The 44,941-nt window shown below is 62.1% G+C and carries 35 protein-coding genes; 21 read left to right on the plus strand and 14 right to left on the minus strand.

Annotation, left to right across the window (positions count from 1 at the left end; genetic code table 11):
• Positions 1 to 134 precede the first annotated feature (134 nt).
• Both IFO71_RS14490 and IFO71_RS14495 read right to left on the minus strand, forming a co-directional pair.
• A complete protein-coding gene (locus IFO71_RS14490; protein ID WP_192030367.1) occupies positions 135 to 2,021 on the minus strand; it encodes a hypothetical protein in 1,887 nt (628 codons plus the stop codon).
• Positions 2,022 to 2,599: 578 nt separating this feature from the next.
• Positions 2,600 to 3,148: a TetR/AcrR family transcriptional regulator gene (locus IFO71_RS14495; protein ID WP_192030368.1), complete on the minus strand. Its 549-nt coding sequence runs from the start codon at positions 3,146 to 3,148 to the stop codon at positions 2,600 to 2,602.
• Between the two features lie 125 nt (positions 3,149 to 3,273).
• Here IFO71_RS14495 and IFO71_RS14500 point away from each other — a divergent pair, with 125 nt between their 5' ends.
• A complete protein-coding gene (locus IFO71_RS14500; RefSeq protein WP_192030369.1) occupies positions 3,274 to 3,687 on the plus strand; it encodes a VOC family protein in 414 nt (137 codons plus the stop codon).
• A 622-nt stretch (positions 3,688 to 4,309) separates the two neighbouring features.
• Here IFO71_RS14500 and IFO71_RS14505 read toward each other — a convergent pair.
• The 9 genes from IFO71_RS14505 to IFO71_RS14545 all read right to left on the minus strand — a co-directional run bounded on the left by IFO71_RS14505 (position 4,310) and on the right by IFO71_RS14545 (position 17,638).
• Positions 4,310 to 5,011 carry a DUF6882 domain-containing protein gene (locus tag IFO71_RS14505; RefSeq protein WP_192030370.1) on the minus strand — a complete coding sequence of 234 codons (702 nt, stop codon included), beginning with the start codon at positions 5,009 to 5,011 and terminating at the stop codon, positions 4,310 to 4,312.
• Complete coding sequence (locus IFO71_RS14510) at positions 5,004 to 5,519, minus strand: SMI1/KNR4 family protein (RefSeq protein WP_192030371.1); 516 nt, start codon at positions 5,517 to 5,519, stop codon at positions 5,004 to 5,006. Before IFO71_RS14510 ends, IFO71_RS14505 begins: the two co-directional genes overlap by 8 nt.
• A gap of 852 nt (positions 5,520 to 6,371) precedes the next feature.
• Positions 6,372 to 7,235: an AraC family transcriptional regulator gene (locus IFO71_RS22655; RefSeq protein ID WP_425502900.1), complete on the minus strand. Its 864-nt coding sequence runs from the start codon at positions 7,233 to 7,235 to the stop codon at positions 6,372 to 6,374.
• Between the two features lie 696 nt (positions 7,236 to 7,931).
• On the minus strand, positions 7,932 to 9,326 hold the full coding sequence (locus tag IFO71_RS14520) for an alpha/beta hydrolase (RefSeq protein ID WP_192030373.1): 1,395 nt from the start codon (positions 9,324 to 9,326) through the stop codon (positions 7,932 to 7,934).
• Between the two features lie 153 nt (positions 9,327 to 9,479).
• Positions 9,480 to 10,841, minus strand: a complete 1,362-nt coding sequence (locus IFO71_RS14525; protein WP_225444665.1) for a DUF1329 domain-containing protein — start codon at positions 10,839 to 10,841, stop codon at positions 9,480 to 9,482.
• A 28-nt stretch (positions 10,842 to 10,869) separates the two neighbouring features.
• Positions 10,870 to 12,819, minus strand: a complete 1,950-nt coding sequence (locus IFO71_RS14530; protein WP_192030374.1) for a DUF1302 domain-containing protein — start codon at positions 12,817 to 12,819, stop codon at positions 10,870 to 10,872.
• 631 nt (positions 12,820 to 13,450) lie between these two features.
• Complete coding sequence (locus IFO71_RS14535; RefSeq protein WP_192030375.1) at positions 13,451 to 14,245, minus strand: LytR/AlgR family response regulator transcription factor; 795 nt, start codon at positions 14,243 to 14,245, stop codon at positions 13,451 to 13,453.
• Positions 14,235 to 15,392: a sensor histidine kinase gene (locus IFO71_RS14540; protein ID WP_192030376.1), complete on the minus strand. Its 1,158-nt coding sequence runs from the start codon at positions 15,390 to 15,392 to the stop codon at positions 14,235 to 14,237. The genes IFO71_RS14535 and IFO71_RS14540 overlap by 11 nt, the downstream gene beginning before the upstream one ends.
• A gap of 140 nt (positions 15,393 to 15,532) precedes the next feature.
• Complete coding sequence (locus tag IFO71_RS14545) at positions 15,533 to 17,638, minus strand: winged helix-turn-helix domain-containing protein (protein WP_192030377.1); 2,106 nt, start codon at positions 17,636 to 17,638, stop codon at positions 15,533 to 15,535.
• Positions 17,639 to 17,940: 302 nt separating this feature from the next.
• On the opposite strand from IFO71_RS14545, the gene IFO71_RS14550 reads away from it, so the two are divergent.
• The 10 genes from IFO71_RS14550 (at position 17,941) to IFO71_RS14595 (ending at position 31,134) form a co-directional block, all read left to right on the plus strand.
• Positions 17,941 to 19,173: a serine hydrolase domain-containing protein gene (locus IFO71_RS14550; protein WP_192030378.1), complete on the plus strand. Its 1,233-nt coding sequence runs from the start codon at positions 17,941 to 17,943 to the stop codon at positions 19,171 to 19,173.
• On the plus strand, positions 19,170 to 21,857 hold the full coding sequence (locus tag IFO71_RS14555) for a TonB-dependent receptor plug domain-containing protein (protein WP_192030379.1): 2,688 nt from the start codon (positions 19,170 to 19,172) through the stop codon (positions 21,855 to 21,857). The genes IFO71_RS14550 and IFO71_RS14555 overlap by 4 nt, the downstream gene beginning before the upstream one ends.
• 172 nt (positions 21,858 to 22,029) lie before the next feature.
• Positions 22,030 to 22,560 carry an ECF-type sigma factor gene (locus tag IFO71_RS14560; protein WP_192030380.1) on the plus strand — a complete coding sequence of 177 codons (531 nt, stop codon included), beginning with the start codon at positions 22,030 to 22,032 and terminating at the stop codon, positions 22,558 to 22,560.
• Entirely contained in the window at positions 22,557 to 25,145 is a 2,589-nt protein-coding gene (locus tag IFO71_RS14565; RefSeq protein ID WP_192030381.1) for a serine/threonine-protein kinase, read from the plus strand. The genes IFO71_RS14560 and IFO71_RS14565 overlap by 4 nt, the downstream gene beginning before the upstream one ends.
• Before the next feature lie 88 nt (positions 25,146 to 25,233).
• Positions 25,234 to 26,937: a tail fiber domain-containing protein gene (locus IFO71_RS14570; RefSeq protein WP_192030382.1), complete on the plus strand. Its 1,704-nt coding sequence runs from the start codon at positions 25,234 to 25,236 to the stop codon at positions 26,935 to 26,937.
• A gap of 1 nt (position 26,938) precedes the next feature.
• Positions 26,939 to 27,214, plus strand: a complete 276-nt coding sequence (locus IFO71_RS14575) for a hypothetical protein (RefSeq protein WP_192030383.1) — start codon at positions 26,939 to 26,941, stop codon at positions 27,212 to 27,214.
• A gap of 262 nt (positions 27,215 to 27,476) precedes the next feature.
• On the plus strand, positions 27,477 to 28,721 hold the full coding sequence (locus IFO71_RS14580) for an aminotransferase class I/II-fold pyridoxal phosphate-dependent enzyme (protein ID WP_192030384.1): 1,245 nt from the start codon (positions 27,477 to 27,479) through the stop codon (positions 28,719 to 28,721).
• A 70-nt stretch (positions 28,722 to 28,791) separates the two neighbouring features.
• Positions 28,792 to 29,442: an SGNH/GDSL hydrolase family protein gene (locus IFO71_RS14585; protein WP_192030385.1), complete on the plus strand. Its 651-nt coding sequence runs from the start codon at positions 28,792 to 28,794 to the stop codon at positions 29,440 to 29,442.
• 123 nt (positions 29,443 to 29,565) lie between these two features.
• Entirely contained in the window at positions 29,566 to 30,492 is a 927-nt protein-coding gene (gene grxD, locus IFO71_RS14590; protein ID WP_192030386.1) for a Grx4 family monothiol glutaredoxin, read from the plus strand.
• Between the two features lie 342 nt (positions 30,493 to 30,834).
• Positions 30,835 to 31,134, plus strand: a complete 300-nt coding sequence (locus tag IFO71_RS14595; protein ID WP_192030387.1) for a hypothetical protein — start codon at positions 30,835 to 30,837, stop codon at positions 31,132 to 31,134.
• Between the two features lie 16 nt (positions 31,135 to 31,150).
• On the opposite strand, the gene IFO71_RS14600 is transcribed toward IFO71_RS14595, so the two are convergent.
• A complete protein-coding gene (locus IFO71_RS14600) occupies positions 31,151 to 31,927 on the minus strand; it encodes an AMP nucleosidase (protein WP_192030388.1) in 777 nt (258 codons plus the stop codon).
• Between the two features lie 95 nt (positions 31,928 to 32,022).
• Between IFO71_RS14600 and IFO71_RS14605 the strand changes: the two genes are divergently transcribed.
• The 9 genes from IFO71_RS14605 (at position 32,023) to metK (ending at position 42,087) form a co-directional block, all read left to right on the plus strand.
• Positions 32,023 to 32,901, plus strand: a complete 879-nt coding sequence (locus IFO71_RS14605; protein WP_192030389.1) for a helix-turn-helix domain-containing protein — start codon at positions 32,023 to 32,025, stop codon at positions 32,899 to 32,901.
• Positions 32,902 to 32,970: 69 nt separating this feature from the next.
• Positions 32,971 to 33,387 (plus strand): DUF1761 domain-containing protein, encoded by a 417-nt coding sequence (locus tag IFO71_RS14610; protein WP_192030390.1) that lies wholly within the window; start codon positions 32,971 to 32,973, stop codon positions 33,385 to 33,387.
• 13 nt (positions 33,388 to 33,400) lie between these two features.
• Complete coding sequence (locus IFO71_RS14615; protein WP_192030391.1) at positions 33,401 to 34,804, plus strand: TolB family protein; 1,404 nt, start codon at positions 33,401 to 33,403, stop codon at positions 34,802 to 34,804.
• Entirely contained in the window at positions 34,801 to 35,421 is a 621-nt protein-coding gene (locus IFO71_RS14620) for an SRPBCC domain-containing protein (protein ID WP_192030392.1), read from the plus strand. Before IFO71_RS14615 ends, IFO71_RS14620 begins: the two co-directional genes overlap by 4 nt.
• Before the next feature lie 3 nt (positions 35,422 to 35,424).
• Positions 35,425 to 37,515 (plus strand): TonB-dependent receptor family protein, encoded by a 2,091-nt coding sequence (locus IFO71_RS14625; protein ID WP_192030393.1) that lies wholly within the window; start codon positions 35,425 to 35,427, stop codon positions 37,513 to 37,515.
• A gap of 88 nt (positions 37,516 to 37,603) precedes the next feature.
• On the plus strand, positions 37,604 to 38,329 hold the full coding sequence (locus tag IFO71_RS14630) for a response regulator transcription factor (RefSeq protein WP_192030394.1): 726 nt from the start codon (positions 37,604 to 37,606) through the stop codon (positions 38,327 to 38,329).
• Entirely contained in the window at positions 38,326 to 39,666 is a 1,341-nt protein-coding gene (locus IFO71_RS14635) for a sensor histidine kinase (protein WP_192030395.1), read from the plus strand. The genes IFO71_RS14630 and IFO71_RS14635 overlap by 4 nt, the downstream gene beginning before the upstream one ends.
• Positions 39,660 to 40,679 (plus strand): isoaspartyl peptidase/L-asparaginase family protein, encoded by a 1,020-nt coding sequence (locus IFO71_RS14640; protein ID WP_192030396.1) that lies wholly within the window; start codon positions 39,660 to 39,662, stop codon positions 40,677 to 40,679. Before IFO71_RS14635 ends, IFO71_RS14640 begins: the two co-directional genes overlap by 7 nt.
• A gap of 193 nt (positions 40,680 to 40,872) precedes the next feature.
• Positions 40,873 to 42,087, plus strand: a complete 1,215-nt coding sequence (gene metK, locus IFO71_RS14645; protein WP_192030397.1) for a methionine adenosyltransferase — start codon at positions 40,873 to 40,875, stop codon at positions 42,085 to 42,087.
• Positions 42,088 to 42,182: 95 nt separating this feature from the next.
• Here the strand turns inward: metK and IFO71_RS14650 are convergent, their stop codons facing one another.
• The gene (locus tag IFO71_RS14650; RefSeq protein ID WP_192030398.1) at positions 42,183 to 43,556 is read right to left on the minus strand and encodes a hypothetical protein; all 1,374 of its coding nucleotides are present in this window, start codon (positions 43,554 to 43,556) and stop codon (positions 42,183 to 42,185) included.
• Positions 43,557 to 43,889: 333 nt separating this feature from the next.
• Between IFO71_RS14650 and IFO71_RS14655 the strand changes: the two genes are divergently transcribed.
• Positions 43,890 to 44,306 (plus strand): IS110 family transposase, encoded by a 417-nt coding sequence (locus IFO71_RS14655; RefSeq protein WP_192030399.1) that lies wholly within the window; start codon positions 43,890 to 43,892, stop codon positions 44,304 to 44,306.
• 33 nt (positions 44,307 to 44,339) lie between these two features.
• Here the strand turns inward: IFO71_RS14655 and IFO71_RS14660 are convergent, their stop codons facing one another.
• Positions 44,340 to 44,741, minus strand: coding sequence for a zf-TFIIB domain-containing protein (locus IFO71_RS14660; RefSeq protein WP_225444666.1), 402 nt, complete (start codon positions 44,739 to 44,741; stop codon positions 44,340 to 44,342).
• Between the last annotated feature and the right edge of the window lie 200 nt (positions 44,742 to 44,941).

Here is a 44,941-nt window from a genome sequence, read left to right on the forward strand (position 1 = left end):
CCTTTGCAGCCACTTCATTGGGCTGGAGAGAAGTCGCAGACGACATGGCCGATTTGGGGCTCTCGGAAATGGGATTCTTGTTTCTCATGACAGCAGACTACCTTCAGTAATTTAGAAGAGGTAGCTGTCTCGCATTACATTGGCACGGGGGGGCCGTCCTCAGCGGCCACACGCGCAAGTGCAACGTCCTCACCATTGCTGGCCAAGCTCAGAAGCCAGTCGCCACCGGGCAGGTCATTGGCCCGAATCAGCGCCTCACCTAGCCCGCTTCGCATCCAGTGGACGCGACCTTGAGGACCAATCTGCAACAGATTCAAGTCGTCATCCAGCGCCAGAACCGTGCCGCTACCGTCGTGCGCCTTGATCACGATCAAGCCGGGAAAGTCGAAGTTGGCCAGCGTGCTGCCATCCTCTGCAACGACATCCACTCGCGTCGAACTGCTCCCATGCCTCCAGATCGCCGTGACTCCGTTGGAATGCTGCAGCGAGTCCAACCCGCCCTCGCCACCGGGATCGAGTCTTGTATAGGCGAGCAGCTCTCCGCTCTTATCGACCCTCACCCTGACCAACCCCTGCTCGTTGGGCTGTAACGACACGAAGGGACTTCCCAACACTTCGATTGATCCGTCCTCAAGCACCCGCAGCTGCGAAGCCCTATCCATAGTCTCTCCTGGGATACTGAACACTGGCCCCAGAGGCTCGCCCGTTTCAGTGCCAAAGCATTGGATAGAGACGCCATAGATTGCTTCGTCCAAACCACAAACCTGCTGCTCGTCGCCGGCGAGCATGAGTGGACCGACGCCTGCCAATGAAGGGGCTCCGACTTGGGTACGGGATACCTCAGTTGTCCACTGCACTTCACCGTTGTCTGATAGCTTAACGAGGAGGCTTGCATCCCCGCCGCGGTGCGTGTGCGCGGTAACCACGCCTGTGGCGATCTTCGCAGCCCCCCGCAGCTCACGCCCCAGAGCTGCTCTCGGCTCAGGAACCGGATGGCGCTCACCGCTACTCAACTCGAGGCGCTCAAGCTCCACACTCAGTGGTGGACCGGGAGGGAAACGAACTCCACTCAGAACGAGCAGTTCACCACCAGCGAGCTGTGCAGCCACACGCTGATCGCGACTGAGCGGCGGCAGCACTTCTATCAAGGCACCGTCGTCGCCAAACTTAACAACTCGATCCCCGCGCAATGAGCTCGCCAACCACAGCGTATCGCCATTCAGGGCGCCAACGGCATGGGAGAGCCTCTCATCTTCCAGGCGAGCACTCCAACTGGGATTTCCGTCCGTATCGATGCCTTGCACGAACTGACGATTGTTCTCGTCAAGTACGATGTAGTAACTTCCGCTCGCGTCACCAGCTACGAGGTAGGGACTGCGAAATACCCCTTGGTAAGCCAGCCCGGTCTTCCAGCGGAGAGTTCCATCCTTACCCACTCGCCACAACTCGGTACCCGTCTCCAGCAAGAGATCGTCGTTATGGGCCAAGCGGCGCGGCGTTGCGCTGCTGAACGGCAGATCCAAGGTCCACAACAAGCCGCTGTCATCTACTCCGTGCAAGCGGCCAGGGGACCGCCCCGCCACGTAGGCGAACCCGCCTTCAGCAGTCAACACCGGTTCGCGCAAGTTACTTGCCTCGAGAACCAAGGTTCTGCTGCAGTCGGGCCCCACTCTCAAGACTTGCGCCATAGTAGCTTCGCTGTAGTCCAAGTGGAAAAGCGTGCTAGAGCTGGACGACGAAATTGGGTCGAAGCGCGGGTTGAAGTTCAGCAAGGGGCGCCCAAACAGTTGCCCCTGTGGTTCGCACGTCGAAGACTCGCGGTAAAGGAAAGCGCCGCCGCCGAACTGAACCGGATTTCCATATCGGATCGGCGTGGGCGAACCAATCTGTTCACCGCTGGCATTGTAGAGGCTCAGCAAGAGGGCAGTGCCATGGTTCGAGCCGAGTAAGACGAACCCGCCATCAGGCAACACGAGCGGGTTCCCTCTTATTGGCACTTCCGTTTCGACGGCAGCGGGCATAGAGAAATCCCACGTTGGGATCGCCGAACAAGCCATGCCTGTCCAGAATGTCAATGCGAATCCAACACCACTACACCGAATCATCCCTTGCGACCTCCTCAGATTCAAAACACTCGCATCAGCCATGCATACTCCGCGCATCGACGGCACAGCGCCGAACCAACCACCGCGATAGGCCCTTCGCTTCGCTGCAGAGTTCTTGATTTGGTAACTTTAGGCTTGAACACCCTGTTCAACTTGAAGTCCCGCGCGTCCGGCACCGTTCGACAGGCTCACGGCAGGCATGCCCGTAGGCGCGGGCGCTTCACAGCGACTACTTCGCTGCACGCCAGCAGTCCATCCATGGGCTGCTTCATTGAACCCACCCGTTGAAACATCAATTGGCTCGTCCATAGTGCGGCTCGCACGCACCTGGCGCCCGACGGTCGCCACCTACCATAGGCGCGAGCCACGCTTACGATTCTCCAACGGTGAGTACCGCGACGGTGCGCCAGCTTAGTCTGCCTACTATGCCAATCTTGGCCTGTGCCGAACTCGGCGCGTCTGAAAAGTCCAGGATGGACCTGTTCAGACCGTCCCTAGCGCGCCTTAACTTCCAACTCAGGCACCAGTCCAAGGAAGATCCGCTCAACGGCTTCCAAGTAGGCCGTGGGCGATTCACCTTGCGCAACCTTCAACGCCGCCCTGTCGAAGGCAGCGGAAAGTAGCTGTGTAAGCGCGAGCAAGCTGTCCTCCTGCCCAGGAACAGCTGGCAGCAGCGCAATGAGCCCTTGGTTCAGAGCCTGCGCGCCGGATGCATCACTGAGCGCAAGCTGCGCCGTCTGGTCAAGCACAGCCGGGGCTTGCACCAAGAGAATTTGCGCCCTGCCCTCATCGGCCATTGCCTGAAAGTAGGCTCGTGCGCCCGTCATCAAGGCTTCCATCGGATCGTCGAGCGCTGCGGCTGCGGCTGTCACCCTGTCCGACACTTCTCGCGCCATCTCGGTGGCCACGGCCGCAAACAGTTCGTGTTTATCACGGAAGTGATGGTAGAGCGCCCCTCTGGTCAACCCTGCTTCCTCCACCAAGGCCGGTGTACTGACCTCGCTGAAGCCTTGAGTAAGGAACGAGCGCTTGGCGACTTCCATCAAGACCGCACGCGTCGTCTCTCGTCGTTCCGCTTGGGATCTCTTGGTCATGCCCGCATTGTACATACATGCATAGTGTATGTATCATTCACTTACATACACCGCGTATGTTTCAGGAGAATGCCGTGAAATCAACCCAGTACTACCCGGTCTTGATGACCGACAACGTAAAGGCCAAGGCTGCGTTCTATCAATCACACTTTGGCTTTCGGCCTCTGTTCGAAAGCGACTGGTATGTGCATTTGCAATCGTTGGAGGACGAATCAGTCAATTTGGCCGTGCTCGATCAGCAGCATTCGACGATACCCGCCGGCTACGGTTCGATCGCGCGCGGCATCCTGATCAACTTCGAAGTCGAGGACGCAGAGCAGGAATACGCCAGAGCAATCGCCGCCAAACTTCCGATCGTTCTTCCGCTACGCGACGAACCGTTCGGACAGCGCCATTTCATCACCCGCGACCCGGAAGGGGTGCTGATCGACGTCATTACGCCCATCGCCCCTTCGGAAGAGTTCGCAGCGCAGTACCTCACGAGCTGAAGCATCGATGTCTGGCTCCCGCCGCCTGCCCAGTTCAGCTGGCGGGAGTCCTGACGAAACATCGGGTGTCGCCCTCACAACTTCAACGGTCATACATCGCCCACTCCACCGGTCGCGATGAAGAAAACACTCACCCCCCATCTTTGGCAACCGCCGAAGGTGGAGCTGGTTGCCACCACGCCAAGCTTTTGAGCTGGGTGATGCCGCCAATCGCAATATCCAGGCGCTCAGTGTTGTACCGATCTAGAACGAGTACGACGCTTCGCCGAACCAAAATATCGATAAGACAACCAAACAGTTAAGTAGTTTACGACGATCGTCGATGTTGTCGCAGGTGGACTGCCGCAAACGAACTGAACACGGGAGCCCACTTCGGCCCCGGATAGTGGATAGCAACCTTGAGAAACACTCCTTCTTGTGGTTGCTGCGCCGTTTGATCCAAGCCGAACAAACCGATCGTTGTATGCGCTCGATCAGCTACCGGATGCACGTCGCCAAGTTCCCCGGGCATCGTTTTCATAACGTATCGTTTTTCCATGTGGGTGCCTACCTCATCGTCAGGCGAGGTGCCCGCGAGGCAGGGCGGCAATTCGCTGGCTGTTCAGCGGTGATCGCTCTGAGATCAGCGCCCTTCGTTCTCGGGCACGATTTCGACTTCACGTACTGCTGACGCAGAGTCGAAGCCGACCTTGATTGCGCAGGCCGGAGGTTCAGCTAGTTTGTGAGGGCGAGGGTGCGCTGTTAGGGCTGTCTCGCTCTCGATGAAATCGTAGCCGCAGAAATCCAACATCGAACGAACCATCGCTCGTTGATCGAACGCCAGATATCGCTCATGCAGATGAGCCATCGACGCGAGAAGCGTACCGATTCGTGCAGGACCCACCCAAAGATCTGGCCCTAGTGCGTTCTCGATCAGAAAGAAAAGCGCCCCGCCCTCGTATGGCGCTCGATAGTAGCAGGCGGTGCGATCTCGACCGGAGGCAATCGAAGACAGCAACGTACCATCGGCTACCGATGTTGGAAAACTTGCATCAACGAACTCGGCAATTCCATGCTGTTCACCGTACCTCTTGAGCGATAAGCAACTCCTCAACATGCCCGCTTCGAACTGATTCACCTGATCGCCCCATGTCCAAAGCCACTCTCCATGCTCTTCTGTTCCGAGCAGCTGGATGGAGAACGCCAGATCGTCGCCAAACCGAACCTGCTCGCTCGACCAATCAACGATCCAGTCCCTCTCTCCCACAAGATCAAGGAAGGCGAGCTGTTTGACCATTGCCGCACCTGCGTGCTGCACGAACAACTCGTTAAACGCTTTACTCACTGTCCACAGCTCCTGAATTTACAGACATTGAAATCGCAGCACCTTGGGCTACCTGCTCGCACGAGATAAGCAGCTCGCCTTCATCGTTGTAGACGCTGGAGTAAGGCAGCAGCTGGCTGACAAACTCGCCGAAGGAATTGGCCACCAAAGCAATGTTGCCTTCGTCATCAATCAGCACTACGGTCGGATTCCGATCTTGCTTCCTATAGTCAAGAGCCAACCACAGATGCGGATCGCTTTCGATCAGAACGATACCTTCAGGCAGCGACCATTCTGCGCGGATCTCCTGAGCAGCAAAGATCGAATCCGCTTCGTACTCAACCAGGGAAGCAAGGGCGCCGATCGGGTAGAAAGGCTCGTGTTCCATCCCAAGCCTCTTGCACCCGATACGGTCGGCCACCGGGGTAACCCAGCTTCCTTCTTGATTGATCACCGACGGGTAGCCTGCGGGAAGTTCCACCCCGAAGCGTTCCCTGAACACTGCACTCCACTGCAGGGCAGTGCGCACCTGAAAGCCGGGGATCTCCCGTAGCTCGCCACACGCCAAACAAACGAAGTACGCCGTACCCTGTATCACGTCGGGTCTTGGCAACTCTGCCTCGCATGCGATGCACTGCATCTCCACCAGCCTCTTCAGTCGTTCCAGGTTGTGAAACTCAGCTCAGGGATGTCAACGACGCTGATCTCGTCCTGCATCTGGCGTAGCATTTTTCCCAAACTTGTCGGTCAAAGAACCCTCCGCACGACCCGCCCTTCTCCGGCCTGGGAATCTCTGCCCAGTAGCGGTCCTGATTCTCGTGGTAGATGAACTGGGAAGTGACATCCTTGCGGTCAGTCAGGCCTGCGAAGCCGCCATCCGAGTTCATTCGATCGAGCAGCGCAACCACCTGTCGTGCACTCATGCGCTGCGGCCGACCCGCATCAACCCGCTCGCCGCATGCGTAAAGGCAATAGAACACTTTCGTTCTGCATGTCGCAAAAACCAAGTTTGCGCTCGACGGCCGCCAACGAGGCTGCCCTCGCGCCTTCCGCACTCCGCGACCAACAGAAGGAAGCCGAAATGGCGTGACGATGGATGCTGTACTCGGTGAGACACGGGTGATCCACATCGTCTGTCGCGCAGTCGCCATTCATTGCTGGAAACTGCCACAGCATCGCCTGATGCCAGGAACGGAGAGCCTCGGTTAGCTCGGAGTGCTCCACACGCTGACTCAAGGCCTGACACCAACTGAGCAGGGCGAGCGACTCCTGCGGGGCCGCAGCAGGATCGAAAACAACAATGTCATAACTCATGGTTCGACCAAGATACACAGTTCTAGTTTGCTTGAGACAGGCTGCTGAAATCACTATCAGTCGCCTGTTAGCGGGTAACTCCGAGCGACCTTCGGACTTCACTCGCCGTTTCTCCGAAGTGTTGGTGAAATGCCCGCGCAAACGCACTGGGATTCTCGAATCCTGAAGCTGCCGCCACATCTGATACGGAGAGCGCGCTGACCTTCAGCAGCCTTCGAGCATGGCTTAGCCTATGGCGGCGGCAGTACGACTGCGGGCTGGTGCCGAACACCTCAGTGAACGCCTTGGTAAAGTACCAGGGTGAGTAGCTACAGAGTTGCGCCAGGTCTGGGATCCGCGGCACTTCACTTGGATGACCTTCAATGTGCAAGCGAGCGCGCGTCAATCGCGCATAGATTTCGCGCTTACGCTTGTTGGTGCGTCCAGGACAGCGATTGATCTGATCCCTGGGCAGGGACACGTCGACAATTGCATCAATCAACATGCGGCGTCTTGCCTCTGCCGATGGCCCGGCGTCGTCGGCCGCCCACGCAAGCATCGCCTGCCTTAACATCCGAAAGGAGCCAAGCCGTAGTCGGCCTCGCCCGTAGTGCATTAGGGCGGCACTCTCCACGGTAGAGACAAGACTATGATCAAGCAGCAGGACAGAGGCTAGCGTGCCGCGGTCGGCGCGCAGGGATAGTGGAGCGTTCGCGGGCAACACCAGCCATTCGCCTCGCGCCAGAAGAAACCGACCTTCACGAGCGACACACTCGACCGTTCCTCGAGCCACCGCAATCACAGTCAACGCGACGTCTCGGATATACAGTGAGCTCCGAGCCGGCATCCATGTCACCAGCAGTGGACTAAGCCGAATCTGATCAGAGTCTATCAGCAGCGCGTCGTGCGGCCGCAGTACTTTCAGGCAAGGACGTTGGGTACTCGATGTCATGGGTTCACCTCCGCGCGCACTCAAGGGTTGGATCGACAGCGACAATCGGGCAAGGACCGCAGAACTGCCGCGCTCTGTTTCGACTGCGGTCACCACCTGGCCGCACCGTCTCTGCCGTCAATCAAACACGACCTGTGCTCGATCCCAGTGGGCGCCACCAAGGGAAAGTCTGATCAACAACTTGCGTTGTTGATCGCGGCGCTGCATCCGTGCACCACAGGAATCTCTGAACTTGTTCAGAGATTCCCAAGGCCGCCGTGATACGTCTCATGGTCCTGCAATAGGCTTTGGTTACTGGGGTTTCTAGAGTGCACGCAACTCTTTGCGATCAGCAAACCGTTAGGGACGAAAGCAGGGATCGGATTGACGAAATCGGAAGTTTCGACTGACGCTTTGATACGTGCTTGGCGCCTGGGGTCAGGGCGAATCCAGACTACCCTTTCCCCTCAGCCGGATAGTGATTTGTCGCCGAGCGAATTGTTGCCATTGACCCGAAGACTCGCACTCTTAACATGCTGCTCAATTCGAACTCAGTTGTTTCTTGAGAGGTAGCCGAGAATGCCGGCGTACCACCCGCTTCCTACCGCCTTATCGAGATCAGCGGTCAGTTGTCGGAGCGCGAAACCCGCGCACCGCAAGTTGTTCGAAGCCGACCTATCAAGCGCTGGGGCTGCCGCCAAGCCCGATGCCTACCGATCACAAGAAACTGTCAATCTCCAACGCCGTGTTCGCGGGCTGCTCAATCATCGGCATGTGATTGCAAGCATCGAGGGCTCGTAGGCGCTGATTCCGCAGTCGCTTCGCCAAGTCCTCAGCAACGCTGAACGGCACCACTCGATCGCGTTGACACCAAAGAACCAAGGTAGGTACGTCGACCGCGTACGCGGCTTGGCCTGGCACGAAGGCGCCACGCTCTGGAAGCACGATGGAAGGCAGCACCCTACGCTCAAAGGGCAGTTGTTCGAGATGTACGTCGAGCAGAGCCTGATCAAAGGGCCAAGGGGTCGGCGGCACGCGATCAAACAGCAGAGCGAAACGACGATGCAAACTGCTAAGATCCGCCGCCTCCAACGGGTTGTCGCCGAGCCGCACAGCACGCGCCAGATCGTTGTCGTACTCAACGCCCAACGAATCCAGCAGCACCAGCGAATCCAACTCCGGCGGCCCGTTGGCTGACCACACCAGGGCGATACCGCCACCCATGCCGTGTCCAACCAGATCGATCTGCCCGCCCTCGCGCACAGCGGCAACAAACTCCGCAAATCGCCGGGATTGGGCCGCATAGCCGTAGTCAGAATCATCCTTACGCTCCGACTCGCCCCAGCCAGGCAGATCGGGCGCAATCACCCGATGACTCTTGGCCAAGTGGCCAATTACACCCAGCCAGTGTTCCTTGCGACTGCCAAAGCTGTGCAGCAATAGCAGCGGCTTTCCAGAACCTGCTTCTAGATACGACCAGGTGTGATCGCCTGCGCTAACCTCATGCTTGGCTGCCCCTGCCAGCCAGCTTTGGCGACCGTATTCCAGTTCCAGCGCTATTCTCGGCCGAATCGAAACCGCCGCGAGCAGCAAGCCCAAGGCGATCAACAACGCCCAGAGGACTGCTCGGGACAGCTGACGAAACAGCGACTTTCTGGCCCGTTCCACATGCTTGACTGCGAACTGCGACTGCGCGACATGAGGACTCTCTGAGTCGCCACCTGCCGTGATCGCATCAACAGCTTGCCCGGTCGACGACTCACCGTTCGCCAGACCTTTGACGGCGGCAAGTGCCCGATAGCCCTTGCGCGGCACGGTCTGAATGTAACGCGGCGTTTCCTTGTCATCCTCCATTGCCTTGCGCAACGTCCAGATGACATTGGCGATACCGCGATCGCCGACGGCATAGTTGCCCTGCCACACCTGCTCTACCAGGGCAGCACGACTGACCAACTCGCCCGGCTCGCGGGCAAGCACACACAGCACCTGCATGCATTGAGAGGTCAGCTTCTGCTGGCGACCATCGGCAAAGCGCAAACAGCAGTGCGCCGGATCGACCTCAATGTCGCCAAACTGAAAAGGGGTAACCGCCGGATGATCGGAGCGAATCAATTCAGGGAGGGTCAGCAGGTCGCGGCCTGCCAGTGTACACGCCCTCGGCCCTGAGCCCGTCTTGACTCCCGCCCAGCCAAGCAGGGGCGAACCGACGCTGCTCAATTCGCCCGCCTTAATGCGCCAAATTTGAGTCGCCTGGCGTTCAATTCCTCAGCGGATCCCGGAAACCCGCAGTGACTGCGGTGCGAAGTCGCCAGGTGTGGCTTGAAACTGGAAGTCGACCATCGACTCTTGATTGTCCAAGCCAGACACCAGATAGCGGCCCGAGAGCAGGTCGTTGTGAATTTCAAGCGTCGACCAGAACGTCGGCACCTCGTAATAGCTGATCGAGGGCGCCTCGGACAGGCGCCACAGACGCCCCTGGCCATCGTAGTGGTCAACCAGCATGATTTGCCAGCTGTCTTCGTCGAGGTAGAAGGTTCGGCGACTGTTGATGTGACGCTTGCCGGGCATCAGGCTAGCCTCAACCACCCAAACGCGGTGCAACTCGTAGCGCTGCAGGTCGGGATTCACGAATCCGGGCTGCAAGATCTGCTCCGCCGTTACCTGATCAGAATGCAGCCTATAGGCGTTGTACGGAACGTACATCACCCGCTTGCCGAGCAACTTCCAGTCGAACCTATCGAAGGCGCCATTGAACATGTCGGACATGTCATTGGTTCGCAACCCGTCGGAGGCGGTGCCTGGATTATCGTAGGCAATGTTGGGCGCACGACGTACGCGACGCTGCCCGGGGTTGTAGATCCAGGCCTGACGCGGTTGCGATACCTGATCCAAGGTTTCGTGCACCAACAGCACCTGGCCGGCCAACCGAGGCGGCGCCTCAACCGACTGGAAGAAGTAGAACAGCACATTGTTGATGGAATCGATGGTGCTGCCTGGTTTGTAGTACAGCCCGAGCACCTCCTCGCGCAATCGCACCAGATTGAAGCTTCCGTTTGCGGTCAGCGCGGCTTGATTGTTCCAGCGAGCCACGCCCACGCCTTTGTACTTTAGCTTGTGGTTCCATATCGCTTCATGACCGGAGCGCGGAACCGGAAAGGGAAATCCCTCAGCGGCACCCACCACGGCGTCGCCGCCCTCAGCCAGTTGCGCCGTCCGAGCATTCCTCAACGTGTATTCATAGGTACGCTGCGGAAACGCAGCGGAACGCCGAGAGGGGTAGATCGGCATCTTGTATCCAGGGTGGCGATCGAACATCGCCAATTGGCCGGCACTCAGCTGATCGCGGTGTTCTGAAAGGTTGGCCCGCGTCAGCACTCGCGTTGGCCGGTCGCTTGGAAACGGGTCTCGATGATGTTCACCCTGCACGAACCCGGCCGGCGGTTCTGCGACTCCGCCTTCCCAATCGGGAATTCCAAGCGAAGCGTCACCGGCGCGCTGAGCACCCACGGGCGTCAGCTCATTGCCGAGTTTCGCCAGCTGAGCGGGATCGGCAGCCGAGTGGGCCACGGCGCAGCCAATCAGTAGGGTAAACGCAGCCATCAAGCGCGTCTTTGCAAAAGGATTCATGCTGTGACCTGCGAATTTGGGCCTGGACTCAGAACGCATACTTGATCGCCAACGAAGCGAAATCGCGGTCGCTGATCTGATTCAGACCGCCAGCGCCGGAAAAGACGGTGTAGGAGAGATCGACGGACCAACGGTCGAGATAGATGGCTTCGGCGCCAAGGGTGTAGGACTTTCGGCCTTGCAGAAAGTTGCCGCCGGGCCCCGGGGTAATTCCGTTCACATCGTGATTGAAGGCGAACCGTGGGTTAAGGTTGAAGGCGCTACCGAACACGTTGTTGTAGCTGGCACGCAGCAGGCCGCGGTAGCCCCAACTGAATGCGGTTGGGAATCCGATGCGCTGCGTGAGTGGATTGCGATACACCCCATCGCTGATATCCGGTCCGCCGCCGGTGTCGGTTCCCTCTCCCTCGTAGCGCAACTCGCTTTGCGAGGGGAGGTCCCAGACTTTTGTGCCGCCGAATTCAACCACCAAGGCCAGCTGATCTGCGCCGAGCCAGTTCCCAGGCCCGAAGGCTCGACTCAAGGTCCACTGCAGCTGACTCACTTCATGCTGGCGCCAACCGCGAATGTACTGACCCGGAAGAAACTGACCCAACTGGCTGTTAAAACTGAGTTCTGGGATGTGCGGGGCCAGATTGGCTGGACTTAATCCGGCAAACAAGAGCTCAACGTCATCCACCTGCAGGGGCATGTCGGGACGATGACTGATCTCGCCTTGCCAAGCCCAACCGCCTGGCAGCGAGGTGTTCCAGCTCAGCCCGAACAGATCAAGATCTTCCGGATACTCCATGAAGAATCGGCCAGAATTTGCCGCCGCCGAAGTGACGGCCAAGCCGGAAAGCAGCGGGAACCGACTGTGATGGCGCAGATAGTAGAAGCCAAACTCGGTGTCAAAGAAATCTTCGGCGTAGTAGCGCAGAGCCAAGCCGTACTGCCCGTCGTCGGGGGCCGCGCGCGACGCAGCACGCGGGAATGAGGCAGCGCAACCCGCGCCGATCAGCGTCGCCGCAGTTTGCGGTCCGAAGCGGTCGCTGAGTTCGGCAAATCGGTCACTCTGCACCAGGCCATTCGCCCCAGTGAAACAGGTAGCGAAGTAGCGACCGGGATCATTGACGGGCTGCGGAACGCTGCCGAAGCCCAGCATCACATAGGTGCTGCCGGGTGAGGCGAAGTCGTTGGCACTGAAGTATGTGCCAGCAGCATCGACCTCGATTTCTTCGAATTCCAACAGGTAGGCCAACTCCAGCGACAAGGCGCTGCTCAAGGACAATGAGGTCCACACGGCGTCGAGCGGCAGGAATGCTTCCTTGACCTCCGCACCGGCAACGCGCAGCGCCGATGGATCAACGGCATTGATCACATTGATGCCATTGCGAATGAACGTGCTCTCACCCCAGCTGATGACCTGTCGCCCGACTCGCAAGGTGCCGCTGCCTGAGTCCCCATATTCAAAGTTGTGGTAGACAAAGGCGTCCAACAGTCGAAACCGCTCCCCGATCAGATTCTTCGCCGAGCGCGTCAAATCGTCACGGCGGGCGTTCTCGACGTCATAAAAATAGCTGGCTCGCGCGAATGCGCCGCCGTTGTCCCAGTTCAACGCAAGCTCACTGGTGAGCTTGACCGCATTCGAGATCAGATCACCCTGGTTGTATTTCAGGTTGCCGTCGTCACGATTCACCGAAAACCGGCCACGCGCCGCCACCTGCAGTGCCTGCGCCTCAAGGAAGCGTCCCTGCGCCTGCAAAGCGGCGACCTGAGCGACCAGGGCGGGATTGAAGTGCGCCTTGCCCAGCAGGTCATCGTCGCGATCTGCCACTCGCCACGAGGCGCCGATGGAAAGTGTCGTATCCAGACTGCCTTGCACCGCCCCCCAGTCCAGTTCAATGGCGTTAGCGCTCTGAGTCCAAACGGAACCGAGTGCAATGAGAACGCCTGCGGCGAGCTGATGGATGGGGGCGAGACGAGGACGCTGCAACATCAATGACTCCGCAAAATGAGGGGTGTAGTTCGGCGCGCGACCGACAGGACCTGGGCACGAAGCGCGGCGATAGGCGCAATCTCGCAGCGAACATTGCCGTCAGCAACGCCACAAGTGATTGATATGAAACGAAGTGATAAGAAATGAGAGAAAAAGAGCCAGCCGGGGGATCGGCCATCACTCTTTCAGCAACCTGATGTCGCGCGCCAAGGTCGGCGCGCTTGATAACTTCCAGGATGGAGGTACTGCAGCGGCCTGTTAGGCGAGCTTTCTGCGCCAGCCAGCGAACCTGCTTCATCCAGGCACAGATGATCACCAAGGACGTTGCCTCCAGTACAAGACGACTAGCCCGGCTATCCGGGCCAGGCCGAGTGGGCTGACTTGGGTTGGGACGGCATGCCGTCCCGCGCGTTCGCGCGGCGGCCGCATGAGGGCGAACCGTACCGGGATCGATCTTTCGCGAGCACCTTGTCGCTGAGTCAGCATCGGTAGAGACTCACGCCACGCCTGCAACTCCTCCCCGGCCTTTCAGCGCCACGTCTTTACCTGCGCAGGCCAGCTGGCCCGGATATATCCGGGCTAGATCAGACTGCCCGGAGTCAGAGTCCTCGCGCTCGCGCAGGACCGAACCTCAATCATGCGCATCCAGTGCGGCACGGACCGTTGCCACGTAACGTGCACTTACACCGATGCGCTCGCCGGTGCTGAGCTCAAGGCTCACACCCTCGGCTTCGCTGGAGTGGACGGCTTGAATGGCCGCGCGACGCACAATGGCCTTGCGGTGCACGCGCAGAAACTGCTGCGGATCAAGGCGCTCTTCCATCCAGCTCATCGGCGCTCGATGCAACAGGCAGCGATTCTCGCAGTGAAGTTCGACGTAGTTTCCCGAAGAGCCAATCCAGACGATGTCCTCGATGCTCACCCGCTCAATCTTGCGCACCGATCGCACGCTGATCGACTTGATCCTTGAGGGAGCCTGGCCTTCATCCTTTGCCTGTTGATCATCAGCCAGATCCTGCACCGCGCCGGCGTACTGCGCGCGCTGTTGCCATTCCAGCAGTTGCTCGGCGCGCTCCAGCGTCTGCGCCAACCTGCGGTCATCGAACGGCTTCAGCAGATAGTCCAGGGCGCGTGCTTCGAATGCTTCGATGGCAAACGAATCGAACGCAGTGACGAACACGATGATCGGTGGATTGGGTCGCCCGGCAAGACTGCGGGCGAAACGCACCCCGTTCTCGCCTGGCATCTGCACATCGACGAACATGAGATCGACCTCGTGCTCGTCCAAGGCACTTCGGGCCTCGGCAGTGTCGGCAGCTTCTGCCACGACTTGCCATCGATCGAAGGCCTGCATCGCCAAGCGCAGGTTGTCGCGCGCGGGCTGCTCATCATCGACGATGATCACACGTCGCGGCTCAGTCGTCATCGCGGTCCACCAGTTTCAGATTCACTTCGAACGTACGCTCTTCGATCACCGTGGTTATCTCCGCTCGCCCCTTGTATATCAACCACAGGCGCTCGCGCAGACCGGTGAGCCCGATGCCAAATCCTGGTTGCGTCATCCCGCTCAAGTAGGGATTGCGCACAGTGATGAACAGCTCTTGATCACGCATTTCAGCCAACAGCTCCACCACACCCGGTTCCCGCATTGGCTCAATGCCATGGCGGATGGCATTCTCAACCAAGGGCTGCAACAGCAAAGGCGGACAGGGAAAATTGAGCAGGCTGTCCGACACCGCGATTCTCACTCCCAAACGCTCGCCAAAGCGCAAGCGCTGCAATGCCAGATAGCCGTGCAGAAAATCCAGCTCATCCGAAAGTGTCACCCACTCGCGACTGGAAGCGCGCAGGGCGTATCGAAGCAAATCACTCAGCTCAGAAATCGCACTCAGTGCGGCAGGCTGATCGGCACGCCGCACCAGGCCAGCGATGGCATTCAAGGCATTGAACATGAAGTGGGGTTCGAGCTGAGCGCGCAGCCGTTCCAGGCGCTGTTGTTCCAACTGCAGTTTGGCGGTCAGCAGTTCGGACTCCGCCTGCTGGCGCGCGCGCGCGTTCTGTGTGTCGCGCCAAAAGATGACCCAGGCCGACACGAAGGCCAATGCACCCGCCATCATGATGAGGTCGTACAGGAGGTAGATGAGGGGCGGTGGCCTTTCGATAACGGCGGCCAGTGAGGGCAATGGTCGCTCTGCAAACCAGGCCGAGACCATCGCATAGACAACAACCTGGAAGGGGAAGAAGGTCAGCGTGGACAACAGCGCCAACGCAAGCACATGCCTAGGTCCCACAGCTGATCTGCGGCTCAGCAGCCATTCGTGAGCCGTCCAACTGAACAGCGCCCACAGCCAAAGCGTTGGCAACATTTGCACAAGTGTGGGCCAGAACTCGACAGCAACACCGGCTCGGCTGGCCGATTCCACTTGAGCCAGACTGAATACCAGGGCCATCACTGCCCAGGCAGCGTGATGCACCAAGGCCCGCTGCCACCAGCGACCGGCCGGCGCCTGCCCTCCCGCCTGGAGAGCCAGGCGTGCTGCGTCGTCGTTCGGGGTGAGAGAGGTAGTCGCCAAGTCATTCGCCCAGGCGGGCGCGTCCAGAGTCAGGAATCGAGGTCAGTGTAGTCTGCCGCCGCGATCGAGGTTGAGCAGGTGGGACGAAACGGGCTGTCGGAGACACGAACGCCAGGCGGTTCCTGCTCTGCTCCTACCCATCAGCGCGCCGCATAGAGCTGACTACCCCGCCCCTCTCGTCTATTGAACACCAGGGATGATCGATCGGCGCTGAGCGAAAACTGCCGCCCCTGATTGGGCACGTCCTCGGCGATCAAGCTCGATGATTTCTGCTCGAGATCGAAACGGTAAATGCCTGATGGGTTGCCGGTATTCGGGCGGTAGTAGATCCCGTCGACATGTACCTCCCAGTGGTGGCGATGGTCGGCGTCAAAGTCGGCGATCAGCAGCACCTCGTCACCCCCGGTCACCGGCATGCGCCAGAGGCCGTGCTCGTGCGGTTTGCTGAAGTACAGCCATTGGCCATCGAGGCTCTCGCGGGCCGAATAGCCGCCACGGGTAGTGATCTGCTGAAAGTCGCTGTCGCTCAGCTTGGCTTTTAGCCGCTTAACACCGTAGTCCGCTACCCATTCGTACTCCAACTCGCGCGATACGCGCCAGATCTGCCAACTGCCGCTGCGGTCGCTGGCAAAATAGATATGCCGACCATCGCGCGACCAGGCGGGCGCACTGGCCACCCAGTGTTCGGGTAGGTGGGTGGAACTATCGGGTGTGTGTTGCCTCACCGTTCCATCGGCGGTATCGACCGAGAGCAGCACATTGGAGACTTCGAGCAGGATGGCGCTATCGTCGGGCGCCCAGCGCAAGGGCTTATGTTCGATCCAGAACGGCGAACGCAATAGTTGTCGCTGTTGTCCGTCTTGCTCGCGCAACCAAAGCTCCGGCTGACCACTGCGTTGGGAAACAAAGACTAGACGTTCGCTGTGGTGGGCGTACTGGCCGAAGTATTCGTGGCTGGAGGATGCGATCAGCGCCCCCGGCTCGTCGGCATCGCCGAGCTTGCGTTGCCAGATCTGCCAGCGCTGCTGGGAGACGATATGCAGCAGGCGATCACCCGCCGGGCCCAGCACCGGCGCGTAGATCTCGCTTTCTGCTTGCAGCAGGGTTTGTCGATCGCCATCGGAGAACCGATGTTCGACCAAGGAGTTGGGCGTGTCGTTGTAAATCAATCCGTCGCTGCTGGCGTTGTAGCTGAACGCACCGAGCTGCCAACCCCACTCGAACACTTCGATCGGTTTGCGCTCGCGCCACTTCATCTCGAACACATCGGTTTCTTCACCGTAGAAGTTGCGCGCGAACAGGAAGCCACTGCGATCCGGCGCACGGGCCAGCCAGTAGTCGCCATAGCCGCGATAGGCACCTTTGCGCTTGTAGTCCCAAGCCAGGTTGGTTTCCGGATTGGTCAACTGCTGCTTCTCGCCAGTGTTCAGATCGAACAGGAATACCCGATACGGGGTGGCAAAGCTGTCGCGATCGGTGAACGCGATACTGGTATCGTTTTCGGCCCAGATCACCCGACTGTCACTGCTCTCTCCGCAACGCAGCAGCTCACGTTCGCTGCGCACCTTGGCCTCGGCATCCAGGGTCAACAGCATGATGCGACACACGCCGGCACTGCGTCGTACAAACACGATGCTAAGGGCGTCGGCCGACAGGTCCGGCGAGTAGTCGTCGGCATCAGCAGAGGTCAACTGCTGCAGGCCGGCACCATCGGCCTGGATGCGGAACAGGTGACTGCGCTCACCGGCCGCTGCGCGCTGAGCGTAAACGATCGAGCGACCCGCCGGGTCGATAGCAGGGTCGAAGGTTTCGCTACTGCCTTCGGTCAGAGCGCTGAGCGACTGGAACTGCGCGGTCTGATTCCAGCTCGGTTCGGCTGGCAGCCACCAGATTGCACCGATCGCCAATGCCAAGCCGAGCGGCGCCGCCACGATCACCCAGCGCAGGTGGCGCCGCGGTGTGGCGGCGGCCGTTACCGGTAAAGGACTGACTTCGGCAATCAGCCGATAGCCGCGCTTGGGGATGGTCTCGATATAGCGCGGCGCCTGCGAATCGTCGCCGAGTGCTTTGCGCAACTCGGCGATATTGCGATTGACCGATTGCTCACAAACCACCCGCTGCCAGACCTTCTCCAACAACTCGTCGCGACTGACCGGCCGGCCCGGATGTTGGGCCAGATAGACCAGGGTATCCATGACCCGCGGTTCGAGACTGATCGACTGCTCGGCCCGGCTCAACCGGTTCAATGCGGGCTCGACCCGCCAGTCGGCGAGCAGAAAGGGGCGCGGGTCACCGGCTGGGCGCTCGGCGCCAGCAGAGGCGGAGGAAGAGAGAGGCAACGAGAGGGCTGAACGGAAAAGGAGCCTGCATTTAACCGGAGCCGCCCATACCCCGCAACCGCCAAAGGTTTGCCCCAGATCGGTGAACCAAGTTCTAAAGCATTGATTGCAGGGCCTTAATCTTTTCCTTATCGGAAGTTCGCCTGGATTTGATGACAGCCGGCCGGGCACTCGGCAGAAAGCGAAGCGTCTTCGCTGAGAGAATGTCGATGTCTGAGATTGGTTCGCGCGCCAGGTCCGAGGCGCCGTGGGATACACCTCGCTGGCTTCAGCTGGTCGCGATGCTGGGCTTGGTGCTGTGCATGCTGTCGCTCTTGCTCGGTTGTCAGCAGCTGGCAACGGATAATCCACCGCCCGCAGAAGCCCGGCGCGATCCGATTCAGAACCTGCTCGACGAGGCGGTGGCCAAAGGGCTGCCCGGCGCCGTGGTGTACGTCGAGGGGCCGAATCGGCGCTTTCTCGGCGCCAGCGGCCTAGCCGATCGCGACACCGGCACGCCTCTCAGTCCGGAGTCGCTGTTTCATACCGCCAGCAATGGCAAGACCTATGTCGCCGCAGCGGCCTTACTGTTGGTCGACCAGGGCCGGCTGTCGCTGGATCGGCCGATTCAGCAGCAATTGCCTGAAAGCCTACTGCGTCGCTTGGACCTGGCGCCCGAAGTCAGTCTGCGCCACCTGCTCAGCCACACCAGCGGCGTGTACAACTACAGCGACAATCCGGCCTACACCCAGGCGGTGATGGCGGCACCGGATCGCTACTGGTCGGTGGAGGAATTGCTCGAACTGGCCCGCGGCCAACCCGCCAAGTTTGCAGCCGGGCAGGGCTGGTCGTATTCGAATACGGCGTATTTGCTGGTCGGCCAACTGCTCGATCACCAGCTCGGCCAGCCGCATCAGCGCTTCCTGCAGGAACGGATTCTTGACCCGCTGCACTTGCAACACACCTACCCGCTCCCCAATACGAAGGCCGAGGCCGGCCTGGTGCACGGCTATCTCGACGTCGATGGCAATGGCGATTTGGAGGACGCGCGCCCGTTGGCGCTAACTCAAGGTTTCGCCGATGGCGGAATCGTCAGTACAGCGGAGGATCTGGGGCGCTTCTTCAAGGCCCTGGTCAGGCCGTCTGGCGAGTTGGCACCCAGCGTGTGGCGCGAGATGCTGGGCAATCTACGCCCGTCCCAGCCGCAACGCCGCTACGGCCTTGGCATCCGCGAATTCAGCACGCCGCATGGCCTGGCCTACGGCCACGGCGGCCGACTGCCAGGCTACGCCAGCGAGGTGTTCTATTTCCCGGTGCAAGACGTCACCGTCGTCGTCCTGGCGAACGGCACCGACGGGCCGCTGGAAGCCCTGGTTGAACACCTCACCGAGCAGGTCATCGCCTTCGCCCTGCCGGCGCCCCATATCGCCTCTCGTTCCCACTCCGGAGCCCATGAACAATGAGATTCACTGCAACTCGCAAACCCTGCCCACGCGGACTGAGCCTTGCCATCGGCCTTGCCATTCTCGGCGGCAGCGCGCTATCGCGTGCCGAGGATGCGGCGAGCCTGGACACCGTCGAGGTCACCGGCAGCCGTCTGCAACGCCTGGATGCCGAAACCGCATCACCGGTGATCGTGATCGATCAAGCCAGCATTCAACGCTCCGGCCACGCCACCATCGCCGATCTGTTGCGCGAGAGCACGGCCAATAGTTTCGGCTCGCGCCGTCAGCAAAGCGGTTATGCCGGTGGCCAACAGAACCTGGCCACGATCAATCTGCGCGGCCTCGGCCAGCAACGCAGCCTGATCCTGGTCAATGGAAGGCGTCTGGCCAATTCGCCCGCCCTGCCGGATACCCAGAACCTGGCCCTGATTCCGCTGGCCGCAGTGGAACGGGTGGAAATCCTCCTCGATGGCGCCTCATCGATCTATGGTTCGGATGCGGTCGGCGGTGTGGTCAATATCATCCTCAAGCGCAACCTCGATGCGCACCAGGTGCAACTGCACTTCGCCAGCCCCGAACAGGCCGGTGGTGAAGAACAGCAGGTTTCACTCAGTGGTGGCATGCTCGGCAACGGCAGCAGCTTCAGCTATGCCTTGAGCCACGGTGAAACCGAGGCGATCTTCGATACCGATCGCAAGCTCACTGCGGTGGGGCTGAGCCAGTACGGCTTTCCCGCCAGCTACACGGCGCTGGCCAGCAATCCCAATCCCGCTGGCCCGACGATCGTCACCGTGACCCGTGCCGATAGCCGCTGCCCCGATGTGTTAGGCGGCTCGGCGGAGTTTCCCAACTCGGTGCTGGATCGCAATCAGTGCTTTTACAATTTTGCCGCCAGTTCCAACAGTATCCCGCAGCGCGAACACAGCGCGCTGTTCTTCAACGGCGACTGGCTGAGCGAGGGCGGGACCCGTTGGTTCAGTGAACTCAGCGTTAGCCGGGCGCAATCGACTGGCACTTATGCGCCAACGCCGCAGGTCGGCGGCCTGCCCTACTTCCCCACCATGGCGGCCGACAATCCCAACAACCCGACCCGCGGCCAGAGCTTCGATTTCGACACCGACGGCGATGGGGTCGCCGATACGACCCTGAGCGGGCCGTTCGATCTGCAGCTCTACTACCGCAATGTCGCCGGTGGCAATCGCCATACCGACGTTCGCGACGACGCCCTGCACCTGCTGTTTGGCCTGGAAGGCCGCATCGAGGGTTGGAACGCCGACTACGATCTGGCCCTGCAGCACGACCGCAACGAAACCGATGAGTACACCGTCGGGTTGGCACGTCGCGACCTGCTGCAGGCGGCAATCGACAATGGCAGTTTCGATCTGTTCGCGGTCAATGGACCGACCGATCTGGCGCTAGCACAGAGTTTCGTCACCGACACCCGCTATGCCGCCGAATTCGAATTGAATGGCCTCGACTTCACCCTGCGCCGCCCCTGGTTGCTCGACAGCGGCCGAGAGATCGCCAGCGCGTATGGTCTCGACTTCAAGCAGCATCGCTATCGCAGCCTCTTTGATGATCCATTCGGCGGCAATCTGATCGACGGTCGCGCCGGCGGTGGTAGCGCGGCCGGTGATCGCGATATCGCCTCGGCCTTCACCGAGTTCGGCATTCCGCTCGGCGAACGCAGCGAACTTAACTTATCCCTACGCTGGGATCAGTACAGCGACTTCGGCGGTGCACTCAGCCCGCGCATCGGCATGGTCTGGCGCAGCAGTGACAGCTGGCTATGGCGCACCAGTATCGGTCGCGGCTTTCGGGCGCCCAGCCTGTACGAGTTGTATAGCACTCAGGGCCAGAGTTTCATCTCGGCGGTCGACTCATTGCGCTGCCGCGCTCTGGGAGACAGCGATGGCGATGGCACCGACGACAGCGAGCAGCCAATCTCCAGTTTGCCTGCCGACTCACTCTGTCGTCCATTGGTGATCCAGACCATCACCAGCGGCAATCCGGACCTCGAAGCCGAGGACTCCGACTCGCTGACCTTTGGCACCGTATTCGAACCGAACGAGCAGTTTCGCCTGAGCCTTAACTACTTCTACCAGCGCTTTGACCATCAGATCACCGTATTGCCCGCTTTCGACCTGCTTGATCAGGAGGCCGACGATGGCAGCCACCCGGCGGTGATCCGCGATGCCACCGGCCAGATCATCGCCATTGATCAGCAGTATGCCAACTACTCCGGCGCCCGCGCCCAGGGCATTGATCTCGGCCTACGTTATCGCTGGTCCAGCCCACGCTGGGGCGAGTTTTCGCTCGGCTACGACCTCAGCGCCCTACTCGACTACAAGGTCGAAACGGTGCGCGGGCAAGGCTTTCGCAGCGTTGACGGCGCACCCGGCCTGCCGAGCAGCAAGTCCGATCTCAGCCTCTCCTGGCAGGGCCAGGCCTACAGTGCCCATCTGCACATGCAGATCATCCCGGAGATGGAACAACAAGACACCGAGTTGGGCTCCTACTACCCGGTTGATCTGCAGCTGATGCGCCGCATCGGCGAAGGCGCGCGTATTAGCTTTGGCGTGCGCAACCTGTTTGATAAGGAACCGCCGAGCAGCGCCAACCTGGGTTTTCCGTTCTACATCGTCGAGATCGGTGATATCACCGGCCGGACCTGGTATCTGCGCTACCAGCAAGAGTTTTGAAGCCGGAAACCGACTCTCCCTGCACCGAATCCAACTTCAACCGCGCCTCCAAGCAGCAGGTCGGTATGACACCGAGTGAGTACCGACGAAGGGCCGAGCTTTTGCCGGATCAATGACTCTGTCGCATGATCGCAGGCATCCGCCCAAGACAGTCCAAAGGCCCGACATCGAAATGACCGAACTCACTTCGGCTGACCTGGATGCGCTGTCGGCGCGGCTGTATCCCGATATGCGCCGCCTGGCGCGGGCTCAGCTGCGGCGGCTGCGTCCCGGACAAACGCTTGATACCACCGCCCTGGTGCACGAGGCCTATCTCAAGCTCGGGCGGTCGGCTGAATTCGCCGACCGCGGCCACTTTCTTGCTGCCTCGGCGCGGGCGATGCGACATATCCTGGTCAATGCAGCACGCGACCGACTGGCGGCCAAGCGCGGCGGCGGTGCGACCGACCTCGAACTGCAGGAGGCCGACGGCGCCGGTGATATCCAGCCCGCGCTGCACGTGCTGGATGTGGCTCGAGCGATGGAAGATCTGCAACGCCTGGACGCCCGGCTGTGTCGTCTGGTCGAGTGCCGCTACTTCGCCGGCATGACGGACCAGGAAACCGCGCTGGCGTTGGGGTTGTCCGAACGCAGCGTGCGCCGCGACTGGCTGCGCGCGCGTGCCTGGCTGAAGCTAGCGCTGTCATCGATGGAGCACGCATGAGCGGCGCAACCGAACGCCCGGCCGACGACGCCTACCGCGCATCGCTCGACGCCCTGCTCTGCGAGCTGCTCGATCTTGATGCCGGAGCGCGGGCCCAGCGGCTGGTCTCCCTCGACCCCGACCGGCGTCGCCAGATCGAGGCCCTGCTGGCGGCCGCGTTCGGTGCGGACGATAAGCTGCAGGTTGGCGGCGCCATGCATCCCGATCTGCTTGAACACATCGTTGCTGAGGATGAGCATGCGCTGCAGCCCGGCACCCGCCTCGGCGCCTATCGGGTGCTGCAGGAAATCGGCGTCGGCGGCATGGGGAGGGTGTTTCTGGCCGAACGCGCCGACGGCCTGTTCGCCCGGCGGGTGGCACTCAAGCTGCTGCCGGTGCATGCCACGCCGCGCGAATTGCAGCGCTTGCAGCGCGAACAGCGCATCCTGGCCAGCTTGGTCCACCCCGGCATCGCCAGACTCTACGACGCCGGCATCAGCGATCAAGGTGCGCCTTATCTGGTGATGGAGCATGTCGACGGCGAGACGATCGACGTCTGGTGCGAGCATCACGCCCACGGCGCCCGCGCGCGCCTGCAGTTGCTGATCGAGGTGTGTCGTGCAGTGGAATCCGCTCACCAGCACCTGATCGTGCATTGCGATATCAAGCCGGCCAACATCCTGGTATCCGCCGAGGGCCAGGCAAAGCTGCTCGATTTCGGCATTGCCCGGCTGCTCGGGTCCGATCCTCCAGGCGACCCCAAGCAAGGCGATCAAGGCGATGGCGATGCGTCGGGCCACACCACTGGATCGTCGACCGGCGCCTGGCTGACCCCGCGCTACGCCAGCCCCGAACTGCGTGCGGGTCGAGCACCGACCACGGCCTCGGATATCTATCAGCTGGGATTGCTGGCCGGCGAACTGTTGGGCGCGGCTTCAAGGGGCTCCAGTCAAGGGCGGCGTGATGCGCTGCCCCGTACTGACCTCGAGGCGATCCTGGCGCGAGCGGTCGCCGAACGACCGGCCGATCGCTATGCCAGCGTCGAGCGATTGCGCGAGGACTTCGAGCGACTGCAGCAAGGACTACCGGTGTCGGCACGGCGCCCCGGCGCGCTGTATCGGTTGCAGCGACTGGCCGGCAGGCGCCCCTTCACCCTGGCCGCGGCCGGCGTCGGCGTGCTGGTGCTGCTGCTGATCTCGGCCCTGTTTGTCACTCGACTGGCTGCCGAGCGCGATGCCAGACGGGCTCAGGCCGAGCAAGCAGAGCGCGCCCGCGCTGAAGCCGAGCAAGTAGTGGCGTTTCTGGTCGACCTGTTTCGCAGCGGCGATCCGTACAGTTCCAGCGACGCGACCCCGACGTCGGCATTGACGGCTGACGTCCTGCTGGCCCGCGCCGCTGATCGGATCGGCCCACAACTCGATCAACAGCCGCTAGTGCGCGCTCGCCTGCTTGCCGAGCTGGGCCGAATTCACCGCATTCTCGGCCATTTCGAGCGCGCCGAGCCGCTGTTGCGCGAGAGCATGGCGCTGCTGGAAGCCAATCCCGATGCCAACCGGCTGCAACTCGCCGATGTCAGGTTGTCACTGGCGCGGCTGCTCGATCAGCGTGGCGGGTTCGACGAGGCCAGCACCTTACTGGACGCCGCCGAGGCGCAGTTCCGCCAGGTCGGTGACCGCGAGCGCCTGGCCAGCGCCCTGGAGGCCCGGGGCAATCTGCTGCTGGACCATCAAGATGTTCGATCGATCGCCACTTTGCAGGCGTCGCTGGCGCTTTGGCAAGCGCTGGGCAATATCGACCGCGAAGCCGACCTGCATCTGTTCCTGGCCAATGCCCTGGCGATTCATGATCGCTTGACCGAAGCCCGACCACATCGAGAGGCGGCACTTGCCCTGGTTGAAGCGCGTCTGGGGCCGGGCCATCCCACGGTCGCCAATGCCCTGGTCGGGCTGGCCGACCAATTTCAGAAGGAAGGCCATCCGGCCGACTCGGTGGCCCTGCTGGAGCGCGCCATCAGCATCTACGACCAGCACTTTGGTGAGGCTGATTTCCGCCTGGCCACGGCGCTGAACAATCTCGGCACCACCCTGTCCGACCTCGGACGCCAGGAGGCAGCGCGCCAGCCGTTGCAGCGCGCGCTGATCGCCTATCGTCAAGGCCAACCCGATCATCCGGCGATCGGCACCATCCTGAACAACCTCGGCACCATCCACTGGCATCTGGCCGACCCGAATCCCGCCGCCGAACACTACCGACAGGCACTTGACCATCTGCGACCGCGGCTACGAGCCGATCACCCAATGATTGCCCTGGTGGAGTTCAACCTGGGTGAGGCGCTGTTGGCACTCGGCGATGCGCGGCAGGCTCGGCCGCTGCTGGAATCTGCCCTGGTCGGCCTAGAGAAACACTTTGGCCCCCGCCACAGCATGCTGGTGCCGGGTCTCGACTATCTGGCTGGACTGGACCGCAAGGCCGGCGCCCTTCGTCAGGCCGAGGCTCGGATGCGGCGCGCGCTGGCCATTCGTGAGGCCGACCCACAGGGCGATCAAGCGGCGCTGACGACGGCGCGGGCAGAATTGGCGGCGCTGCAGGCGATGCTACGCAAGTAGTCCATGGCCGGATTCGGCCCCGAACCGTGTTACCCGAGTCAGCACGTGCCGTCAGGCCGCGCCTGCGCATTTCACCTCGGGGACCACGATGACCACTTGCAGAATCACTACCGGAACCAATCGACTCGCTCATCTGCTGGCTGTCGGCATGCTGGCCTGTGCCAGCGCATCCGCCGCGCCGCTCGAATACAGCGGCTACCTTGAGGACAACGGTATCCCTGCCAATGGCTATTACGATCTACGTCTGACCGCCTTTACCTCCGCCGATGGCCTCGCACCAGCCGCACCACCTCTGCTGCTCCGCGAGGTGGCGGTTGTCGACGGCCGCTTCTCGGTGGAACTGGATGATCAGGCATTGCCGAGCCATCTGGATCGTGCCTGGTTGCAGGTCGAGTTGCGCAGCGAACACGAGCAGGTCTGGTGGCCGCTGGCCGATCGCGCGCCGCTGCAACCCAAGGGTGCGCTCTGCCCGCTGTCCTGGGAACTGGCCGGCAATGCCGGCACCAGCCCAAGCACCCACTTCCTCGGCACGACCGATGACCAAGCCATGGAACTGCGAGTGCGCAACGGCCGCGGCCTGCGTCTCGAACCCAGTCCAAACTTCTGGAATGGGTTACCGCTGACCATCAACACGCTGGGCGGCAGTCACGGCAATCTGCTCAGCGCCGGCGTACGCGGAGCGACCATGTCGGGTGGAGGCGTTGCGCCGGGGGGCAATGATCCTGACCTGCCCGGAGCCAATCCGAACGTCATTACCGATCACTACGGCGTGGTGGCCGGCGGCTATGACAATCAGGCGGGCAATGGCAGCGGCTCGCTGTTCAATGCATCGCACGCCAGTGTCGGCGGCGGTCGCGGCAACCTGGCCAGCGGCCAGCATGCGGTGATTGCCGGCGGCCTGGACAACACCGCTTCCGGCGACGAGTCGACCGTAGCCGGTGGAGAAGCCAACCTCGCCAGCGGCGTACGCGCCACGGTCGGTGGCGGTGAAAGCAACAGGGCCGGTGCCTTGCGGGCCACGGTCAGCGGCGGCAATCACAACCAGGCGCTGGGTGGAGCCAGCGTGGTCGGCGGCGGCAGTCTCAACTGTGCCGGTGGTGACTATTCCTGGGCCGGCGGCATTCGCGCCAAGGTGCGCCCGGCTAGCGATCCTGGTGACGGCAGCTGCAGCAGCGATATTGCGAGCTATCCCGGCGGCGTCGGCGACGAGGGCAGTTTCGTCTGGAATGGCGGCAGCACCGGCGACGGCACCTCCTTGGTATCGAGTGGACCACGGCAGTTCCTGGTGCGTGCACCGGGCGGCTTCTACTTTGGCAGCAGCGGCGGCAGTATCAGCATTCCGGCCGGACGCCTGATTCACACCTCCACGGGCGCCTACTTGAGCACCGGCGGCACCTGGACCAACAGCTCGGCGCGGGCCACCAAGACAGGTTTCGAGCCGATCGACGCCGGTCATGTGCTCGACCAATTGCTGTCTCTGCCGGTCACCCGCTGGCATTACCGGCACGCCCCGGGCGAAGGCGCCCATCTTGGCCCGATGGCCGAAGATTTTCACCAACGCTTCGGGCTCGGCGATGCTACATCGATCAGCACTGTGGATGCGGCCGGCGTCGCCTTCTTGGCCATCCAAGGCCTACAGCAGCGCATGGCGGATGACACCGCGCGCGCCGAGCAGGCCTTGATCGCACAACGAGTCCACCACGAGCGCGAGATCGAAGCGCTACGCGCCGAGATCGCCAGCCTGCGCCGCCTACTGGCGCCGCAATTGGCCGCCATGGCCGAGGATCGCTGACATGCATGTCTTTCGATGCGGCCTGATCGGCGGCATGATGACGCTGGCAGTGCCGCTGCCCACTACCGCCTCGGACGCTGCGCCTGCCACGCGCTTCGTGATCAAGGAAGCCAGGCTGGAGCGCACTGCTCAAGACACGCGCTTCCGGCTCGAGGCGTTCCTGACAGCCAAGGCGGAACCTCCTGATCCCGATGCGCCACGGCAGCTGAAGCTGCAGATCGGAAGCAAAGGGGCCTGCGGCCTGCCTGATGCAATTTTCCACGATGGCTTCGAGTAGCGAGTGGTTGGCGCGAGATTGCGTCCGCCCGGCGTATGCGGCCCCTCATCCGCCCTTCGGGCACCTTCTCCCCGCGGGAGCAGGCAAGCGCCGACGGGGCGGAGGTGGAAACGCGGGGTTCCCTCCCGAATCCCGAATCCCGAATCCCGAATCCCGAATCCCGAATCCCGAATCCCGAATCCCGAATCCCGAATCCCGATTCATTTTGCGGCAGCGCAGCCAAAACTACGGTAGTCTGCGCGTTTCCACGCCAGTTTCAGCCATGCCGCACCGCAGCATTCAACGTAGCCAACGTCTGTCCGAAGTCCGTTATGAAATTCGTGGCGAGTTGGCGCGGCGAGCCCGTGAGCTGGAGTCTCAGGGGCGCAAGCTGATCAAGCTGAATATCGGCAATCCGGGCGCCTTTGGCTTTCGCGCCCCGGAGCATCTGCAGGCGGCGATCAATGCCCGTCTGGAACAGAGTGATCCGTATTGCCACCAACAGGGGCTGGAGGAGTCGCGCCTGGCGGTGGCCGCCCTGCATATCCGCCGCGGCGTGTGTGAGGTCAATCCGCAGCGCGTGTTTATGGGCAACGGTGTCTCCGAGCTGATCGATATCGCCCTGCGTGCCCTACTCAATCCGGGCGATGAGGTGCTGCTGCCGAGCCCGGACTATCCGCTGTGGAGTGCCGCCACCATCCTCAACAGCGGCACCCCGGTTTATTACGACTGCCGGCCAGAGAACGATTTTCTGCCCGATCCAGAGCAGATCGAAGCCTCGATCACCCCGCACACCCGCGCCCTGGTGATCATCAATCCGAACAACCCCACCGGCGCCAGCTATCCCCGCGCCCTGCTGGAACAACTGGTTCGGATCGCCGAGCGTCATCAACTGCTGCTGATGGCCGACGAGATCTACGACGGGATCCTGTACGACGAGGCCAGCTTCCAGCCGCTGGCGCCGCTGACCGGGGAGCTGCCCTGCCTGAGCTTTGGTGGCCTGTCCAAGGTGCACCGGGCCTGCGGCTACCGGGTCGGCTGGGCGGTGCTGTCGGGCGAGGCGACACGGCTCGGCGATTATCAGCATGCACTGGATCTGCTCGGCGCCTTGCGCCTGTGCGCCAATGTGCCAGGACAATGGGCGGTGCCAGCAGCGATCAATGGGCCCAACACCATCGATGCCCTGACCCAGCCAGGTGGTCGGCTCTATGAAACCCGGCGCGCGGTAATAGAAGCCTGCGCGCATAGCCCTTTCCTCGATCTGGTGATGCCGGCCGGTGCGCTGTATGCCTTCCCCGGCGTGGACAGCTCACGCCTGCCCGGTTTCGATGACCATCATTTCGCCCTTGACCTGCTGGAGCAGGAAGGCGTGCTGATCGTGCCCGGCTCCAGCTTCAACGTGCCGTATCGCAACCATTTCCGCGTCACCCTGCTGCCTGAAGCCGAGCAGATGCGCGAAGTGTTCCATCGCATCGAGCGGGCCTTGCAGCGCTGCGCACCCGCAGCCAGCGCGCGCCATGTCGCTTAGCCTTCAGTTCAGCCATCGATCTGGTCGCGGAGGCGGCGGCTGGCTGAGCATCTTGTTATGGGGAGTTTGCATGAGCGTGCTGATCAGCGGTCTGGCCCAGGCCGGACAAGGCCAGCCGATTCGCTATCTGGCCTTGGGCGATTCCTACACCATCGGCGAAGCGGTGGCCGAGAGCGAGCGCTGGCCGATGCAGCTGGCCGCGGCGCTGCGCCGTGACGGCATCGAGCTGGCCACGCCGCGCATCATCGCCAAGACCGGTTGGACCACCGATGAGTTAAGTGCGGCGATGGATACCGCCGAGCCGCTTGGCCGGTGGGATCTGGTCAGCCTGCTGATCGGGGTCAACAACCAGTATCGCGGCCGCGATCTGCCCGAGTTCGAGCAGCAGTTCGAAGGCCTGCTGCTGCGTGCGATGGCCTTGGTCGGTGGGCATCCGGATCGTCTGTTCGTCGTCACCATACCCGACTGGGGAGTGACGCCGTTCGCCGAAGGTCGTGATCGCAGCGAAATCGGCAAGCAGCTTGATGCTTTCAACGCCGCCGTGCAGCGCATCGCCGGCCGCCACGACGTCAAGGTGGTCGACATCGCGCCGATCAGCCGGCTGCGCGGCGCCGAGCCGGCGATGGTGGCGAGTGACGGTTTGCACCCCAGCGGCAAGCTGTACACCCTGTGGACCGAGCGCGCCATTCCGGTGGTACGGGACCTTCTGTCGCATCGCTGACTATGTTTGGCGACCTGCTGGTGGTGGGCAGTCGCTCACGCTCAATCCAGCTTGGCTGTGCTTCACTTGAAGGCTGAATCTTTGCCCGCACCTTGGGCAGGATCGAATCGAATTGAGGATCCCATGAGTCTTGACCCTGCCCTGCACGATCGCATCCAGCAAACCCTGTCCCAGCACCGCGTCGTGCTGTTCATGAAAGGCTCGCCGCAGGCACCGAGGTGCGGCTTTTCGGCCAAGGCCTCGGGCATCTTGTCGGCCATGCTCGATGGCTACCACACCATCGACGTGCTGGAAGATCAGGAAATTCGCGAAGGCATCAAGGCCTACGGCAACTGGCCGACCATTCCGCAGCTGTATGTCGACGGCGAACTGGTCGGCGGCAGCGACATCATCGAATCGATGCTCAACGACGGCCAGTTGCACAGCCTGTTCGGCCTGGCCGCGCCTGATCGCACTCCGCCCAGTATCAGTCTGAGCGACCGCGCCGCCGAAGCGATCAACAATGCGCTCGACGATGCCGGCGAATCGGTCGGCCTGCACTTGAGCGTCGACCCCAGCTTCAACGCCCAGTTCCAACTCAAGCCGATACAAGGCAATGAAATCGTCGCCGAAGCCAATGGTGTACGTTTCCATCTGGATCTGGCCAGCGCGCCGCGCGCCAATGGCATCGAGATTGACTGGGTGGAAACTCCGCGTGGTGCTGGGCTGTCGATCAAGAACCCGAACGCGCCGGCCGAAGTGCGCGCCATCGCGCCGGGCGAACTGGCAGCCTTGATCGCTGACGGCGCCAAGGTGATCGATGTACGCAGCTCCTATGATCGCGAAGTGGCCATGTTTCCTGGCCCCCACGAGGTGCTGGACGAAGACAGCCTCGAACGCCTGGCGGCCTTGCCAAAGGACACCCCGCTGGCGTTCCTCTGCCACCACGGCGTTTCCAGCATGCGCGCCGCTGAGCATTTTCGCGGCCTGGGCTTTACCCGGCTGTACAACATCGAGGGCGGCATTGATGCCTATGCTCGTGATGTGGATTCCAGCATTCGCCGCTACTGATGTCTTGCTCCGGCACGTGCCGGAGCACGATCAGGCTGCTGAGACTCAGGTCAGCAGCCGCTGCGAGAGCGACGCCAGGGCGGCTGAAAGGATCCAGCCGCCGACATCACCTTGACGCGCCATCACTCAGGCTGCGGTTTAGCCGATGATCGTGACAAATGCTAAGTAATCGGCTAGCTTGTTGCGCTAAGTAGGCGAAATATCAGCCTCTTTGCTCGAGTCAGCGATCTTTCGGGGGTATCCCCGGACACTGGGCGAGCATCGAGTCGGTCACTCAGGTGAGTGTTCGACTCCGTGGCGCCAGAAGCCCGCAGAGACGGGCCCAGACCGAGGGAGCACACCATGCGCATCGCTATCATCGCCGTTGCAATGTGCCTGCTGGCCGCGTGCGGCGGCAAGGAAAGCCAAGCCGTGGCGGCTTGCGAGAAAGAAATCGCCACCAAGATGGGCGACAAGAAATACGTGGTCGACAGCAAGGACATGTCGGCCAATGCCGCCAACGAAGAAGGCGACATCATCCGCATTCAATCGATCATCACGGTCGACCCGGGTCTGCCGCGCGAAGACAAGCAGACCTTCGAATGCCGGGTACGCTTTACCGACGGCCGGGCCGACGTGATTTCAATGTCGTTTACCTGGTAACTGCCGAGCGTCTGCGCTACTCGTCAAAGCGCAGATGCTTGACTGACTTGCCGTGACGGCGAATCAACTTGAGCGCTTCGATGCCGACGCGGATGTGCGCCTCCACGAATTGCTCGGACACTTTCTTGTCACTGTCCTCGGTTTTCACGCCTTCCGGCACCATCGGCTGATCTGACACCAGCAGCAGCGCGCCCGCGGGTATGCCATTGGCAAAACCGGCAGAGAATATCGTGGCGGTCTCCATGTCGATCGCCATGCAGCGAGTCCGGCGCAGATAGTCCTTGAACTCGTCATCGTGCTCCCAGACCCGACGGTTGGTGGTGTACACCGTGCCGGTCCAGTAGTCGTAGTCGAGGTCGCGGATCATGGTCGAGATGGCGCGCTGCAGTTGGAACGCCGGCATTGCCGGCACTTCGACCGGCAGATAGTCATTCGAGGTGCCCTCGCCGCGAATGGCGGCAATCGGCAGGATCAGGTCACCCAGCTGATTCTTTCTCTTCAAGCCGCCGCACTTGCCCAGGAACAGCACCGCCTTCGGCCCATAGGCGGTCAGCAGATCCATCACTGTGGCGGCATTGGCGCTACCCATGCCGAAATTGATCATGGTGATGCCGTCGGCGGTGGCGCTAGGCATCGGTCGATCGCGACCCACCACCTCGGCGCCGGTCTGCTTGGCGAACAGGTCGAGGTAACCGCCGAAATTGGTCAGCAGCACATAGGGAGCAAACTGCTCCACGGGAACGCCGGTATAACGCGGCAGCCAGTTCTTTACGATTTCGTCTTTGGTCTTCATCGCGCCATTCTGCGCAATGCGACGCCAGTTCGGCAATGCCGGACGCGGCCGACCTGACCTCGACCCTTGCGACTCGCTATGCTTGCAGGCAACGCATGCAGGAGCGCCGGGTGGCCGAGGGGATCTGCCAGCGAATCAGCGAATTTCGCGCCGACGGACCGCTTGGCCACTGGCGCGTGGCCAGCTGTCAGCCGGCCGCCGATCTCGCGCCGTGGGTGGAAACCCTGTGGTTTGGCGAAGGCCGAGTCAGCTACCAGCGCGACCGCATCCTGCCCAACGGTGGCAGTTTCCTGCTGATCAATCTCGGACCGACTCAGTACCTGGTCGGAGAAGCAGCCGAGCAGCGGCGACGGTTCGACGACATCTGGTTCTCGGCCAGCCGGCAAACCCCGATCGATACCGAGGCACCGCATGGTCAGGCCCTGTTCGGCGTGGCCTTTCGTCCCCACGGCGCCACCCGCTTCCTGCACCTGCCCGGTATCGACACCGCCGAACAAGTGGTTCCACTGCAGGATCTGCTCGGCAGCGAAGCGCTTTCGCTGCGCCATCGCCTGCTCGAGTGCCAACACGATGTCGAGCGCTTTGCCTGGGTCGAACAATGGCTGCGGCGCCGCTTGCGCGGTGATACCCCGGCTTCGGTCAGTTGGGCCCTGCGGCGCCTGCAGAGCAGCCAGGGCCAGGTCGGCATCGATGAGCTGGCCACTGAACTTGGCATTTCACGCAAGTCGCTGGCGCGGCAGTTCCAGAGCCATGTCGGCCTGTCACCCAAGACCCTGGCCCGACTGCACCGCTTTCAGGGGGCACTGACCTGGCTCGGTCAATGCGAGCAGGTTCCCTGGGTGGAACTGGCAACACGCTGCGGCTATTACGATCAATCCCACCTGATTCGCGACTTCCAGGCGTTCAGCGGCTATGCACCGGGCGAGTTCGTGCGTCTGGCCCGCCCGGATGCCAACAGCGTGGTGGTGCGGTGACATTTTTCCAATACCCGCCGGTCAGAATCCGGCATTGTGCAATCACGATCCCACTGCAAGGAGCCTCACATGCCTGAGTTCAATATCTGGGCGGTACTCACCGCCGCCATCGCCAGCTTCGCCCTCGGCGGCGTGTGGTACTCACCGCTGCTGTTCGCCAAAGCCTGGCAGCGCGAAGCCGGCCTCAGCGACGAACAGGTGCAAGGCGGAAATGTCGGCCTGATCTTCGGCCTGGCCTTTGTACTCTGCGTGATCGCCAGCTTCGTGTTCGCCATGTTTCTCGGCCCGCGTCCGCCCCTGGCCCTGGGTCTCGGCGCCGGCTTTGCCGCGGGCCTGTGTTGGGTGGCCGCCAGCTTCGGCATTAACTATCTGTTCGAGCGCAAGAGCCTGAAGCTGTTCCTGATCAACGGCGGCTACCACACCCTACAGTTCACCCTGATCGGACTGATACTGGCGCTGTGGCCAGTGGCCGAGACGGCGAGCTGAGCCGAACCCGACCATGCACACCAAGCGACCGCTGTTCGTCGTGCTGCTGGCTGCCTTCGGGCAGGCCAGCGCCGAGCAGCTCCGCGTCGAACTGGCACCGCTCGAGGCGCTCTCCGGCCACTGCTGGATCGCCGACTTTGGCCAGGGCAAACGCGATGTCCAGTGCTTTCAGCCGATGTATGGCGGACAGTTGCTGCACAACACCCACATGATCGTGGGCAGCGAGCCACGCTACGAAGGCCTCACCGTGTACAGCTGGGATGGCGAGCACAAACGCATTCGCTTCCACTACTTCACCAGCCAGGGTGCCGTCAGTGAAGGGCATGCATTGCCGACTGAGGGTGCGCTGGTGTTTCCCGAACTGCATCGCAGCAGCGAGGGCCAGCTGACCGAGCTTGAAACGCGGATGACACTGGGGAACGACCACTACTCGGTGATCACTCGCCGCAAATCGGGCAGCGAATGGCGCGACGAGTTCAGGGCCGACTACAAGCGACTGCAGGGCGGCGGCGCGACTGCTCCGCTGTTGCCGCTGAAGCATCAGGACCAGGTCTGGACTCTGGCCTGGAATCGACAGACCAACCAACAATGGAACGCTGTGTTCAGAGCGATCGACGGCAGCCTCCAGCCAGTCAGCATTGCGCGAACCATCGACGATGACGCTGGCCATTGGCTATGGGATAGGTATCAGGATCAGCTACTGATGCTGTGCCGCAGTGGCAAGAGCGATCCGCAGCCAGGTTGGCGCGCCTGCCGCGCCGCACTCGGCAGCCAGCGCGCGCTCGTCAACAACCTACGCTTGGGCGATGGCCTGTGGAGCTGCCATACGAGCGGGGAGTGCCTGGTCGGTGCGCAGCAGGACGGCAGGCGTCGGCTGCTGCGCATCGGCGCCGACGGCATTGCACATGGCGCTCTGTACCAGGGCGACTGGGAGGATGCCGATCCGCAGTACTCGGTCGACGGCAAGCAACTGCTGTTCCGCTCAAACCGCAGCGGCAGCTGGGAGCTATGGCTGGCGGCGGCAGACGGCAGCCAGCCGCGCCAGCTCACCAATGATCCGGCCAACGACGCCGTCGCTTCCCACCACTATGGGGGTGAAGGTCCGGCACGCTTTGCGCCGGGTGGCGACTGGATTGCCTGGGTAAGGCGGTTTCCCGATCGCGGCTTCGATATCTGGCGGATGGACCTCGCCAGCGGTGTTGTGCGAAATCTCACCGAAGCCCACATCGGCGATGACAGTTACCCTGCGGTCTCGCCCGACGGCCACTGGATCGCTTTCGATTCCGAGCGGGACAGCGCGGGTGATAGCGAAATCTTTGTCATGCCCAGCGAGGGCGGCGACGCGCAGCGCATCAGTTGGTCGCCCGGCGCTGATCTGGCCCCGATTTGGATTCCACTGAACAAGGAATTACGATGAAAGTTGTAGCCAAGGCCGAACAGGCCTACGACGAAGCCACCGCCAAGCAGGCCACCGGCCGTTCACTGGGCGAGTGGTTTGCCCTGCTCGATCAGCGAGGCGGCCCGGCGGCGGGTCGGCGGGAGCTGGGCAATCTCCTGCACACCGAGTACAAGGTCGAGCCCTGGTGGTCGAGCACCATCCTCGGCCAGTATGAGGCGGCGCATGGCCTGAAGGAGAAGGATGGGCGGCTGAAGGGCTATACCATCTGTTCCACCAAGAGCATCAAGGCCAGCCCAAACGACTGCGCCAAGCATTTCGAATCGGCCAAGGCGCTCGACGCCTGGCTGGGCAGCAAGCATCGACTGGAATTCAAGGACGGCGGCAGATTGGAGAACGCTGACGGCAATCTGGCCTTGATCAAGAAGATCAACCCGGGCAAGAGCATTCGACTGATCTGGGAACAGCCTGGCGTGGGAGAGAACACGCCGGTGGAAATCAAGTTTGCCCCAGCTGGCGCCAAGACCACTGTAATGGTGACCCACGAACGGCTGCAGACCCGGGAAGAAGCCGACGGACTGCGAGCCGCCTGGGGGGCCGCGCTGGACAAGCTGAAAGCGCTGATCGAGGCCGCCTGATCGGTGCGCCAGCCAGGCTATCGCCGCTGGCGCGGGGGCAGCGGCGGCGTCGGCAGCCTGCTGCTGGCCGCCGCTTGGCAGGCCGGCGCGGCGCCAGAACAAGCCAAGGCGGCGGTGTCGCAGAAGGCATCGACACTGCCGCGCGTCGAGGTCAGCGCGCAGGCCGAGCGTACCGCTGGCGCGGCCCTGCACGAGCGCACATTGCAAATCGAGGCGGGCGACGCCAGCGCCACCGAACTGGCCGACCTACTGGATCGCCTGCCCGGGTTGTACGCGCGCTCACGGGGCAATTTCGCCCAGGACCTACAGTTGTCGGCCCGCGGACACGGCACGCGCAGCAGCTTTGGAATCCGCAGCCTGCGGCTGTACATCGACGGCATCCCGGCCAGCGCTCCGGATGGCCAGGGTCAACTCAGCCAGTTGCCGCCAGGGTTTGCCGGCGATGTGCACTTTGCCAGCGGGCCATTGGCGGCGTTCTACGGCAATGCCGGCGGCGGCCTGCTGCGCTTCGTCTCCGCGCCTATCGAGGGTGGCGGTGGCCAGCTCGCTGTGCGCGGCGGTCGCGCGGCACAGGGTATCAGTGTGCAGTGCGACTGGGAGGCCGGTTGGCGCGCCAGCCTGAGTCGCTTCGAGCTGCAAGGGCCGCGTCCGCATAGTCGGGCGCGGCGTGATCATGGGGCGGCGTCCTGGCAATGGCAGCCAACGGCCGACGGCGCCATGCAAGATCTGGATGTTCGCCTCGACCACTTTAATAGCCCGTTTAGTCAGGACCCACTAGGCCTCAGTGCGGAGCAGTTTGCCGAAGATCCTTTCGGCACTAGCCCCAACGCCCAGCTCTACAACACCCGCAAGCGTAGCCGGCAGTCGCAGCTTGGCCTACACGGAAAACTGAACACATCGCTCGGTCAGGCGCAGCTGGCATCCTGGATCGGCCAGCGTGCCATCGAGCAATACCTGGCGGTGCCGCCGACAGCGCAGGCCAATCCGCGCAGCGGTGGCGGCGTGATCGATCTGCGGCGTGATTTCAGTGGCATCGAGCTCGACCATCGATTTGGCCGGGGCGAGGCAGCGCTCAGCCTGGGTCTGCGCCTGGAGCGACAGGACGAAACCCGACTTGGATTCGAGAACTTCGTCGGCTCGCAACTGGGCGTGCGCGGTGCGCTGCGCCGCAACGAACGCAATCGCGTCGACAGCGCAGATCCTTACCTGCTGCTCGAATGGTGGCCACGCGATGACTGGCAACTGGCGACCGGTCTGCGGCACAGTCGACTTCGCTATCGCTCGATCGATCGCTTCGTGAATGTCGACAATCCAGACGATAGCGGACAGCGCCAGTTCACTGCCAGCATTCCGATGTTAGCGCTCGGCTACCTGGGCGAACAGTTTCGCTGGGGACTGGCCTGGGCGCGTGGCTTCGAGGCACCCACCGGAGTCGAGCTGGCCTACCGTGCCGACGGCGAGTCCGGCTTTAACACTGAACTTCGCCCAGCGCGCAGCCAGCTGCTGGAGGTGAGTGCAGGCTGGCAGTCAGCAGCCAGTGAGCCAGCACTGAGCGCCGATCTCAGCCTGTTCAATGAGCGCCTTCGCGACGAGCTGGTGGTGCTGCAGTCGAGTGCCGGGCGCTCGGTGTTCGGCAATGTCGAGGCCAGCCGGCGCCGTGGCATTGAAGCCAGCGGCCGCCTGCGACTGACCTCGGCCATCGAGCTGACCGGCAACGCCACCTGGCTGGATGCGCGTTTCGTGGGGGGTGCGTTGGACGGTCGACGGTTGCCGGCCGTGGCGCCGCGCTTTGCCCGTCTTGGCCTGCAATGGCAAGGCCGTTCGGACTGGCTGGCCGAGCTGAGCCTGCAGGCCGGCAGCGGCGTGTTCGTCGACGACCGCAACAGCCTGCGGACGGCCGGCCACAGCCGCTGGGATCTGCGCATCGAGCGCCGGCTTGCCGCCACTACCGGGCAGGCCGTGCTCGCTCTGGGTCTGGATAATCTCTTGGATCGCCATTACGTCGGCTCGGTCATCGTCAACGAGAGCAATGGCCGCTTTCTGGAGACCGCGGCTGGCCGCGAGCTCAGCCTGGAACTGCGCTGGGCCTACTGATTCGACCCCATTCTGTGATCCGGCTCACGCAATTCACACACGTGAAGGGGCATCCTTCACACACGTGATTCACAGCGAGGAAGACGCCATGACCGCCAACGAAGACTCTGCCGGCTTGATCCTGATCGTTGAAGACAACCGCAATATCGCCGAGATGGTGGGTGAGTACCTGGAGCGTCGCAATTATGGCGTTGACTACGCCGGCGACGGCGTCGACGGTCTGCGTCTGGCCGCCGAGAACAGCTATGACCTGATCGTGCTCGACCTGATGCTGCCGCGTATGGACGGCCTGGAGCTATGCCGGCGTCTACGCCAGGAAGCAAAGAAATCCACTCCGGTATTGATGCTCACTGCGCGCGACACCCTGGACGACAAGGTGCGTGGTCTGGAAGCCGGTGGCGATGACTATCTGGTCAAGCCGTTCGCGATCCAGGAACTGGAAGCACGGATTCGCGCCCTGATCCGCCGTGACCGTCGCCAGGTCAGCACCGAGGTGCTCAAGGTCGGTGATCTGGTGCTGGACACCGCCACCCTGCGCGTCACCCGCGCCGGCCGCGAGCTGCAGCTGTCACCGATCGGTCTCAAGCTGCTGGCGATCCTGATGCGCGAGTCGCCGCGGGTAGTCAGCCGTCGCGATATCGAGCGCGAGATCTGGGGCGACGGCCTGCCCGACTCCGACACGCTGCGCAGCCATCTCTACAATCTGCGCAAGACCATCGACAAGCCGTTCCAGCAGCAGCTGCTGCACACCATCCACAGCGCCGGTTACCGACTGGCTGACCTCGAAGCCGAGTCACAGCGGAAGTCGGCGTGAACTTGGCCGCCGCCCGTGCGCGGGCGGGTCGGCCAGTCAGCGGAATTCGCCGGAAGATCTGGGTTGCCTTCATCCTGCAGGTGGCGTCGATCAGCTTCGCCACCGTGCTCGGCGTTTATGGCGCCTCGGCGATACTGCAGGATGTGCTGATCCGACGCGCCCTGACTGACGAAGCCGGTCACTTCTGGGACCGTCGCCAGCTCGATCCGGCGGCCGATCTGCCTGACACCTACAACCTGCGCGGCTACTTGCTGGCGGCCGATGACCCCGTAACTCGCCTGCCCAAGCACCTGCGAGATCTGCAACTCGGCTACCACTCGTTGCAGAGCAAGCGCGGCAATTCGCTGATTCTGGTGGAAGACGGCCCGGGCGGTCGCCTGTACCTGGAGTTTGAGCAGCAGCAGGTGGCGCGCCTGGCGCTGCTGTTCGGCTTCGTACCGCTGGCGGTGGTGCTGGTGGTGATCTACGTGGTCGCCTTCATCACCTACCGCTTGTCGCGTCGCGCGGTATCGCCGTTGATCTGGCTGTCCGAACAGGTGCAGCAATGGGATCCCAAACAACCGGATATCGAAGCGCTGCGTCCGGATTCGCTGCCGATTGATGTAGAGGGCGAAGTGGCCACCCTGGCCGCGGCACTGCGCGACATGGCGGAACGCGCACGACACTTCCTCGAGCGCGAGCGTGATTTCACCCGCGATGCCAGCCACGAATTGCGCACGCCGCTGACCGTGATCCGGATGGCCTGCGAGCTGCTGGAAGCCGACGGCCAGATGGACAAGCATGGTCAACGCACCTTGCAGCGCATCCGCGGCGCCGCTCGCGATATGGAGGCCTTGATCGAGTCGTTCCTGATCCTGGCTCGTGAAGACGAGCGCGGCCTGGGCGAGGAGTGCTTCGTTGCCAACGAACTGATTGATGAGGAAGTCGACAAGGCCGCCCCGCTGCTGTGGGATCGACCGGTGGAACTGAAGGTAAATCACGAGGTGCAATACGCGATACGCGGACCGCGCAGGGCGCTGGCCGTGGTGCTGTCCAATCTGATCCGCAATGCCTGCCTCTACACCGAAGTCGGTACGGTGCAGGTTTCGGTGAAACCTCATCGGATCGAAATCGAGGATACCGGGCGGGGCATGAGCGAGGAGGATGTGCAGCGCGCCTTTGAGCCGTTCTTCCGCGGCGGCGGGCAAGGCCGGCAGGACGGACACGGCATCGGGCTTAGTATCGTGCGACGCCTGAGCGAGCGTTTCGGCTGGCCGGTGCGACTGGAAAGCACGCTCGGCGTCGGAACCCGTGCGATCATCGAGATTCCGCAAACACTGCCGCCCGACGAATGCTGATCCCACTGTTTCGACGTCAAGTACTGAGCTGCTGTCTGTTCGGTGCCATCGGCTGCGCTCTCCAGGCCCAGGCGGCGCAGCCAGCTTCACCGAATTCGTATGCCATCGCCCTGCACGGCGGGGCCGGAACCATCAGCCGCGAGCAGCTCAGCGCGGCACAGGAAGCCGCCATCCGCGCCGACCTGAATGTCGCACTGGATGCCGCAGAGACGATTCTCGCCCAGGCCGGTAGCGCCCTGGATGCTGCCGAAGCAGCCGTGGTGATTCTCGAGGACTCGCCCTATTTCAATGCCGGCAAGGGTGCAGTCTTCAATGCCGACGGCGTCAACGAACTCGACGCCTCGATCATGGATGGTGCAACCCGCAAAGCCGGCGCGGTAGCGGCCCTGCATCGGGTCAAGAACCCGATTCGAGCTGCACGGGCGGTGATGGACAAATCAGTCCACGTGATGTTGATCGGCGATGGCGCCGAAGCCTTTGCCAGATCGACTGGTATCGAGATGGTGGACCCTGACTACTTTCACACCGAGTTCCGCTGGCAGCAGTTGCAGGACGCCAAACGTGCCCAGGCGGCGCAATCGACAGCGACCGACGCCTACTTCGGCACGGTCGGCGCCGTGGTGCTTGATCAACACGGTCATCTCGCCGCAGCCACCTCCACCGGCGGCATGACCAATAAGCGCTATGGCCGGGTCGGCGACTCGCCGATCATCGGCGCCGGCACCTGGGCTGACGACCGCTGTGCCGTGTCCGCCACCGGCTGGGGCGAGTTTTACATCCGCCTCGGCGTCGCTCAGGACATCTGCGCCCGCCTGCGCTACCGCGGCGACTCGCTGCAGACCGCCGCCGAACACGTGGTGATGCAGGACATCCCCGCCGCCGGCGGCGACGGTGGCGTCATCGCCATCGACCACCAGGGCAACATCGCCCTGCCATTCAACACCAAAGGCATGTATCGTGCGTGGCTGACTCGCGACGGGGAGCGTGGGGTGGCGGTATTTCAGGAGCCGTGATTGGTGATTCGTGATTAGTGATTGGTAAGGGCAAACGCCGGCACCCTGAGACGTTTGAGTCACTTCTCAACGCTGAATCTTGCCCAAGCGCGCTCTTGCGAATCACTAATCACGTATCACCAATCACGGCTTTCTGCTACCATCCGCGCCCGCGTTTCCATCCTTTCATCCGAATCAAAGGATATATCCACCGATGAGCAACAACTTCCTCTTCACTTCCGAGTCGGTCTCCGAAGGTCATCCGGACAAGGTCGCCGACCAGATTTCCGATGCCGTGCTGGACGCCATCCTGGCTCAGGATCCGCGCGCCCGGGTGGCCTGCGAGACCCTGGTGAAGACCGGTGTCGCTATCGTCGCCGGTGAAGTCACCACCACGGCCTGGGTGGATCTGGAAGCCCTGACCCGCAAGGTGATTCTGGACATCGGCTACAACAGCTCGCATGTCGGTTTCGACGGTGAGACCTGTGGTGTATTGAATCTGATCGGCAAGCAGTCACCCGACATCAACCAGGGCGTCGATCGCAAGAAGCCGGAAGAGCAAGGCGCGGGCGACCAGGGCCTGATGTTCGGTTACGCCACCAATGAGACCAAGGAATACATGCCGGCGGCGATCTATTACTCGCATCGCCTGGTGGAGAAGCAGGCCAAGGTGCGCAAGGCGAAGAAGTCGCCGCTGCCCTGGCTGCGTCCGGATGCCAAGTCGCAGGTCACCCTGCGCTATGAGAATGGCAAGGCCATTGCGATTGATGCGGTCGTGCTTAGCACCCAGCACAACCCGGATATCAAGCAGAAGGATCTGATCGAAGCGGTACGCGAGGAAATCATCAAGCCGGTGCTGCCGGCCAAGCTGCTGCACAAGGGCACCAAGTTCCACATCAACCCGACCGGCAAGTTCGTGATCGGCGGCCCGGTGGGCGACTGTGGCCTGACCGGCCGCAAGATCATCGTCGACACCTATGGCGGTTGGGCCCGTCACGGCGGCGGCGCGTTCTCCGGCAAGGATCCGTCCAAGGTCGACCGTTCAGCCGCCTATGCAGCGCGTTATGTGGCCAAGAACGTGGTCGCTGCCGGTCTGGCCGATCGCTGCGAAGTGCAGGTCAGCTATGCCATCGGCGTGGCCGAACCGACCTCGATTTCGGTCACCACGTTCGGCACCGGCAAGCTCAGCGACGACAAGATCGAAAAGCTGATCCGCAAGCATTTCGACCTGCGCCCATACGGCATTCTGAAGATGCTCGACCTGGTGCACCCGATGTATCAGGCCACGGCGGCCTACGGCCATTTCGGCCGCGCTCCCTACGAGTTCGAATACGTGCGCGATGGCAAGACCATCAAGGCAACCGCCTTCTCCTGGGAAAAGACCGACCGCGCCGAAGCGCTGCGCGCAGATTCGGGCTTGAAGGGCTGAATCACCTTCTAGCGGTGGGCCACGGCCACCCTACGAATTTACCTGTTAAGTGACGGGCCGCTTGCTGCGGCCCGTTTGCTTTTGCTCGGGTCCGTTCACTTGCAGGGTGGCACTTCGCGAGCCTGGCGGCCCACGTGGTCGCACTGCAGTTTGGCATTGGCATTGACGAACCACTGATCGAAGCGATCGGCATCGATCAACAGCCGCTCGGCACTGCAACCGCTGGCTTTGAAGTCGCCGCTGTAGGGATCATCACCGTGACTGAGGAACAGCCCTTCACTTGGGAATTCGACCTGATAGTGCCGGCAATACGCCCGCATGCGAACCGGTATGTTGACTGCGCGCAGCAAGGCACGCAGCAGACCTGCGCTGCCAAAGCAACCCGCGGTACGCTTGCGCTCTGGCCAGGCCGGCTGCCCAAGATGGGGCGTGCCGCTGAGGATGCGTGACACTGGCGGAAACCCGACGTACTGCCATTGCTCATGCATCGAGTCGGCTGACACCGCGCCTTCGAAGTGTAGCAACTCATCGCGCATCCAATTCAGCAGATTGATGATGGTGGAACGCCGCGTTTTGCCCAGTAGCGACTGCATCCAACGCGTCTGGCCACTCGGGTCATCGGCCAGCACCATGCCCGACACCGCCATCTCCACCTCGTAGCCATCCGGACGCCAACGAAACATTTCGCGACTGTCGAGCAGGATCTCCAGTTGATCACGCGGATACTCGCTCAGAGACCAGGGCAGGTCAGCGCGATATTCCAATGCCAGACTCTGAGCCAGGGATGCCAGGTACAAACGCTCGGCATCTGCAGCGCTCAGTCGCTGATGGATCAGGCCGGTGGCTGCCGATCTGCTCTCGGCTTCAGCCAGATTTTCGGCAATGCCCTGCGCATTGCCAGACCTGGATGACGAAGCCTCGAGCGCACGACGAAACGCCTGGTACAGGGCCTGGCGACGCGACTCGGGCCAATTGGCATGGGGCTCGGGCCCATCCATCGACTCCCAAACAATCTCCTGGCTAAGAACCGCCTGCTCGGCGAGCCAGATCTCAAAGGCCAAGGGCTTGGGAATGTCCTGGTGCACGGCACGCGCAAGCCCCTTCAGCGGCGCGAGGACTGCCACGACGTCGACATCAATGAAACCGCTGGCATGCAGAAAGCGCTGCGGTCCTGGTCGACCGTTGCAGTAGATGCCGACCTTGTAGCTGCCCGGCGCCAGCTTGGCCGGTACGCGAGCCACGATGCGCGTCGGCGACCAGGTCTGCACCTCCAGATCGAACACGTTGCCGCGGTTAATCACCGGCCGCCGGGCCTCGCGCTGGGCTGCGAATTCGCCATGCAGCACCAACTCGCCGCCGGCGGCGACCTGCAACGGCTCAATGGCGCGCAATCGATCCTGACAAGGCGCGCCCTGCAGCGCGGAAGAGACGCCCAGGCCAACAAGCATACAAAGCAAGGTTCGCAACATGACCTGCCCTCCAGTAACCGCTGGGACCGGCGCTTCAGGACTTGAGGACGCTCGCCCGACGCAATCTCCGATCAACTCCTATGATGCGCCATCTGACCGCTTAGCAGCCGTCAGAACGCCCTGGGGCGTACCGCTGTCGTTGAACAAACAGGCGCGCGCGCTGGGTACGGAGGCCGCAGTAGCCACTGGTGCCGTTGTGCCCGATTAGCAGCTTGGCCCGAACCGTCTCGGTGTGGAGTCGTTGATGGCGTGGTGGCGGATCACTGCCACCGCTACCTCGTATGGAAGAGTGACCTTTTCGCCGCGGTTCTACCCAGCGCGCCTACAACAGTCATGGCACGCAAGCAGCAGAAGCGCGCATTACGGGTGCTGTATCGCGATTGTGCGGGCATCGACATCGGTGCCAGCGTTCATTGGGTGGCGATTGATCCGGCGCTCGATGCCCAGCCGACCCGGTCGTTTGGGGTCGACACGATCTCGCTAGAACAGATGGCCGATTGGCTAATCGAGCGCGGCGTGCGTCAGGTTGCTCTGGAGTCGACCGGGGTCTACTGGATTCCGGTCTTTGAGCCATTGGAGCGGCGTGGTCTGAACGTCCACCTGGTCGATGCGCGCGCCACCAAGCAGGTCAGTGGTCGCAATCAGACCTGTGCCGAACTCGGCGCGTCTGAAAAGTCCAGGATGGACTTGTTCAGACCTTCCTTGGAATCATTTCAGCCGTCTGATGTTTGCGACGAGTGGTCGCGCTGAAAAGCGCCTGGTTGGAGGTGTTGCAGCAAGCGGCTAGTCTGGCCGCGGTTGCGCACGCAGACGCTTCAACCAATCGCTCAGGTTGAACTCAGCAAAATCCTTGAATTCGCCGGCGTCGTAGAACCGCCCGTAGCACACCGTACAGCTCTCGAACCAGATATGCGGCTGGGCTGCATCCACCATGCGGATCAGCGGCTGACCCGACTTGCAGCGTGGGCAGTCGATGCGGTCGTTGCTGTTCTGCTGACGGCCCACCTGCGGATCACCGATGTCGATCTGTTCGGCATGCTGCTTCAGCAACTCCTCTTCCAGCATGTCGAACCATAGCCCACCGCAGCCCTCGCAGCGTTCGATTTCAACCTCGTCGACCACCAGCGACTGCATCGTCGCGCGGCACTTTGGACACTGCATGAACTCGCCCCCTGACTTGCTCAACAAAGTCTGCCAGATTTGCGGGGTTTGATGGTCGCCCTACTCAGGGGCCTGGACCTGACGATGGCGAAGCGAACCGCCTAACCCGGATATTTCATGAGGGGGCGCGGATGATCACCGAGGACTTTGCGTCGAGTGCAAGGCGCGACGAGCCCAAGTGGTGGGCCCACTTGGGCGAGATCGGGACGCAGTCCCGCGTAGCT

It is taken from the genome of Pseudomarimonas arenosa (assembly GCF_014841215.1).
Lineage (GTDB): Bacteria > Pseudomonadota > Gammaproteobacteria > Xanthomonadales > Xanthomonadaceae > Pseudomarimonas > Pseudomarimonas arenosa.

Excerpts from the sequence above, each read along its gene's own strand:
- IFO71_RS14560 (WP_192030380.1), top strand. The coding sequence starts at position 22,030 with ATGACCGAACTCACTTCGGCTGACCTGGATGCGCTGTCGGCGCGGCTG.
- IFO71_RS14495 (WP_192030368.1), bottom strand. The coding sequence starts at position 3,148 with ATGGAAGTCGCCAAGCGCTCGTTCCTTACTCAAGGCTTCAGCGAGGTC.
- IFO71_RS14585 (WP_192030385.1), top strand. The coding sequence starts at position 28,792 with ATGAGCGTGCTGATCAGCGGTCTGGCCCAGGCCGGACAAGGCCAGCCG.
- IFO71_RS14530 (WP_192030374.1), bottom strand. The coding sequence starts at position 12,819 with ATGTTGCAGCGTCCTCGTCTCGCCCCCATCCATCAGCTCGCCGCAGGC.
- IFO71_RS14580 (WP_192030384.1), top strand. The coding sequence starts at position 27,477 with ATGCCGCACCGCAGCATTCAACGTAGCCAACGTCTGTCCGAAGTCCGT.
- IFO71_RS14570 (WP_192030382.1), top strand. The coding sequence starts at position 25,234 with ATGACCACTTGCAGAATCACTACCGGAACCAATCGACTCGCTCATCTG.
- IFO71_RS14535 (WP_192030375.1), bottom strand. The coding sequence starts at position 14,245 with ATGACGACTGAGCCGCGACGTGTGATCATCGTCGATGATGAGCAGCCC.
- IFO71_RS22655 (WP_425502900.1), bottom strand. The coding sequence starts at position 7,235 with ATGACATCGAGTACCCAACGTCCTTGCCTGAAAGTACTGCGGCCGCAC.
- IFO71_RS14595 (WP_192030387.1), top strand. The coding sequence starts at position 30,835 with ATGCGCATCGCTATCATCGCCGTTGCAATGTGCCTGCTGGCCGCGTGC.
- IFO71_RS14525 (WP_225444665.1), bottom strand. The coding sequence starts at position 10,841 with ATGAATCCTTTTGCAAAGACGCGCTTGATGGCTGCGTTTACCCTACTG.
- IFO71_RS14620 (WP_192030392.1), top strand. The coding sequence starts at position 34,801 with ATGAAAGTTGTAGCCAAGGCCGAACAGGCCTACGACGAAGCCACCGCC.
- IFO71_RS14550 (WP_192030378.1), top strand. The coding sequence starts at position 17,941 with ATGTCTGAGATTGGTTCGCGCGCCAGGTCCGAGGCGCCGTGGGATACA.
- IFO71_RS14655 (WP_192030399.1), top strand. The coding sequence starts at position 43,890 with ATGGCACGCAAGCAGCAGAAGCGCGCATTACGGGTGCTGTATCGCGAT.
- metK (WP_192030397.1), top strand. The coding sequence starts at position 40,873 with ATGAGCAACAACTTCCTCTTCACTTCCGAGTCGGTCTCCGAAGGTCAT.
- IFO71_RS14615 (WP_192030391.1), top strand. The coding sequence starts at position 33,401 with ATGCACACCAAGCGACCGCTGTTCGTCGTGCTGCTGGCTGCCTTCGGG.
- grxD (WP_192030386.1), top strand. The coding sequence starts at position 29,566 with ATGAGTCTTGACCCTGCCCTGCACGATCGCATCCAGCAAACCCTGTCC.
- IFO71_RS14555 (WP_192030379.1), top strand. The coding sequence starts at position 19,170 with ATGAGATTCACTGCAACTCGCAAACCCTGCCCACGCGGACTGAGCCTT.
- IFO71_RS14630 (WP_192030394.1), top strand. The coding sequence starts at position 37,604 with ATGACCGCCAACGAAGACTCTGCCGGCTTGATCCTGATCGTTGAAGAC.
- IFO71_RS14640 (WP_192030396.1), top strand. The coding sequence starts at position 39,660 with ATGCTGATCCCACTGTTTCGACGTCAAGTACTGAGCTGCTGTCTGTTC.
- IFO71_RS14575 (WP_192030383.1), top strand. The coding sequence starts at position 26,939 with ATGCATGTCTTTCGATGCGGCCTGATCGGCGGCATGATGACGCTGGCA.
- IFO71_RS14610 (WP_192030390.1), top strand. The coding sequence starts at position 32,971 with ATGCCTGAGTTCAATATCTGGGCGGTACTCACCGCCGCCATCGCCAGC.
- IFO71_RS14650 (WP_192030398.1), bottom strand. The coding sequence starts at position 43,556 with ATGTTGCGAACCTTGCTTTGTATGCTTGTTGGCCTGGGCGTCTCTTCC.
- IFO71_RS14605 (WP_192030389.1), top strand. The coding sequence starts at position 32,023 with ATGCAGGAGCGCCGGGTGGCCGAGGGGATCTGCCAGCGAATCAGCGAA.
- IFO71_RS14565 (WP_192030381.1), top strand. The coding sequence starts at position 22,557 with ATGAGCGGCGCAACCGAACGCCCGGCCGACGACGCCTACCGCGCATCG.
- IFO71_RS14490 (WP_192030367.1), bottom strand. The coding sequence starts at position 2,021 with ATGCCCGCTGCCGTCGAAACGGAAGTGCCAATAAGAGGGAACCCGCTC.
- IFO71_RS14600 (WP_192030388.1), bottom strand. The coding sequence starts at position 31,927 with ATGAAGACCAAAGACGAAATCGTAAAGAACTGGCTGCCGCGTTATACC.